This window comes from Lentzea kentuckyensis (genome assembly GCF_002150765.1).
GTDB classification, from domain to species: domain Bacteria; phylum Actinomycetota; class Actinomycetes; order Mycobacteriales; family Pseudonocardiaceae; genus Lentzea; species Lentzea kentuckyensis.
In genome coordinates this window covers 1-55,594 of record NZ_MUYM01000079.1, presented here as the reverse complement: position 1 = coordinate 55,594, position 55,594 = coordinate 1, and the positions used below count along the sequence as shown (strand labels likewise).

50 protein-coding genes and 1 pseudogene are annotated in these 55,594 nt (G+C 69.7%); 21 read left to right on the top strand and 30 right to left on the bottom strand.

The window, feature by feature from the left end; all coding sequences use genetic code 11:
* Positions 1-282, top strand: a 282-nt coding sequence (locus B0F77_RS33460; RefSeq protein WP_143467013.1) for an ATP-binding cassette domain-containing protein, incomplete at its 5' end; no start/stop codon positions are given.
* Here the strand turns inward: B0F77_RS33460 and B0F77_RS33455 are convergent.
* Together B0F77_RS33455 and B0F77_RS33450 are read right to left on the bottom strand one after the other, a co-directional pair.
* Entirely contained in the window at positions 255-701 is a 447-nt protein-coding gene (locus B0F77_RS33455) for an Lrp/AsnC family transcriptional regulator (RefSeq protein WP_045313945.1), read from the bottom strand. The genes B0F77_RS33460 and B0F77_RS33455 overlap by 28 nt on opposite strands.
* Entirely contained in the window at positions 698-1,819 is a 1,122-nt protein-coding gene (locus B0F77_RS33450; RefSeq protein WP_086667023.1) for a M24 family metallopeptidase, read from the bottom strand. Before B0F77_RS33450 ends, B0F77_RS33455 begins: the two co-directional genes overlap by 4 nt.
* Positions 1,820-1,847: 28 nt before the next feature.
* On the opposite strand from B0F77_RS33450, the gene B0F77_RS33445 reads away from it, so the two are divergent.
* Positions 1,848-2,792, top strand: coding sequence for a 5'-3' exonuclease (locus B0F77_RS33445; protein WP_086667022.1), 945 nt, complete (start codon positions 1,848-1,850; stop codon positions 2,790-2,792).
* A 30-nt stretch (positions 2,793-2,822) separates the two neighbouring features.
* Positions 2,823-4,559 (top strand): hypothetical protein, encoded by a 1,737-nt coding sequence (locus B0F77_RS33440; protein ID WP_086667021.1) that lies wholly within the window; start codon positions 2,823-2,825, stop codon positions 4,557-4,559.
* Here B0F77_RS33440 and B0F77_RS33435 read toward each other — a convergent pair.
* From B0F77_RS33435 to B0F77_RS33380, 12 genes are all read right to left on the bottom strand, one after another.
* Positions 4,556-5,725: a GNAT family N-acetyltransferase gene (locus tag B0F77_RS33435; protein ID WP_158102886.1), complete on the bottom strand. Its 1,170-nt coding sequence runs from the start codon at positions 5,723-5,725 to the stop codon at positions 4,556-4,558. The two genes, B0F77_RS33440 and B0F77_RS33435, sit on opposite strands and share 4 nt — an antisense overlap.
* Positions 5,726-5,784: 59 nt before the next feature.
* Positions 5,785-6,471, bottom strand: coding sequence for a DUF4333 domain-containing protein (locus B0F77_RS33430; RefSeq protein ID WP_086667019.1), 687 nt, complete (start codon positions 6,469-6,471; stop codon positions 5,785-5,787).
* 109 nt (positions 6,472-6,580) lie between these two features.
* The gene (locus tag B0F77_RS33425; RefSeq protein WP_086667018.1) at positions 6,581-9,319 is read right to left on the bottom strand and encodes a DEAD/DEAH box helicase; all 2,739 of its coding nucleotides are present in this window, start codon (positions 9,317-9,319) and stop codon (positions 6,581-6,583) included.
* A gap of 135 nt (positions 9,320-9,454) precedes the next feature.
* Positions 9,455-11,296 (bottom strand): molecular chaperone HtpG, encoded by a 1,842-nt coding sequence (gene htpG, locus B0F77_RS33420; protein WP_086667017.1) that lies wholly within the window; start codon positions 11,294-11,296, stop codon positions 9,455-9,457.
* Positions 11,297-11,340: 44 nt separating this feature from the next.
* Positions 11,341-12,201 (bottom strand): diacylglycerol kinase family protein, encoded by an 861-nt coding sequence (locus B0F77_RS33415; protein ID WP_086667016.1) that lies wholly within the window; start codon positions 12,199-12,201, stop codon positions 11,341-11,343.
* Entirely contained in the window at positions 12,198-13,160 is a 963-nt protein-coding gene (gene tatC / locus B0F77_RS33410; RefSeq protein WP_086667015.1) for a twin-arginine translocase subunit TatC, read from the bottom strand. Before tatC ends, B0F77_RS33415 begins: the two co-directional genes overlap by 4 nt.
* Positions 13,161-13,218: 58 nt before the next feature.
* Positions 13,219-13,506, bottom strand: a complete 288-nt coding sequence (gene tatA / locus B0F77_RS33405; RefSeq protein WP_086667014.1) for a Sec-independent protein translocase subunit TatA — start codon at positions 13,504-13,506, stop codon at positions 13,219-13,221.
* Positions 13,499-13,771 (bottom strand): bacteriophage holin, encoded by a 273-nt coding sequence (locus B0F77_RS33400; RefSeq protein ID WP_169731018.1) that lies wholly within the window; start codon positions 13,769-13,771, stop codon positions 13,499-13,501. The genes tatA and B0F77_RS33400 overlap by 8 nt, the downstream gene beginning before the upstream one ends.
* A gap of 9 nt (positions 13,772-13,780) precedes the next feature.
* Positions 13,781-14,761 carry a helix-turn-helix transcriptional regulator gene (locus B0F77_RS33395; protein WP_086667013.1) on the bottom strand — a complete coding sequence of 327 codons (981 nt, stop codon included), beginning with the start codon at positions 14,759-14,761 and terminating at the stop codon, positions 13,781-13,783.
* The gene (locus B0F77_RS33390; RefSeq protein WP_086667027.1) at positions 14,758-15,723 is read right to left on the bottom strand and encodes a helix-turn-helix transcriptional regulator; all 966 of its coding nucleotides are present in this window, start codon (positions 15,721-15,723) and stop codon (positions 14,758-14,760) included. The genes B0F77_RS33395 and B0F77_RS33390 overlap by 4 nt, the downstream gene beginning before the upstream one ends.
* Positions 15,724-15,783: 60 nt before the next feature.
* The gene (locus B0F77_RS33385; RefSeq protein WP_245848961.1) at positions 15,784-16,611 is read right to left on the bottom strand and encodes an alpha/beta fold hydrolase; all 828 of its coding nucleotides are present in this window, start codon (positions 16,609-16,611) and stop codon (positions 15,784-15,786) included.
* A 27-nt stretch (positions 16,612-16,638) separates the two neighbouring features.
* Positions 16,639-17,649, bottom strand: a complete 1,011-nt coding sequence (locus B0F77_RS33380; protein WP_086667011.1) for a beta propeller repeat protein — start codon at positions 17,647-17,649, stop codon at positions 16,639-16,641.
* A gap of 86 nt (positions 17,650-17,735) precedes the next feature.
* Here B0F77_RS33380 and B0F77_RS33375 point away from each other — a divergent pair, with 86 nt between their 5' ends.
* Entirely contained in the window at positions 17,736-21,941 is a 4,206-nt protein-coding gene (locus tag B0F77_RS33375; RefSeq protein WP_086667010.1) for a wHTH domain-containing protein, read from the top strand.
* Between the two features lie 3 nt (positions 21,942-21,944).
* Here B0F77_RS33375 and pafA read toward each other — a convergent pair whose 3' ends face one another.
* Positions 21,945-23,303, bottom strand: a complete 1,359-nt coding sequence (gene pafA / locus B0F77_RS33370; RefSeq protein ID WP_086667009.1) for a Pup--protein ligase — start codon at positions 23,301-23,303, stop codon at positions 21,945-21,947.
* 116 nt (positions 23,304-23,419) lie between these two features.
* Between pafA and B0F77_RS33365 the strand changes: the two genes are divergently transcribed.
* The 5 genes from B0F77_RS33365 to B0F77_RS33345 all read left to right on the top strand — a co-directional run bounded on the left by B0F77_RS33365 (position 23,420) and on the right by B0F77_RS33345 (position 29,103).
* Entirely contained in the window at positions 23,420-24,784 is a 1,365-nt protein-coding gene (locus B0F77_RS33365; protein ID WP_086667026.1) for a bifunctional phosphatase PAP2/diacylglycerol kinase family protein, read from the top strand.
* Between the two features lie 103 nt (positions 24,785-24,887).
* A complete protein-coding gene (locus tag B0F77_RS33360; protein WP_086667008.1) occupies positions 24,888-25,643 on the top strand; it encodes an IclR family transcriptional regulator in 756 nt (251 codons plus the stop codon).
* 20 nt (positions 25,644-25,663) lie between these two features.
* Positions 25,664-27,163, top strand: coding sequence for a glycerol kinase GlpK (gene glpK, locus B0F77_RS33355; protein WP_086667007.1), 1,500 nt, complete (start codon positions 25,664-25,666; stop codon positions 27,161-27,163).
* Entirely contained in the window at positions 27,156-28,688 is a 1,533-nt protein-coding gene (locus B0F77_RS33350; protein ID WP_086667006.1) for a glycerol-3-phosphate dehydrogenase/oxidase, read from the top strand. The genes glpK and B0F77_RS33350 overlap by 8 nt, the downstream gene beginning before the upstream one ends.
* Positions 28,689-28,731: 43 nt before the next feature.
* Positions 28,732-29,103 (top strand): VOC family protein, encoded by a 372-nt coding sequence (locus B0F77_RS33345; RefSeq protein WP_086667025.1) that lies wholly within the window; start codon positions 28,732-28,734, stop codon positions 29,101-29,103.
* Between the two features lie 17 nt (positions 29,104-29,120).
* On the opposite strand, the gene B0F77_RS33340 is transcribed toward B0F77_RS33345, so the two are convergent.
* The gene (locus B0F77_RS33340; RefSeq protein WP_086667005.1) at positions 29,121-29,540 is read right to left on the bottom strand and encodes a MarR family winged helix-turn-helix transcriptional regulator; all 420 of its coding nucleotides are present in this window, start codon (positions 29,538-29,540) and stop codon (positions 29,121-29,123) included.
* A gap of 76 nt (positions 29,541-29,616) precedes the next feature.
* Here B0F77_RS33340 and B0F77_RS33335 point away from each other — a divergent pair, with 76 nt between their 5' ends.
* On the top strand, positions 29,617-30,225 hold the full coding sequence (locus tag B0F77_RS33335; RefSeq protein WP_086667004.1) for a maleylpyruvate isomerase family mycothiol-dependent enzyme: 609 nt from the start codon (positions 29,617-29,619) through the stop codon (positions 30,223-30,225).
* Here the strand turns inward: B0F77_RS33335 and B0F77_RS33330 are convergent.
* Positions 30,222-30,818 (bottom strand): GNAT family N-acetyltransferase, encoded by a 597-nt coding sequence (locus tag B0F77_RS33330; protein ID WP_211294175.1) that lies wholly within the window; start codon positions 30,816-30,818, stop codon positions 30,222-30,224. The genes B0F77_RS33335 and B0F77_RS33330 overlap by 4 nt on opposite strands.
* A 164-nt stretch (positions 30,819-30,982) precedes the next feature.
* Between B0F77_RS33330 and B0F77_RS33325 the strand changes: the two genes are divergently transcribed.
* Genes B0F77_RS33325 through B0F77_RS33310 form a run of 4 tightly spaced genes read left to right on the top strand, consistent with a single transcriptional unit; the run spans position 30,983 to position 35,516 of the window.
* Positions 30,983-31,528, top strand: coding sequence for a PadR family transcriptional regulator (locus B0F77_RS33325; RefSeq protein WP_086667002.1), 546 nt, complete (start codon positions 30,983-30,985; stop codon positions 31,526-31,528).
* The gene (locus tag B0F77_RS33320; RefSeq protein WP_086667001.1) at positions 31,525-32,229 is read left to right on the top strand and encodes an ABC transporter ATP-binding protein; all 705 of its coding nucleotides are present in this window, start codon (positions 31,525-31,527) and stop codon (positions 32,227-32,229) included. Before B0F77_RS33325 ends, B0F77_RS33320 begins: the two co-directional genes overlap by 4 nt.
* Positions 32,226-34,862: an ABC transporter permease gene (locus B0F77_RS33315; RefSeq protein WP_086667000.1), complete on the top strand. Its 2,637-nt coding sequence runs from the start codon at positions 32,226-32,228 to the stop codon at positions 34,860-34,862. Before B0F77_RS33320 ends, B0F77_RS33315 begins: the two co-directional genes overlap by 4 nt.
* A gap of 9 nt (positions 34,863-34,871) precedes the next feature.
* Entirely contained in the window at positions 34,872-35,516 is a 645-nt protein-coding gene (locus B0F77_RS33310; RefSeq protein ID WP_086666999.1) for an alpha/beta fold hydrolase, read from the top strand.
* A gap of 94 nt (positions 35,517-35,610) precedes the next feature.
* Here the strand turns inward: B0F77_RS33310 and prcA are convergent, their stop codons facing one another.
* The 5 genes from prcA to B0F77_RS33285 form a co-directional block, all read right to left on the bottom strand.
* The gene (gene prcA / locus B0F77_RS33305) at positions 35,611-36,378 is read right to left on the bottom strand and encodes a proteasome subunit alpha (protein ID WP_086666998.1); all 768 of its coding nucleotides are present in this window, start codon (positions 36,376-36,378) and stop codon (positions 35,611-35,613) included.
* Positions 36,379-36,412: 34 nt separating this feature from the next.
* Positions 36,413-37,261: a proteasome subunit beta gene (gene prcB / locus B0F77_RS33300; RefSeq protein WP_086666997.1), complete on the bottom strand. Its 849-nt coding sequence runs from the start codon at positions 37,259-37,261 to the stop codon at positions 36,413-36,415.
* A gap of 50 nt (positions 37,262-37,311) precedes the next feature.
* On the bottom strand, positions 37,312-37,506 hold the full coding sequence (locus tag B0F77_RS33295; protein WP_030471529.1) for a ubiquitin-like protein Pup: 195 nt from the start codon (positions 37,504-37,506) through the stop codon (positions 37,312-37,314).
* 79 nt (positions 37,507-37,585) lie between these two features.
* Positions 37,586-39,079 (bottom strand): depupylase/deamidase Dop, encoded by a 1,494-nt coding sequence (gene dop / locus B0F77_RS33290; protein ID WP_086666996.1) that lies wholly within the window; start codon positions 39,077-39,079, stop codon positions 37,586-37,588.
* A 72-nt stretch (positions 39,080-39,151) separates the two neighbouring features.
* Complete coding sequence (locus tag B0F77_RS33285; protein ID WP_086666995.1) at positions 39,152-41,554, bottom strand: FtsX-like permease family protein; 2,403 nt, start codon at positions 41,552-41,554, stop codon at positions 39,152-39,154.
* A gap of 107 nt (positions 41,555-41,661) precedes the next feature.
* Here B0F77_RS33285 and B0F77_RS33280 point away from each other — a divergent pair, with 107 nt between their 5' ends.
* Entirely contained in the window at positions 41,662-42,159 is a 498-nt protein-coding gene (locus B0F77_RS33280) for an NUDIX hydrolase (RefSeq protein ID WP_086666994.1), read from the top strand.
* Here B0F77_RS33280 and B0F77_RS33275 read toward each other — a convergent pair.
* The 8 genes and pseudogenes from B0F77_RS33275 to B0F77_RS33240 all read right to left on the bottom strand — a co-directional run.
* Entirely contained in the window at positions 42,156-42,764 is a 609-nt protein-coding gene (locus B0F77_RS33275; protein ID WP_086666993.1) for a response regulator transcription factor, read from the bottom strand. The two genes, B0F77_RS33280 and B0F77_RS33275, sit on opposite strands and share 4 nt — an antisense overlap.
* Positions 42,761-43,828, bottom strand: a complete 1,068-nt coding sequence (locus B0F77_RS33270; RefSeq protein ID WP_086666992.1) for a sensor histidine kinase — start codon at positions 43,826-43,828, stop codon at positions 42,761-42,763. Before B0F77_RS33270 ends, B0F77_RS33275 begins: the two co-directional genes overlap by 4 nt.
* 13 nt (positions 43,829-43,841) lie before the next feature.
* Positions 43,842-44,252 carry a hypothetical protein gene (locus tag B0F77_RS33265; protein WP_086666991.1) on the bottom strand — a complete coding sequence of 137 codons (411 nt, stop codon included), beginning with the start codon at positions 44,250-44,252 and terminating at the stop codon, positions 43,842-43,844.
* An 84-nt stretch (positions 44,253-44,336) separates the two neighbouring features.
* Positions 44,337-44,672: an antibiotic biosynthesis monooxygenase family protein gene (locus B0F77_RS33260; RefSeq protein ID WP_211294174.1), complete on the bottom strand. Its 336-nt coding sequence runs from the start codon at positions 44,670-44,672 to the stop codon at positions 44,337-44,339.
* Between the two features lie 14 nt (positions 44,673-44,686).
* Positions 44,687-45,565 (bottom strand): aldo/keto reductase, encoded by an 879-nt coding sequence (locus B0F77_RS33255; RefSeq protein ID WP_086666989.1) that lies wholly within the window; start codon positions 45,563-45,565, stop codon positions 44,687-44,689.
* A 330-nt stretch (positions 45,566-45,895) separates the two neighbouring features.
* Positions 45,896-46,924 (bottom strand): glycoside hydrolase family 5 protein, encoded by a 1,029-nt coding sequence (locus tag B0F77_RS33250; RefSeq protein WP_086666988.1) that lies wholly within the window; start codon positions 46,922-46,924, stop codon positions 45,896-45,898.
* 97 nt (positions 46,925-47,021) lie between these two features.
* On the bottom strand, positions 47,022-47,777 hold the full coding sequence (locus B0F77_RS33245; RefSeq protein WP_086666987.1) for a hypothetical protein: 756 nt from the start codon (positions 47,775-47,777) through the stop codon (positions 47,022-47,024).
* A gap of 50 nt (positions 47,778-47,827) precedes the next feature.
* Positions 47,828-48,475: pseudogene (locus B0F77_RS33240) on the bottom strand (ABC transporter ATP-binding protein); the annotation flags it as partial.
* 111 nt (positions 48,476-48,586) lie between these two features.
* Between B0F77_RS33240 and B0F77_RS33235 the strand changes: the two are divergent.
* The 6 genes from B0F77_RS33235 to B0F77_RS33210 all read left to right on the top strand — a co-directional run.
* Positions 48,587-49,654, top strand: coding sequence for a sensor histidine kinase (locus B0F77_RS33235; protein ID WP_086666985.1), 1,068 nt, complete (start codon positions 48,587-48,589; stop codon positions 49,652-49,654).
* Positions 49,651-50,280, top strand: a complete 630-nt coding sequence (locus B0F77_RS33230; protein ID WP_086666984.1) for a response regulator — start codon at positions 49,651-49,653, stop codon at positions 50,278-50,280. Before B0F77_RS33235 ends, B0F77_RS33230 begins: the two co-directional genes overlap by 4 nt.
* 9 nt (positions 50,281-50,289) lie before the next feature.
* Positions 50,290-51,384 carry an AAA family ATPase gene (locus tag B0F77_RS33225; RefSeq protein WP_086666983.1) on the top strand — a complete coding sequence of 365 codons (1,095 nt, stop codon included), beginning with the start codon at positions 50,290-50,292 and terminating at the stop codon, positions 51,382-51,384.
* A complete protein-coding gene (locus B0F77_RS33220) occupies positions 51,381-51,821 on the top strand; it encodes a bpX5 domain-containing protein (protein WP_143467012.1) in 441 nt (146 codons plus the stop codon). The genes B0F77_RS33225 and B0F77_RS33220 overlap by 4 nt, the downstream gene beginning before the upstream one ends.
* A gap of 115 nt (positions 51,822-51,936) precedes the next feature.
* The gene (locus B0F77_RS33215) at positions 51,937-53,460 is read left to right on the top strand and encodes a hypothetical protein (protein ID WP_086666981.1); all 1,524 of its coding nucleotides are present in this window, start codon (positions 51,937-51,939) and stop codon (positions 53,458-53,460) included.
* The coding region (locus B0F77_RS33210; RefSeq protein ID WP_086666980.1) for a bpX6 domain-containing protein at positions 53,457-55,594 on the top strand (2,138 nt) is incomplete at its 3' end. The genes B0F77_RS33215 and B0F77_RS33210, both read left to right, overlap by 4 nt.

The following is a 55,594-nucleotide window of genomic DNA, read 5'->3' as shown; positions in this document are numbered from 1 at the left end:
CTGGGGGCGCGGTATCCGGGGCAGGTGTCGTTCGGGCAGCAGCAACGGGCGGCCTTGGCCCGGGCCGTGGTGACTCGGCCTGCCGTGTTGCTCGCTGATGAGCCGACGGCGCACTTGGACGCCGCCAGCGCGGTGGCCGCCGTGGGGTTGCTGCGGCGGGTCGCGGACGACGGCGCCGCGGTGCTGATCGCCACGCACCACGACGCCGTGCACGCCGTTGCCGACCGCGTGCTCGTGCTGGCCGACGGCCAGGTTCAGACCGACGGCGGACGGTCCTCGTAGGGCGTGGAGAGGACCACGGTCGTGCGCGTGGAGACGTTCGCGGACTCCCGGATCTTCTGCAGAAGTTCCTCCAGCGCCGTGGGTGAGGCCACCCGCACGCGCAGGACGTAGGAGGCGTCGCCCGCCACCGAGTAGCAGGCCTCGATCTCGGAGAGATGTTCGAGGCGCTTCGGGTAGTCGTCGGGCTCGGCGGGGTTGATCGGGAAGAGCGAGATGAAGGCGGACATCGGCAGGCCGATCTCGGCGCCGTCCAGGCGGGCGGCGTAGCCCTTCACGATGCCGCGTTGCTCCAGGCGTTTCACGCGCTGGTGGACCGCGGAGACGGAGAGGCCCACCCGTTCGGCCAGGTCGGTGAAACTGCACCGGCCGTCGCTGGCCAGTTCCTTCAGGATCGCTCTGTCGATCTGCTCGAGGGTCAAAGCACCACCAGCTCGTGAGGTCGGTTGTTGAAGGACTCGACGCCGGTCTCGGTGGCGACCACGATGTCCTCGATGCGTGCGCCCCAGCGGCCGGGCAGGTAGATGCCGGGCTCGACGCTGAACGCCATGCCGGGTTCCAGCGGCAGCGCGTTGCCGCCGACGATGTAGGGCTCCTCGTGCACGTCCAGGCCGATGCCGTGGCCGGTGCGGTGGACGAAGTACTCGCCGAAGCCGGCGTCCGCGATGACGGAGCGCGCGGCTTCGTCGACCTGTTCGCACGTCACGCCCGGCCGGACGGCGTCGACGGCGGCCTGCTGCGCGGCCTGCAGGACGGCGTAGGTGTCCCACACGTCGTCGTACGACGGTTCGCCCATCACGTAGGTGCGGGTCGAGTCGGAGTTGTAGCCCTCGGCCACCGGGCCGCCGATGTCGATGACGACGACCTCCCCGGCCTCGATCACCCGGTCGGAGTCGCGGTGGTGCGGGGAGGCGCCGTTCGGGCCGGAGCCGACGATCACGAAGTCGGCGACGGTGTGGCCTTCCTCGACGATCGCGGCGGCGATGTCGCGGGCCACCTCACGTTCGGTGCGGCCCACACGGAGGAACTCGCCCATGCGCGCGTGCACCCGGTCGATCGCGGCGCCGGCCTTGCGCAGGGCGGCGATCTCCGCGGCGTCCTTGCGCATGCGCAGCTCGCGGATGATCGGGCCGGCCAGCGACTGCGGGCCGCCGATGGCGTTGCCGAGCTTGATGGTGTGCAGGGCGGGCATCATGTCCGCCACGGCCGTCCTGGTGCCCTTGAGCGCCGCCTTGACCAGCGCGTACGGGTCCTCGCCGTCGACCCACGTGACGACCTGGACGCCCAGCTCGTCAGTGGGGATGGCCGCGTAACCGGGCTGTTCCAGCTTCGGCACGACCAGCGTCGGCGTGCCGCCCACGGGCAGCGCGAGGCAGGTGAGGCGCTCGAACGAGTCGCCACCGGCACCGATCAGGTACCGCAGGTCCGAGCCGGGCGAGATGAGGAGGGCGTCGACGCCCGCCTGCTCGGCGGCTGTGGAGGCGCGGTCAAGCCGCGCACGCAGCGCGGACACGTCGATGGGCCCGGTGATCGTTGCCATGGGGAGAAGCCTAGTAGCTTGTGCATTTGTGAGCTCTCCCCTGGTGCTGCTCGACTCCGCGAGCCTCTACTTCCGGTCGTACTACGCGCTGCCGGACTCGATGACCGCGCCCGACGGCACGCCGGTGAACGCCGTGCGCGGGTTCGTCGACACGATCGCCCGCGTCATCACCGACCGCGGCGCCGACCGTCTCGTCGCCTGCCTCGACGCCGACTGGCGGCCGGAGTTCCGGGTGAAGGCGCTGCCGTCCTACAAGGCGCACCGTGTCGCCGAGGACGCGACCGACGGGTCCGAGGAGGTCCCGGACACCCTGACGCCGCAGATCCCGATCATCCTCGACGTCCTCGACGCGGCCGGCATCTGCACCGGCGAGGCGGCGGGCTACGAGGCGGACGACGTCATCGGCGCCCTCGCCCACCACGAGACCCGCTCACCCGTCGAGGTGGTGACCGGCGACCGCGACATGTTCCAGGTCGTGCGCTTCGAACCCACGCCCGTGCACGTGCTGTACGTGGGCCGCGGCTGGAACAAGGTCGAGATCCTCGGCCCGGAGGAACTGGCCGCGAAGTACTCGCTGCCCGTCGAGAACGCCGGCTCCGCGTACGCCGACATGGCCGTGCTGCGCGGCGACCCCTCGGACGGCCTGCCGGGTGTCGCGGGCATCGGCGAGAAGACCGCGGCCAAGCTCATCACCGAGTTCGGCTCGCTGGACGCCGTGCTGAAGGCCGTCACCGACCCGATGGACCGCAAGCTCACCACCAAGGCCCGCAACTCGCTCATCGCGGCCGAGGACTACCTGGCCGCCGCGCCCACGGTCGTTCGCACGGCCCTGGACGCGCCGGTCGTCAAGGACCGCGACGACGAGGTGCCGCGCGTGCCCGCCGACCCCGAGCGGCTGCTCGAGCTCACGCGGCGCTGGGGCCTGGGCAGCTCGGTGCCGCGGCTGGTGAACGCGATGGAACGGCGCCCGTAACGCCTTTTCCCGCCGAACGACAGCGAGGACGTGACGGATGCGCTGCGGCCGGTGGAACGCGAACTGATCGACCACGTCGAGCGCGGTGAGGTGTTCGACCTCGCCGGCGACTCACCCGTCGACGTGGACTCGATGAGGAGCTGGGACGAGTCGCGCACCATCCGCGCGTCGGTCGTCCGGGACATCATGATCGGCCGCCTCGCCCCGGACGCCGATCCGCTGGGCATCCGTCTGCGCGGCGCGCGCATCTCCGACCATCTGAACCTCGGCAACGTCCGCACCCAGGTTTGGCTGGAGTTGTACTGCTGCCTCATCGAAGAGGGCATGAACGCCCGCGACGCTCGACTCGCGGGCGTCGCGTTGTCCGGCTGCCACCTCGAGTACCCCGGCGACGTCCCGCTGAGTGCCTCCAGGCTCACGGCCACGATGGTGTGGATCAACGACGGCACGTCGGTCGAGGGAGACGTGTCCACCGCGGTGGACCTGACCAGCGCCCGGATCGACGCGCTGGACTGCAGGGGTGCCCGGTTTCGCACGGCCGACGGGCCCGCGCTCGACCTCTACAGCGCCAGGGTCGCTCACGACGTCCAGCTCTGCGCCGGATTCGAAGCGGTGGGTGCCGGCGAGTTCGGCACGATCAGGATGTCGGAACTGGAGATCGGGGGTTCCCTGTTCCTCCACGAGGCCGTGCTGCGCAACGACACGGGACCCGCGCTCAACGCGGAAGGACTCCGGGCCGGCGGCGACGTGCGCATGGGGAACGGCTTCGACGCCACCGGTGAGGTCGACCTCGCCACCGCGCACGTCACCGGCTATCTCGACTGCGACGGAGCGGTGCTGCGCAACGACTCGGGCCCGGCGCTGAACGGGGAGCTCCTGCGCGTCGACCGAGCGGTGTTCTGCGGAAACGGTTTCTCCGCCACCAGCAGCGGTCAGGCAGGGACCGTCCTGCTCCCCGGCGCGAAGTTCGGCCGGTTCGAGTGCACCGGCAAGATCCACAACGATTCGGGACCCGCGCTGGTCGCCGACGGTCTCCAGGTCGACCAGGACCTGACGCTGATCGGCTTCGAAGCCGTCGGTGGCGGTGCCGAGGACGCGGTGATCAGCCTGGGTGAAGTCGTGGTGCGGGGCTCTCTGCGGTTCGCGCCGGCCGTCCTGCGACACCGTTCGGACCAGCAACGACGGCTCTACGTGGACGGCCTCAGCTACCGGGGCGTTCCCTACGGCCTGCGCCACGAGGAGTGGCTGACGTTGCTGCGCGAAGGCACTCCCTTCTACGCGGCGCAGCCCTACCAGTACCTGGCCGCCGAGTACCGGGCGGTCGGCGACGACCGCGAAGCGCGCCGGATCCTGATGGACCAGCGTCGTGACCAGATCAGCCGGGCCATGACCGGCCGGGCCGAACGTGCCTGGGCGCGCTTCACCGGCCTCGTGCTCGGCTACGGCTACCAGCCGTGGCGCGCGCTGCTCGGCCTGCTCGTGGTGCTCGCCGGCGGCGCGGTGCTCGCGGTCGTGCTCGGCGGCGGCGGGCTGGTCCAGGTACGGGCGGGCGTCGCACCGGTCGCGTGCCCCGTGATCGACCGCATCGCCGTCGGGCTCGAACTGGGCACGCCGTTGATCAGCACACCCGCGCGCATCCGGTGCGAGGCGACGAACACCGGCGCGGGACAGGCCCTCACCATCGTCGGCTGGGTGCTCCGGCTGATGGCGTGGGCCTTCGCCACGTTGTTCATCGCCGGGTTCACCGGCGCGGTCCGCAAGACCTAGAAGAACGTTCCGCAGTAAGGCTTCTGCGCCACGGCGAACAACGCGTCGGCGTCGGCCAGACGGGTCCCCTCGATCCGTTTGGTGGCGGCGAGTTGCGAGAACGTGGTGTCGCCGAGGTAGACGGCACCGAGCAGGTCGACCGGGATCGTGATGTCGGCGGGCGCGTCCGTGCGCTCGGCACCGTCCGCCGACACCCGGTAGCGACCTTCGTTGGCAGGCAGCAACTCGTCCCGGACCTCCAGCACGACGGCGTCCGCAGCGCCGTACGTGCGGGCGGACAGCATGCGTGGCACGTCGACCAACCGCAGCCAGATCTCGTCGAACAACTCTTTCGTGTGGACGGCACGCGGGTCCTCGAAAAGCCACGACACCGGCTCGTCCAGGGCGATGTCGGCCTCGATCCGGCTGACGAGGTCCAACCGCACCGCATAGATCCACAGGTCGCGCCACACGTCGTCGTCCGCCCACACGAAGTCCTCAATGGACATCCGACACCTGTGGTTCTTGTCCTCGGACGTGGTGTAGGTCAGGAAACCGTCGTCGCCGCTTGGTCCACTGTGGATGATCGTGACCGAGTTCTTCGCCTCGCTGCCGCGGTCACGCGCCCGCGCCCACCAGCCCTGCCACCGCCCGATCTGGCCGGGCCGCGTCACGCCGATGACCTCGTGCAGCTCCGGCAGCAGCTTGTCCGCGGTGTCCTGGTCGATCATCCGCACGCGGCCGGTCATCTCGCCGGGGATCACCGCCCGCGTGGCGTCGATCTCGACGGTCCGCCACCGTCCGGCCAGGCCGTAGCCGAACCGGCCGTAGATGCGCCCCTCAGAGGCGCGCAGAGTGGCCACCGGATCAGGCAGCGTCGAGAGTTGTTCGCGCATCAGGGCGGTCAACACGCCGCGACGCGTGTAGTCAGCGCGTACACCCACGCGCGAGATAGCGGCGTGCGGCACAACGGCGCCACCAGGCAACACAAGAGAGGAGCTGTACGACTGGGTCGTCCCGATGATCTCGTCACCCTCGAACGCGGCGAACACGCGATCGGGCTCGTAGGAGGGCAGGACGACCTTCCAGTCGTCGTCCGAGGGAGGCGCCATGTGCATCGCGCGGCGGAACACCGTGGTGTGCGCGCGGAACTGCGCTTCGTCGTGGAGAACACGGATCTCGGTCACGCCCGCGATCGTGTCTCAGCACGACCGCGGGCGCACCTCAGTTTCCGCGGAGGAACGGATCAGCCGGTGGGCTGGCCCACCTCGTACTCGCCGTCCTCGGTCTTGACGACGATCTTGACCTTCTTGTCCTTGCCGCCGACCTGGACCTTGCACTCGAACGAGGTGTTGGGCTTGACCTCGTTCTCGCCGGTGCAGGTCGCGCTGCCGACGTCGGAGATCTTGTACTCGTCCTTGAGGATCTGGACGATGCCGGTCTGCACGGCGGTGTTGTCGAAGATCTTCTTCTTGAAGAACGCCGGTGCCACGAAGCCGGTGAACAGCACGCCACCGACGAGCAGCACGACGACCACCGCGGCGACCCAGATGGCCGCGCTGGACTTCTTCTTGGGCGGCACCGGCGGGCCGTAGCCCGGCTGCTGGCCGTACGGGTTGGGCTGCTGCTGGCCAGGCACGCCGTACTGCTGCGTCTGCTGGCCGTACGGGTCCTGCGCGGGCGTGCCGTACGGGTTCGACTGCGGCTGCTGGGGCACGCCGTACTGCTGCGTCTGCTGCTGCGACGGATCGAAACCGGGGTACGGCTGCTGACCCGGCTGGGGCTGCGGCTGGCCGTAGGGGTTCTGAGCCGGGAAGCCGCCGGACGGGGTGCCGGGAGGGAACCCGCCTCCGTAGGGCTGCTGCGGCTGTTGCGGCTGGCCCCAGGGCTGCTGCGGATCGTTCCCTCCGGACGGTCCGTACGGGCTGCTCATCTGTCGACCTCCGTGTGTACGACGTTGCGGCGCGATCCAATCACACCGTTGACGTCAGTCTTTACTCCGACTCGCAAAACCTTCGTCAGGGCTGGGTCACAGCTCTGGGTCACATCATCGCCACAACTCCGCGGCGCAGCGCGTCGACCGCCTTGGCTGCGGCCGTTCCGACGGGGTCCTGTCGGCCGACCACCTCACGGATCTGGTCCAAAAGGTCGATCACCTGCCGGCACCAGCGCACGAAGTCGCCGGCGCCGAGCTCGTTGCCACCGGCCTCGGCGGCGCTGAGCACCTTCTCCAGCGACTCGCCGCGCGCCCAGCGGTACACCGGCCACGCGAAGCCCGGATCCGGCTGGCGGGTGATGCGTTCCAGCTTGAGCCGGCGCTCGTCGTCCTCGATCTCCGCCCACAGCCGCACGGTCTTGAGCATCGCGTCCGACACCGCTCCCTGCGGCAGCCGCGCCTCGACCGGACCGTCCCGGCGCGCCTCGTAGACCAGCGACGACACCACCGCCGCGAGCTCCTCCGGCTTGAGGCCCTTCCACACGCCGTGGCGCAGGCACTCGGCGGCGAGCAGGTCCGACTCGCTGTAGAGCCTGGTCAGGCGCTTGCCGTCCGGCGTGACCTCCTCGGTCTCGCTGAGGTAGCCGCGTTCGCGCAGCAACGCCCGGATGCGGTCGAACTGACGCGCCAGCGAGTGCGTGGTGGCCGCGACCTTGCGCTCCAGCTGCTCGGTCTCGGCCAGCAGCCGGTGGTACCGCTCGCCCCACCGCGCGTGGTCCTCGCGCTGGTCACAGCCGTGGCACGGGTGCACGCGCAGGGCCCGGCGCAGCGTCGCGAGCTCGGGGTCGTCGTCCGCGGTGGTCTGCTTGCGGCCCCGCGACGGCACCGTGATGCCGGTGTTGCGGACGGTCGACGCGAGGTCGCGCCGCGACTTGGGCGAGCGCACGTCGACCTGCTTGGGCAGCCGGATGTGGCCCAGCACCTCGACCGGCGCCGGGAAGTCGGCCGACGTCAGCCGCCCGGACCAGCGGTCCTCGGTGACGACCAGCGGCCGCGCCTCGCCCAGCGGTTCGAGGCCGGGGTCGATGACGACGGCGAGCCCGGACCGGCGGCCGGACGGCACCGCGATCACGTCACCCTTGCGCAGCCGCTCCAGCGACTTGGCCGTCTCGATGCGGCGCGCGTTGGTGTTCTGCTTGGCCAGCTGCTTCTCGCGGTCCCCGACCCGGCGGCGCAGCGACGCGTACTCGGTGAAGTCGCCGAGGTGGCACGTCATCGCCTCGGTGTAGCCCGCCAGGGCCTCCTTGTTGCGCTCGATGCGGCGCGCCAGGCCGACGACCGACCGGTCGGCCTGGAACTGCGCGAACGACTGCTCCAGGATCTCGCGGGCGGCCGACGCGCCCAGCTGGTGCACGAGGTTGACGGCCATGTTGTAGCCGGGCCGGAAGCTCGACCGCAGCGGGTACGTGCGCGTGGACGCGAGCCCGCCGACCGCCTTCGGGTCGATCCCGGGCTGCCAGACGACGACGGCGTGCCCCTCGACGTCGATGCCACGACGCCCCGCCCGGCCGGTGAGCTGCGTGTACTCGCCCGGCGTGAGGTCGACGTGCGCCTCGCCGTTGTACTTCACGAGCTTCTCGAGCACGACCGTCCGCGCGGGCATGTTGATGCCCAGCGCGAGCGTCTCGGTCGCGAACACGACCTTGACGAGCCCGCGGACGAACAGCTCCTCGACCGTCTCCTTGAACGCGGGCAGCAGCCCGGCGTGGTGCGACGCGATGCCGCGCTCCAGCGCCTCACGCCACTCCCAGAAGCCCAGCACGCCGAGGTCGGCCTCCGGCAGGTCGCGCGTCTTCTCGTCGATGATCCGGCGGACCTGCTCGGTCTCCTCCGGCGAGTTGAGCCGCAGCCCGGCTCGCGCGGTCTGCGCGACCGCCGCGTCACAACCGGCGCGGCTGAACACGAACACGATCGCCGGCAGGAGACTGGCCGCGTCCATCCGCTGGATCATGTCGGTGCGCGACGGCGGCTTGAACCCGGTGTTGCGCGGCGCCCGCACCCCGCTGTTCCGGTTGCGCCCGCGACTGAACGGCACGTGGTACCGCGTCAGCTCCTCGGTCTTGCGCAGCACCTGCGAGTTGATCCGCGCGTGCGTCTCGTCGCCCTCGAACAGGTCGAGCATCTGGTTGCCCACCAGCATGTGCTGCCACAGCGGCACGGGCCGGTGCTCGTCGACCACCACGGTCGTGTCGCCGCGCACCTCGACCAGCCACTCGCCGAACTCCTCGGCGTTGCTGACCGTCGCGGACAGACCGACGACCTGCACGTGCTCCGGCAGGTGCAGGATGACCTCTTCCCACACCGGACCGCGGAACCTGTCGGCGAGGTAGTGCACCTCGTCCATCACGACGTACGCGAGTCCGTCCAGAGTGGACGAACCCGAGTACAGCATGTTCCGCAGCACCTCGGTGGTCATGACGACCACGGGCGCGTTGCCGTTGACGCTCGTGTCACCGGTGAGCAGGCCGATGCTCTCCGCCCCGTACCGCGCGGTGAGATCGGCGAACTTCTGGTTCGACAGCGCCTTGATCGGCGTCGTGTAGAAGCACTTGCGGCCCTCGGTCAACGCGAGGTGCACGGCGAACTCGCCCACGACGGTCTTGCCGGCACCCGTCGGGGCGCACACGAGCACGCCATGACCGTCCTCCAGGGCCTCGCAGGCCTGGCGCTGGAACGGGTCCAGCTCGAACGAGATGACGGAGCCGAAGTCGGTCAGCTTGGGCCGTTCAGCGCGACGCCGAGAGTCGGCGTAGGCCTCGGCCGGGGACCGCGAAGCACGTGACACCCCATCAGGCTTTCACATCGCACCGACAATCGCCGCCAAGATAGATTAACTTCAACCCACACTGAAACCACAGAGAACCATGAACGGCGCTTTCGTGGACCTGAAGTCCACGAAAGCGCCGTTCATGGCTTGTGGTCAGAACGTGCGCTGCACCCGGTCCGCGACCAGCTTCACGAACCGCGACGGGTCGGCGAGCTCGCCGCCCTCTGCCAGCAACGCCAGCCCGTAGATCAGCTCCGCGGTGTCCGCGAGCGACTCCCGTTCACCGTCCGCGAACGCCTTGTGCAGGCCCTCGACCAGCGGGTGCGACGGGTTGAGCTCCAGGATCCGCTTGATCTTCGGCAGCTCCTGGCCCATCGCCTTGTACATCTTCTCCAGCGTCGGAGTGATGTCGTGCGCGTCGCCCACCACGCACGCCGGCGAGGTCGTGAGGCGCGTGGACAGCCGCACCTCCTTGACGTTCTCCTCAAGAGAGGAGCCCATCCACGAGAGCAGGTCGCCGAACTCCTCGGCTTTCTCCGCCGCGGCCGACTTCTCCTCCTCCGTCTCCAGGTCCACCTGTCCCTTGGCGACGGACTGGAACTGCCTGCCGTCGAAGGCCGGCACCGAGTCGACCCACATCTCGTCGATCGGGTCGGTCAGGATCAGCACCTCGAAGCCCTTGGCGCGCAACGCTTCCAGATGCGGCGAGTTCTCCACGGCCAGCCGCGAGTCGCCGGTCATGAAGTAGATGTGCTCCTGGCCGTCCTTCATCCGCGACACGTACTCGGCGAGCGTCGTCAGCGAGTCCGCGGAGTGCGTCGAGGCGAACGAGCAGACCTCGAGGATCGCGTCGCGGTTGTCAGCGTCGGAGAGCAGGCCCTCCTTCAGCGCGGCGCCGACCTCGCCCCACAGCTTGGCGTAGTCCTCGGCGCGCGACGACTGCAGCGACTTGATCGACGACAGCACCTTCTTCACCAGCCGGCGGCGCATCAGCTGGATCTGGCGGTCCTGCTGCAGGATCTCGCGCGAGACGTTCAGCGACAGGTCGGCGGCGTCGACGACGCCCTTCACGAAGCGCAGGTACTCCGGCATCAGCTCGGCGCAGTCTTCCATGATGAAGACGCGCTTCACGTAGAGCTGCACACCGCGCTTGCCGTCCCGCATGAACAGGTCCAGCGGCGCCTGGGCCGGCAGGAACAGCAGCGCCTGGTACTCGAACGTGCCCTCCGCCTGCATGCGGATGGTCTCGAGCGGCGCGTTCCAGTCGTGGCTGATGTGCCGGTAGAACTCCGCGTACTCCTCGGGCGTCACCTCGGAGGCCGGGCGTGCCCACAGGGCCTTGCGGGAGTTGATGTCCTCGCCGCCGAGCCGCACGGGCCAGGTGATGAAGTCCGAGTACCGCTTGACGATCTCGCGGATCTTCGCCGGCTCGGTGTAGTCCGGCAGCTTGTCCTCGTCGTCGGACGGCTTGAGGTGCAACGTGACCGACGTGCCCTGCGGCGCGTCCTCGACGTCCTCGATCGTGTAGGTGCTCTCGCCGGTCGACTCCCAGCGGACGCCCTTCTCCGCGTGCGGGTACTTCGTCACGAGGGTGACCTTGTCGGCCACCATGAACGACGAGTAGAAGCCGATGCCGAACTGGCCGATCAGGTCCGAGCTCGACGACTGCTGTTCCTTGAGCTGCTTCAGGAACTCCGCGGTGCCGGACTTGGCGATCGTGCCGATGAGCCGCACGACGTCCTCGTGCGTCATGCCGATGCCGTTGTCGCGCACGGTCAGCGTGCGCTCGGCCGGATCGGACTCGATCACGATGTGCAGGTCGTCGACGTCGACCTGCATGTCCTTGTCGCGGAACGACTCCAGCCGCAGCTTGTCCAGTGCGTCGGAGGCGTTCGACACGAGCTCGCGCAGGAACGTGTCCTTGTTCGAGTAGATCGAGTGGATCATCAGCTGCAGCAGCTGGCGTGCCTCGGACTGGAACTCAAGCGTTTCCATGCATCCCCACCGAAAACAGAAAGCGGAACGAACAGCCCCGTAATCTACCGACCCACAACTGTGAGAGCGCCTGGAACCGTGCGAACCGAGACGGGCAGCGCCTCCTGGCGTTCGCCGTCGGCGTAAGCGATCCACCCGTTGCCACCGGACAACGACACCTCACGCGCGCGGAACGTCCGCACGGCCGGGTGTTCGGTGTGCTTACCCGTGCGCAACGTCGGCAGCATCCGCATCAGCATCGACCGGCTCGCGTGCTCCACCACCGTGACGTCGAACAGGCCGTCCGACGCGTCGGCGCCGGGGCACACCGGGATGCCGCCGCCGTAGTTCGGCGTGTTCCCGACCGCCACCAGCGTCGCGTCCAGTGAGTACGTGTCGGTCTCGGTCCTGACCAGCAGCGGAGCCGACTTCAGCGACGCCAGCTCTGCCAGGACCGCGAGGTCGTAGCGGCGTGGACCGGCGGGCCAGCGCATCGCGTTCGCCCGCTCGTTGACCGCGGAGTCGAACCCGGCGCACAGCACCGTCGCGAACCACTGCCCCGTCGACAGCCGCCCGAGGTCCAGCGTCCTGCGGGTGCCGTGCACGACGTCCTCGACCGACGCGGACCCGATCGCGGTCGCGAGGTCGTTGCCGGTGCCAGCCGGGACGATGCCCAGCGCCGTCGACGTGCCCGCGCACGCCTGGATGCCCAGGTGGGCGGCACCGTCACCGCCGAGCACGACCAGCAGGTCGACCCCGTCGGCGACCGCCTCGCGGGCCATCGCCAACGTCCCGGCGGCGTCGTGCGCGACGAGCTGCGTCAGCGACGACACGTGCGGACGCAGCCCGGCGGCGGTCGACCCGGCCATCCGGGCCGCCCGCCCCTTGCCCGACGCCGGGCAGACCAGCAGGGCTGCCCGCGTCACGTGGCGTCGTCGTAGTTCACGCGCTTCGAGGTGTCCGAAGCGACCGCCTTCTCGCCGGGGTCGTTGCCATCGGCGTCGGACGGCACGTAGTTGAACGGCGCTGCCTCGTCGTCGTCGAGAGCGTCCCAGCCCTCGGCCGCGCGCAGCTTGGCCTGGCGCTTGTCGTGGAGACGGGCGATCTGGATCGCCATCTCGAACAGCAGCGCGAGCGCGAGCGCCAGCGCGACCATCGAGATCGGGTCGGTGCCCGGCGTCGCGACCGCGGCGAACACGAACAGGCCCATCAGCAGGCCGCGCCGCCACTTGTTCAGCGTCTCGTACGAGATCACGCCCGCGCGGTTCAGCATCACGACCACCAGGGGCAGCTCGAAGCTCACGCCGAAGATGAACAGCATCGTGATGATGAACGAGACGTACTTGCCACCGGTCAGCGCCGTGATGAACTGGTCACCACCGAAGCTGATCAGCACCTGCAGGCCCTGCGGCACGACCCAGTAGGCCAGCACGGCGCCGGCCGCGAACAGGACCGCGGCGAAGCCGACGAAGGTGCGCGCGAACTTGCGCTCCTTCTGGTACAGGCCGGGCGTGATGAACGCCCAGAACTGGTACAGCCAGAACGGGCTGAGCAGCACCGCACCGGCCGCCGCACCCACCTGCAGCCGGATCATGAAGCTCTCGAACGGCTCCGTCTGCAGCAGCCGGCAGCCGGTCTCACCGGGGAACTGGACCCGGTACGGCGCGAGATCCGGCTGGCAGTACGGGCCGGTCATGATGTCGCCGAGCGACGGGATCGGGCCCAGCTTCACGGCGAACCAGATCCAGCCGAAGATGGCACCGATGGTGATGATCAACATCGCCATGCCGAGCCGATGCCGCAGCTCGTAGAGGTGCTCTTTGAGCGACATGGTGCCGTCGGCGTTGCCCCGACGGCGCTTGCCGCGTTCCCGGCGCTCGGCCATCCACCGGAACGGACTTGCCACCGCGCTAACCGTCCTTACAAGTCAGGAGACCGCAAGGTCAGTTGTTGGCCTTGTTCTGGGTGGTCTGCTCGATGGGAGGAGCGACCTGGGGCTGCTGCTGGACCTGCGGCTGGGCCGGCGGCAGCTGCTGGATCGGCTGCTGCACGGGCTGCTGCTGGACCGGCGCGTCGTCCGCGTCCTGGTCGCGCAGGCCCTTGGTCTCGGCCTTGAAGATCTTCGCCGACTTGCCGAGCGAACGGGCCATATCGGGAAGCTTCTTCGCACCGAACAGCAGAATGATCACCACTGCGATGATGATCAGCTCGGTGGGTCCGAGGTTACCCATGGGTGATCCTCCTGTCTCCCCCGCCACGACGATCGTACGCGGGGTTTGCCCTGGTGCGGGCCTGTACCGGACGCCGCCGCTGCGCGAAGGCCACCTTCAGCGCGGCAGTCCGCGCCTTCAGCAGTCCGACGCGATCGCCGACCCTGTCCCTCACCAGAGTGCGGGTGCGGGCGAATCGACGCAAGGATCGGATGACTCGGACCGAGATCGCGACCAGCACGATCAGGCCGATCGCGATCAGCGCGAGGGTCGGTGTTGACGGCACGAGCACACGTTATACGTCCTGGGTGGACAGCAGGTCATCTGCCCGCCGCAACGCCTCGCGGGCCTGCCGCACGACCTCGTCCGCGAGCTCGACCGGCTGCTCTACGTGCACGTCCCCGCCCAGTCCGAGGAGCAGACGGACCATCCAGGACGGGTCGTCGTAGCGCATGAGGACACGCGTGCGGCCGTCCGACAGCTCCGCCGCGTGGTCGACCGGGTAGTACTCCGCGACCCAGTGCGCGTCCGGTTCGAGGAGCAGGACCGCGATCTTCTGATCATCTCGCGGTTGGAACAACCCCTCCGATGTATCGGTCAATCGGGCGTGCGGCGGAGGCGACGACGGCTCGTCGAGAACCTCCACGTCGTCGATGCGGTCGAGCCGGAACAACCGCACGCCGAGCGCCGAGCGGCACCACGCTTCGAGGTACCCGCGCCCCTCCACGAGCAGCAGGCGCATCGGGTCGACCACACGGTCGCTCATCGCGTCGTGCGACTGCGAGTAGTAGCGGATGCGCACGGACCGTTCGCGCTTCACGGCGTCCTGCACGGCGGCCCGGATCTCCGCGGTCTCCCCACGCTCGAACGCGCCGAGCCCGACGACCATGCCCGCGGGCTGCGCCTTGCCGACCGCGGCCTCGATCTTGGCCAGCGCCCGCTGCACGGCGTCCGTGTCGACCACACCGGGCGTGTCCGCCAACGCCCTGAGGGCCACCAACAGCGACGCCGCCTCGGCCGCGGTGAGCCGCAGCGGCCGGTTCATGCCCGCGTCGAACGACACGGTGATCGTCTCGCCCTCGAACGACAGGTCGATCAGATCGCCGGGACCGTAGCCGGGCAGGCCGCACATCCACAGCAGCTCGAGGTCCTTGCGCAGCTGCTTGGGCGTGATGCCGAAGTCGGCGGCGGCCTCCTTGACCGTGATCGCGGGCCGGTTGAGCAGGTACGGCACGAGTGCGAGCAGCCGCGGCAGCCGTTCGTTCGACGCGGTCACCGCGCTCCTTCCAGTGCGCCCTGCAGGCGGTCGCGGACCGATTTGGCCAGCACGTCGGGTTCCAGCACCACGATGTCGGGCCCGAACCCGGCCAGCCACTTGGCCGCCGAGTCGGGGAACTTCAGGTCGATCTCGACGACGTCGCCGCCGTCGCGTTCGTCGACGATCTTGGCGTGCCGGCGCAGGCCCTGCGCCCGGTCCTTGGCCACCCAGATCTTGGCGGGCGCCGTGTGGTGCGGATCCACCTCGGTGCGCGCGATGAGGCTCATCAGGTCGGTGCCCTCTGGCACCTTGAACGCGCCGGGCTTGCCCACAGGCCGGACCGTGCCCACAACCCTGGACAGCCGGAAGCAACGCGTGTCGTCGCGCTCGCGGTCCCAGCCCACGAGGTACCACTTGCCGCGCCAGGCGACGACGCCCCACGGTTCGACGGTGCGTTCCTTCTGCCCGCCCGGCGGCGGCTTGCGGTAGTCGAACGCGACCACCTGCCCGGCCTGCACGGCCTGCAGCAGCGGCGGGAACGCGGGTTCGTTCGCCCGGACCTTGGGCTCGACGGCGGCCGGCGCGTCCTGGTCGACGTCCACCCCGGCGGCCCTGAGCTTGATCAACGCCCCGTGCACGGCGCCGGTGAGCTGCGGCGAGTCCCAGAGCCTGGCCGCCAGCGCCACCGCGGCCGCCTCGTCGGGTTCGAGGTCGATGTCACCGAGCTCGTAGTCGCGCCGCGCGATCCGGTACCCGTCCTCCGCACCCTCCACGTTGGACTGCCGGCCGGTCTCCAGCGGCACGCCGAGATCGCGCAGTTCGGACTTGTCCCTTTCGAACATGCGGAAGAACGCCTCGTCCGTCGGCGCTTCGTGATAGCCGGGGACGATGGCGCGGATGCGCTCCGCTGTCAGGTACTGACGGGTCGACAGCAGGCACAGCACCAGGTTGACAAGGCGTTCGGCACGTGCGATGGCCACGGACAAACCCTAACCCTGTGTGCATCGAAACCTTGACATCACCTGTTGTGAACGGTCCGTTCAGAGCAACGTCCGTAACTCCCTCACCAGCTCAACGGGCGCTTCCTCGGCCATGTGATGTCCACAGTCGAGGGCACGTACCTGCACGTCATCGGCCCATTCGGCCCACACGCCCGCGAGATTTTCGTACAACTCGCCGAGATCGTCCTTGGCCGCCCACAACGCCAGCACCGGACACGTGATCCTGCGCCCGTTCGCCCGGTCCTCGTCGTCGTGCTGCCGGTCGACCTCCAGCCCAGCCCGGTAGTCGCCGCACATCGCGACCACCGTCGCGGGGTCGTGGATGGCCCGCTGGAAGTCGGCCCAGTTCTCGACCCCCATCGCGAGCGGCGTGTCGTGGTAGCGCCCGCCGTAGAAGAGATCGGGGTTCTCGTTGATCATCGCGGCCGCGAGCTCCTGCTGCGCCAGGAAGAACCAGTGGTACCAGGCCCGCGCGAACCGCGCGTCGCACCGTTCGAGATGAGCCCCGATCGGCAGCCCGTCCAGCACCGCGAGCCGCGTGACCCGGTCCGGATGATCGAGCGCCAGCCGAATCGCCGCGGCCGCACCCCGGTCGTGCCCGACGACGGCGAACCGCTGATGGCCGAGGTCGTCCATCAGCGTCACGAAGTCACGGGCCATGGCCCGCTTCGAATAGTCACCCGGCTTGCTGGACTCGCCGTAGCCGCGCAGATCCGGACACACAACCGTGTGGTCCGTGGCGAGCAACGGCGCGACGCGATGCCACGTCGTGTGCGTCCGAGGGTGGCCGTGCAGAAGGAGGACCGGCGGCCCTGCACCACCGGTCCTCACTCGCAGCACGGCCTCGCCAACGTCCCTGCGACGCAACGAGAAACCCTCGAACACCTGCTTCGGCTACCCCGCTGCGGAGCGGCCGACACGTCCCTTTTCGCCAGACGCCCAGCAGGTGTTACCAACGCAGTCGACGGTGTCGAAGCTCCCGGTGTCCACAACCTTCCAGGACTTGCCGTCCTTGCTGGTGTCCGTACCCGACGGTCCCACCGCGACCAGTCCGTTGCCCCGATAGGCGATGCCCGACCGATACCCGAGCGGCGCCTGCTTCCCGGCCTTCCACCCGTGCCCGTCGTTGGTCGCGAACGCCGGCGTCGGATCGGTCGGCTTCTTGTAGTCCCCGCCGATCGCCACACCCCGCCACGGCGTCTTGAACGCCACCGCGAACACCCCGGCAGCCTCCCCTGACGGCAACGGCGTGTCCGACGCCTTCCACGACCGCCCACCGTCCCGCGACTCCAACACCCGTGCCTTCGCCCCGCCGCCGGTAGCGATCCACGCGTGGTTACCGGCCGTCGTCACACATTGGCCGGACGCCGCGAACGCGAACTCACCAGGCAACGCGTCCGGCATGCCCTTCGTGTCGTTGACGTGCCACGACCGACCACCGTCCCACGTCCTAAGCACCCGGAACTTGCCATCAACGGGGTCGCTCAGCGCCAGCCCGCGGAACCGGTCGAAGAACGCCACACAGTCGTAGAACGCGTTCGGGTCGGTGTTGCGAAACGACTCCTGCCACGTCTTACCGCCATCGGACGTGCGGTAGATCCGCGACGACTCACCAGGCCCGATCGACAGCGTCACGGCGTTGCGCGCGTCGAAGGCCTCGATGTCGCGGAACTCCAACGCCTCGGTGCCGGGCGGGCCGACCGACTCCCACTTGGCACCGCCGTTCGTGGTGCGCAGGACGGTGCCCTTCGAGCCACTGACCCACGCAACCTGCCCGGACACCGCGGACAGGCCCCGGAACTGGGCATCGGTGCCGGTCGGTTTGAGCTCCCAGTAGGAGGAGTCTGCGGACGCGACCCCGGGTAGAACCAGAAAAGCAGCGAGTGCCGCCGCAATGATCCTCATGCCGACACTCTTCACCGAGCCAGTGATCGCTTCCTAGCCCCGATCGGCGGTCGGCTCGACCTGGGGTCGAGGACGAAGATCTCCCCATGCCCGACAGCGACCTGCCTCCGCCGATCGACGCGAGCGGGCCGCGGCGGTCGTTCGGGGACGCGACGGCCCCGCACCCGTGGTCGATCGCCGCCGGCAACCACCTCGGCCAGTCGAACGAGATGCGGGCGGACACGCTCGCCGTCGTGCGGAAGCTGGCCGACGAGTGGGAGGATAGCCGTGCCCTGCTGGTGAGGGATCCGTGGCTCGACACCGAGTTCGCCGCCCGGTTCACCAAGCGCGTCCAGTGGAGCGCAGGACGTCTCCCGGCGCAGGACAAGCCCACCTTCTCCGATGCGGAGTCGGCCCTGCTGATCACGTTCCCCTACCTGCACCAGGCGTTCTGGGCGCGGCAGGCCGCGAGCACTCTCGCCGGAGCCGACCCGGCCGTCCTCGCGTTCACCGGCGATCGCACGGTGCCGGGGTTCAGCACGTTCGCCGCCAACCAGGGCATGCTGCACCGCCGGGGCACTCGTGCGTTCGAAGCCGGCGACCCCGCCGCTGACGGCATCGCGTGGTGGCTGTTCCACCAGTGGCTGGTGAACTACTCGAACTGCTACCACGCGGTCAACATCGCCGCGTTGCTCCCCGAAGATCCCGAGGAGCCGTTGAGGTCGGTGCTGACTCCGGCACGGCTGATGGAGCTGATGCGCGTCGTCCAGATCGCACCCGCCTTCCTGACCCAGTCCGACCGCCTCGACGGGTTGAGGCCGGTGGCCCACATCGAGGGCGGCAGCGAGATCGAGCAGGAGATCCGGGAGCAACTGCTCGGGCACCTGCTCGTCCTCGCCCACCGGATGGCGATCGACCCCGCAGTGCTGCATCGAGCGGTCGCCGACCACCTGGGCATCGATGACGGGGTGACTCCGGCAGAGGTGCTCAGGTCACTCAGAAACGTCACCTGGAGCGGCACGCGGACACGGGTGCTCACCGCCGAGTGCAGCCACGCCGCCACCGCCTTCGCCCTGCGCGAACAGGCCGCCGTGGTGGACTCGGTGCTCACCGACATCGTCGTGGCCTCGGAAGAACCGGGTCGGCTCCAGCCTCTCGGCGCCCTGCCGGTGCACGCCACGGCGGACGGCATCACGCTGGCGGCGAGCACCGACGACAACCGGCACCCGTCCGTTGCCCTGGGCCACCGGTTCCGGCTGTCAGACCACCGGGTCCAGGAACTGCTCATCGGAGACCAGCTTTACGGAACGCCCGAACTCGCCATCCGCGAGCTTTACCAGAACGCGCTCGACGCGTGCCGTTACCGCGGGGCGAGAACGGACTACCTGGTGAAGACCCGCCACGAGGTGGAGCCGTGGACCGGCCGGATCGGTTTCCGGCAGGACGTCGACGAACGCGGGCGCCCGTTCCTCGAGTGCGCGGACAACGGCATCGGCATGGGTGAGCGTGAACTGGTGGACGTGTTCTCTCAGGCAGGTGTCCGGTTCACCGACCTCCCGGAGTACGTCGAGGAACAGGCGGACTGGGCTGCCGTGGGGATCGAGTCCTACCCCAACAGTCGCTTCGGCATCGGCGTCCTGAGCTACTTCATGCTCGCCGACGAGGTCACCGTCACGACCTGCCGGCTGAGTCGCGGCGGCGGCCCGGGACGCCGGCTCGAAATGCACATAGCCGGTCCCGGTGCGCTCTTCCGCGTGCGCGACGTCGGCCAGGGCCGTGAGGCGGGCACCGTCGTCCGGTTGTGGCTGCGGCGGACCGGCATCCCGGTGCACTGCACGGAACTGCTGCGCCGGATCCTCTGGGTCAGCGACTACCTGGTCACCTCCGACGACCTGAGCGGCCGCCACACCTGGGAGCCCGGCCAGTTGTCCCCGATGGCCCCGATCGGCTCGGACGCGCTCGCGCCGGACGCACGCCGCACTGCCGATCGGGTCGTCACGGCGGAGTTCGGCCTAATCTGGTGGTGCGACACGAACGGCGCGGTTCTCTCCGATGGGATCTGGGCGGGCACCCGCTTGTTCGGCGCGATCGTGAACCTCACGAGAAACGCCCTGCCCCGGCTCACCGTCGACCGCAAGACGATCATCGATCTCGACCGGTCGGCGGTGGAGGACCGTCTTCGCGCCGCGACCGAGGCGCTGCTGCGGGATCCGGCGGACTCGCCGTTGTCGCACTCCTGGCTGTCGACTCTCGTAGACGACATGCCCAGACTCGCCGACGAGATCTGCGAGCGCGCGATCGAGGCCAGGTACCGGCCATGGCTGATCGCAGGGAGGGAGATGCCGATCGAGATCGTCGGCTGCTTCCCCGAGGACGAGCAGACGTTGTCGACGGGCCGGATGAACCTGCGCGACCTGAACGACCACATAGGTGCTTGGCGGCTGGCCGCGTGGCTGCACGCCAACCCCGAGCTGGCTCCGTGGGCAGCCCCGGACACCACCGTGGTGCCGGCGCTCCCGTCGGACGGCATCATTCTGTCCGAGTCGGCAGACGGGGGTCTCGGACGACCATGGCTGGACACCTTCGCACCACCGGACCTGGGGCATGTTCTCTCCGCGGCACTTCGCGCGCACCGCTCGCCGACCGAGGTTGCCGAGCGGCTGCGGGAACTGGGCCGTCCGGTACCAGACGGCGTTCAGCTGCCCGGCGACGTCGAAGCGACGGACTCTCTGCTGCTCAGCGGGCACTACCCCGGTAAACCGCCCTGGCTGCGGACGGACAAGCCCGTCCGGCACGATCAGGTGTTGGTGGCGGCGATCAACTCCGGGCTCACGCCGCACGCCGCCGCGCAACGGCTGATCGACCTGGGATACGACGTTCCCACCTTTGCCCAACTGCCCGCCGTCGTCCATCCCGTCGACAAGGCGCTCGTGAGTTTTGACGTTGCGACGGCCAGGCGCCCACTGGGCGAGACCGTCCCGGTCGCGCACATCATGTCGGTGGCGGCCAAGGCGGCCCGGACGCCTGCCGAGGTGGCACGACGTCTCAGAGAACTCGGATATGCCACTCCCTCCCCGGAGGAACTACCGCTCGATCACGACCCCCAGGACGAAACGGTCTTCGCCGAACTCACGATGCGCCCGTTCAGTCGTGCGCCCGATCCGGTCCCGCTGAGGTACATCACTACCACCGCGCTGAAATCCGGCCGTTCACCCGCGCGGATCGCGGCCAGACTGGCTCAGGTGGGGTTCGCCGTGCCGTCGGAGACAACCCTCCCCGAGTCCGTCACGTCCACGGACCACGTGCTGGTACGGGAGTACAACCTCGCCGAGCCGAGCTCGGACTGGGTGCGCCTAAACGAAACCGTTGAAATCGGCGACGTGCTGTCCGCCGCGCTGAAGACCGACACATCTCCCGCGGACGTCGCGCGGCGACTCACCGCGCTCGGCTTCACGCCACCACCGCTCGACCTGCTGCCCGACGAGACCGACGTCAACGATCTGGTGCTCGTCTCCACCTCGATCGGACGCGACCGCGGCGTCGTCTACGAGCGGAACGCCTGGCTGAAAACTGGACAGCGGGTGCATCCTCAGCACGTCCTCATCGCGGCAGCCAAGACCCGGCAGGCGCCCCGGAACGTTGCCCGCAGGCTCGCGGAAATGGGCTTCGACACACCAGCGGACGACCTGTTCCGGTCCGGCGTCGGCGGGGACGAGGTAGTTCTGCTCAGCGTGTTCCTCGACGGCAAACCACCATGGCTCCTGCCGGACCACCCCGCGCTCGCGCGGACCGGCCTCACGCTGCCGCTGGGCCACGTACTCGCTGGTGCGGCCCAGCTCGGCAGGTCACCGGCCGAGGTCGCGGAACGAATCACGCGACTCGGCCTGCGAGTGGAAGAGGCGGAGGTACCCCAGCGGATCGACCCGATCGACGCCCAGCTGCTCAACCGGGCCGTCGAGACCTCCAGCTGGGCGATCTTCCACCAGACCGAATTCCCCTGGCTCAGCGCGACAGCGTCTCCCGGCCGGCTTCACCTGCTGATCGCCGCGAGCAGGACGGGCTTCCCGCCCGCAGACGTTGCCCGCCGGCTGGCCGCGCTCGACATTCCTGTCGAGACAGCACACCTCCCCGCTGCCGTCGACAAGAACGACCTGATCCTGCTGAGTAAGGATCTGAGAGGCGAAGAACGGTTCAGGTCGCTCGACGACCCGTTCCCGAGGGGCCAGGTGTTGTCCGCTGCCCGTCAGACGCGGACAACACCCGGCGAAGTGCTGGAGCGCATCCGCGCCCTCGGCTTCACGCTCAGCGAGTGAGCACTACAGCGACGAGATGAGGCGCTCGACGCGCTCGTCCACCGCCCGGAACGGGTCCTTGCACAGCACGGTGCGCTGCGCCTGGTCGTTCAGCTTCAGGTGCACCCAGTCGACGGTGAAGTCGCGACCGGCGGCCTGCGCGGCGGCGATGAAGTCACCGCGCAGCTTGGCCCGCGTGGTCTGCGGCGGGGTGTCCTTGGCGGCCTCGATCTCGCCGTCGTCGGTCACGCGCTCGACCTGGCCCTTGCGCTGCAGCAGGTCGAACACGCCGCGGCCGCGCCGGATGTCGTGGTAGGCGAGGTCGAGCTGGGCGATGCGCGGGTTGGACAGGTCCATGTTGTGCTTGGCCATGTACCGCTCCATCAGGCGGTTCTTGATGGCCCAGTCGATCTCGCGGTCGATCTTCGTGAGGTCCTGCGACTCGACGGCGTCGAGGGTGCGGCCCCACAGTTCGAGGACGCGCTGCGCCATCGGGTCCGGGGAGCGCTTGGCGACGTGCTCGACGGCCTTCTCGAAGTACTCGCGCTGGATGTCGAGCGCGGAGGCTTCCTTGCCGCCTGCCAGCCGGACCGTGCGGCGGCCGGTCAGGTCGTGGGAGATCTCGCGGATGGCGCGGATCGGGTTGTCCAGGGAGAAGTCGCGGAACTGGACGCCCTGCTCGATCATCTCCAGCACCAGGTTGGCGCTGCCCACCTTGAGCAGCGTCGTCACCTCGGACATGTTCGAGTCGCCGACGATGACGTGCAGGCGCCGGTAGCGCTCGGCGTCGGCGTGCGGCTCGTCGCGGGTGTTGATGATCGGGCGGGATCGGGTGGTCGCGGACGACACGCCCTCCCAGATGTGCTCGGCGCGCTGGGAAAGGCAGTAGACGGCGCCGCGCGGGGTCTGCAGCACCTTGCCGGCACCGCAGATCAGCTGGCGGGTGACCAGGAACGGCAGCAGCACGTCCGCGATGCGGGAGAACTCGCCGGCCCGTGCGACCAGGTAGTTCTCGTGGCAGCCGTAGGAGTTGCCCGCCGAGTCGGTGTTGTTCTTGAACAGGAAGATGTCCCCGCCGATGCCCTCGTCGGCCAGTCTGCGCTCGGCATCGACCAGGAGGTCTTCGAGGATCCGCTCGCCCGCCTTGTCGTGCGTGACGAGCTGGGCCAGGTCGTCGCACTCGGCCGTGGCGTACTCCGGGTGCGAGCCGACGTCCAGGTAGAGCCGGGAACCGTTGCGCAGGAACACGTTGGACGAACGTCCCCAGGAGACGACCCGGCGGAACAAGTACCGCGCGACCTCGTCCGGGGACAGACGACGCTGCCCGTGGAAGGTGCAGGTCACCCCGAATTCTGTCTCAATGCCGAAGATCCGCCGCTGCATCCCTCAACAGTAGGCGACTCCTACGCCGTGCAGGGTGATCCGTTCGGGCGGCACGCCGGTTGCGGTTTAGTGTCGGAGGGGTGTGGAAACGGGTCAGCGCTCTCGACAAGAAGCTCATGAGCTCCTCTGCCGGACTGCCTCCGAGCAGGTTCGACAGGGGTATGAAGCGACTTTCCAAGGCCGCCAACCACAGCTTGTTGTGGTTCGTGATCGCCGCAATCCTGGCAACCGGGAAAGGCTCGTTCCGGCGGGGCGCGATGAGGGGGCTCGCGGCCATTGCCGGGGCCTCTGCCAGCGCGAACCTGGTCGGGAAGTCACTTTTTCCACGACGCCGGCCCGCCGCTGATCTGCTCGCGGTCGAGCGCCGGCTGTCCAAGCGGCCGACCTCGTCGTCGTTTCCGTCCGGTCACTCCGCGTCAGCCACCGCTTTCGCCACGGCGGTGGCCATGGAATCTCCCAAAGCAGGCGTGGTGGTCGCACCGATCGCGGCGGCCGTGGCGTATTCACGCGTTCACACGGGCGTGCATTGGCCAACGGACGTTGCGGCCGGTGCGGCGGTGGGTGTCGGTGCCGCGATGCTGACTCGCCGTTGGTGGCCTTTGGGGATGAACGAGCCCGCGTCGGCCTACGAACACGCCGACCTGACGTCGCTGCAGGAGGGCGACGGGCTGGTCGTGGTGGTGAACCCGCACTCGGGAATCGGCCCGGACCCGACGCCGCAGATCACCGAGGAGTGGCCGAAGGCCCAGGTCGTCTCGATCGCGGAACTGGCCGACCTGCCCGACGCGAAGGCGCTGGGAGTGGCCGGTGGTGACGGGACCGTAGCCGCCGTGGCGGCCATCGCTGCTGAGCGCGACCTACCGCTGGTGCTCATCCCCTCCGGCACGTTGAACCACTTCGCGCGTGACGTCGGTATCACCGGTCTGCACGACACGGCTCAGGCAGTCGCGGACGGCGTAGGTGTGCGCGTTGATCTGGCGCAGGTCAACGGCCAGTGGTTCGTGAACACGGCATCGCTGGGCGGCTACCCGGACATGGTGCGCATTCGCGAGAAGCTGCAGAAGCGCTGGGGCAAGTGGCCGGCGGCGGCGATCGCGCTGTTCCGCGTGCTGCAGCGGGCCAGGCCGCTGGAGATGACCATCGACGGCGACAAGCACCTGGTGTGGCTGCTGTTCGTCGGCAACGGCCCGTACCGGCCCAAGGGGTTCGCGCCGACGATGCGGCCACGGCTGGACGACGGGCTTCTCGACGTGCGGTACGTACGGGCAGATAGGCAGTTCTCGCGCACCAGGTTCTTCCTGGGCGCGCTGCTCGGGGCGTTGGAGCACTCGCGCACCTACAAGCACCTCGAAGTGGCCTCGTTGAACGTCGAGGTGCACGGCGCGCCGATCTCGATCGCCACAGACGGCGAGGTCCGCGAACGAGCCACCCACTTCAAGTTCCGCTCCCGAGCCGCCGCCCTGGGCATCTACCGCCCCTGACTGACGGCACGCGGGGCCCCCGCGTGTGCCAGAAGTACACGTAGGGTCCCCGCGTGCACTTTGGTGTTCGACATTGTCGAATGCGTGCAGGTAGGGTCGTGTTGTGCCCGGACCCATTCAGTCCATTCAGCGCGCGGCGGAGGTGCTCAAGCTGCTCGCGCACGGCGGCGCGCACCAGTTGAGCGTCGGCGAGCTCGCCCGCGCCCTCGACCTGGCGAAACCGACGGTGCACGGCATTCTGCGGACGTTGCAGGAGGTCGGGTTCGTCGAGCAGGAGGTCGAGGGCGGCAAGTACCGCCTGGGCGCCGCGCTGTTCCAGATCGGCACCTCCTACCTGGACGGCAACGAGCTACGCGCCAAGGCGTTGAACTGGTCGGACACGCTCGCCATGCGGGCGCGCGAGGCGGTGCGGATCGGTGTGCTGCACGGCAAGCACGTGCTCGTCGTGCATCACGTGTTCCGGCCGGACAACAGCCGGCAGACGCTCGACACCGGCGCGCTGCTGCCGTGGCACGCGACCGCCCTCGGCAAGGCGCTGGTCGCGTTCGGCGAGTGGCCGGACGGCGACCTGCGGGACTTCACCCGGCACACCCTCAACCCCGACGAGCTGCACACCGCGATGAACGAGGTCCGCGACCGCGACTGGGCCTACGACCTGCAGGAACTCGTCGAGGGCGAAGCCTCGGTCGCCGCTCCGATCCGGGACCGGCGCGGCGTCGTCGTGGGCGCGATCGGCATCTCCGGACCGGTCGAGCGGCTGTGCGAGTCACCCGATCAGCCGCCCCGCCTCGAACTCGTGTCCTACGTACGTGAGGCAGCTCGCAGTGTCTCCAGGGAGCTCGGTGGCCTCGCCTGGTAGTAACCTGACACCGTTCGACAATGTCGAATGGCACAGAGAGGTGCTACAGGGTGAGCTACATCGCGGCGATAGACCAGGGCACGACGTCGTCCCGGTGCATCGTGTTCGACCAGGCCGGCGGGATCGTGTCGGTCGCTCAGCGCGAGCACCGGCAGATCTTCCCCAAACCGGGCTGGGTGGAGCACGACGCGTCGGAGATCTGGACGAACGTGCAGGCCGTCGTGCGCGACGCCCTCGCACAGGCGTCTCTCACCCACGACGACATCGCCGCGTTCGGCATCACGAACCAGCGCGAGACAACGGTCGTGTGGGACAAAGCGACCGGCGAGCCCGTGCACAACGCGATCGTCTGGCAGGACACGCGCACCGACGCGCTGATCAAGCAGCTGGGTGACCAGGACCGGTTCCGCGAACGCTCCGGGCTGCCGCTCGCCACCTACTTCTCCGGCCCGAAGCTGCGGTGGCTGCTCGACAACGTCGACGGCCTGCGCGCCAGAGCCGAACGCGGCGAGGTCCTGTTCGGCACCATGGACACCTGGCTCATCTGGAACCTGACCGGCCGCCACGTCACCGACGTGACGAACGCGTCGCGCACCATGCTGATGAACCTGGAGACCCTCGACTGGGACCCGGAACTGGTGTCCGCGATGGACGTTCCCCTCGCGATGCTCCCCGAGATCCGGTCCTCCTCGGAGGTCTACGGCACGCACCAGGGCGTGCCCGTCGCCTCAGCGCTGGGCGACCAGCAGGCCGCGCTGTTCGGGCAGACCTGCTTCGAGCCCGGCGAAGGCAAGTGCACCTACGGCACGGGCGCGTTCCTGCTGATCAACACGGGCGACCAGCCGGTGCACTCGCGGAACGGCCTGCTGACCACCGTGGGTTACAAGATCGGCGACGAACCCGCCGCGTACGCGCTGGAGGGCGCGGTCGCGGTGACGGGCGCGCTGGTGCAGTGGTTCCGCGACAAGGTCGGCCTGATCTCGTCGGCGGCGGAGATCGAGACGCTCGCACGGACCGTGGAGGACAACGGCGGTGCCTACTTCGTGCCCGCGTTCTCGGGACTCTTCGCACCGCACTGGCGCAGTGACGCGCGTGGCGTGATCGCCGGGCTGACGGGCTACATCTCGCGCGGACACCTCGCACGGGCCGTGCTGGAGGCATCGGCGTGGCAGACCAAAGAGGTCGTGGACGCGATGAACGCCGACAGCGGTGTCGACCTCACGACGTTGCGGGTCGACGGCGGCATGACGGCGAACAACCTGCTCATGCAGTTCCTCTCGGACGTGCTGGACGTGCCGGTGGTGCGCCCGATCGTCGCCGAGACGACGTGCCTCGGCGCGGCGTACGCGGCCGGGCTCGCGGTCGGTTACTGGACCGGCACGGCAGAACTGAAAGCCAACTGGCACAAGGCGGCCGAATGGGAGCCGTCGATGGAACCGGCAGCCCGCGACAAGGGCTACCGGAAGTGGAAGAAGGCGGTCGAGCGGACCGTCGGGTGGATGGACGAGGACGATGACTGACCTTTCTCTTGGCTTGACCCAACGGGCGCGGGCCCGCGAAGAGCTCCAGCACGGCGACTTCGACGTCGTCGTGATCGGCGGCGGCATCCTGGGCATCGCGACCACGTGGGCCGCGGCGCGGTCCGGGCTGCGGGTCGCGCTGGTGGAGAGCGGTGACTTCGCGGGCGCCACGTCGTCCGCGTCGTCGAAGCTGGTCCACGGCGGCCTGCGCTACCTCGCGATGGGCCCGTCGGCCGTGCCGATGGTGCACGAGAACCACAAGGAACGCCGCGCGCTGGGCGACCGCCTGGCCCCGCACCTGGTGCGCCCGTTGCCGTTCCTCGTCCCCGTCTACAAGGGAGGCCCGCACAGCCGTTTCGTGCTCGGTGCGGGCGTGACGCTGTACTCCGCGCTGTCGGGCTTCGGCGACGGCATGGGGAAGGTGCTGTCGGCGCGCAGGGCTGCGGAGTGGGTGCCTGACCTGCGCGCCGACGGTCTGCGCGGGGCCGCGATGTACTACGACCACCAGATGAACGACAGCCGCGTGGCGATCACCGCCGCGCGCGCCGCCGCCGAGGCCGGTGCCGTGCTGCTCAACCACATCTCGGTCGTGGGCCTGCGCAAGACCGGTGCGAAGGTCACGGGCGTTGACCTGCGCGACTCGTTGGGCGAGTTCGGCGTCAACGCCCGTGTCGTCGTCAACGCCACCGGCCCGTGGCTGGACGTGTTGCGGCGCATGGAGGATCCCGCCGCCGACCCGTCGATCCGCCTGTCGAAGGGGTCGCACCTGGTGATGCGGATGTCGTCGGAGTGGAAGGCAGCGCTGACGATCCCCGTCGACGACGTGCGCGTGTCGTTCGCGATCCCGTGGGAGGGTCACCTCCTCCTCGGCACCACTGACGAGGCGTACGAGGGCGACCCGGCCGCCGTGTCGTGCACCGAGGCCGACGTCGACCAGATCATGTCCGAGGCGGGCGTCGCCGTCACCGGGCTCGACAAGAAGAACCTCGCGTACACGTTCGCGGGCCTGCGGGTGCTGCCCGGCGGCCCCGGCGACACCTCGCACGCCAAGCGCGAGACCGTGATCACCGCGGGTTCCGGCGGCATGATCAGCGTGGCCGGCGGCAAGTGGACGACGTTCCGCAAGATCGGCACCACCGTCCTGGCGCGGGTGAACTCGGAGCTCGGCCGCACGTTCGACGGCCCGCTGGACGGCGTCGCGCTGCCCGGCTCGGCGCAGCCCGACACCGTGGGTTCCGTGCTCGGCCACGCCTGGAACGCGCTGCCCGACGACGTGGTGCGCCACCTCGCGACCCACTACGGCACGACGTCGCACGAGGTCGTGGCGCTCGGCCTGGAGAACCCGGCCCTGCTGGAGCGCGTGCACCCGGACGGCCCGGACATCTGGGCACAGGTCGAGCACGCCCGCCGCACCGAGTGGGCGTCCGAGGTGGACGACGTGCTGCGCCGCCGCACCACCGTGATGGTCCGCGGGCTCGACTCGCCCGAGGTCCGCACGCGCGTGTCGGAGCTGCTCGCGTCCTGACAACCCGGTGGCGTTCGCCGCGGTGGTCGGGAACTCTGCACGCATGGTCTCTGTGCTGCAGAACGTGGCGATCGACTGCGCGAACGCCTATGAACTGGCCCGGTTCTGGAGCGAGGTGACGGGCCGTCCGCTGCACCCGGACGACAAACCGGGTGACCCGGAGTGCGAGGTGCTCCTGGCGGACGGCCCGGTCCTGTACTTCAACCAGGTACCGGAGCCGAAGACGAGCAAGAACCGGATCCACGTGTGCCTGCGCCCGGAGACCTCACGGGACCAGGAGGTGGAACGGCTGCTGGGCCTCGGTGCCACCTTCGTCGCGGACCGCCGCGAGCCCGACGGCACCGGCTGGGCGGTCCTCGCCGACCCCGAGGGCAACGAGTTCTGCGTGCTGCGAGGCGCGTCCGACCGGGCCTGACACACCGACCACGCGGGTCAGCGGTACGGATCGGTGATCTCGCCGAGCATCTCCAGGGCCTCGCGCAGCTGCCCCATGAGCCGCTTGCCGATGTGCCGTTCCCACTCCGCCTCGATCCTGGCCAGCTCCGCGTCCGCGACGGGGACGGCGCCCAGCGCCTTCTCGGTGACCCGCACCAGCCGCGCCCGGCCGTCCGCCGGGTCCGGCACCCGTTCCACGTACCCGGCCTTCTCCAGCTGGTCGACCAGGAACCCGGCGGTCTGCTTGGTCACCTGGGCCGCCTCCGCGAGCTCGGTCAGCCGCGATCCCTGCGGGCCGACGCGCATGAGCACCCGCGCCTGCGCCTGCGTCACGTCGAACCCCGCCGCGTTGACCGCGGCCAGGACCCGGTTCTCCACGTCGCGGTTCGGGATGAAGAGCAGCAGACCGATGTTCACGCGAACTCCCGTTGCTTTAGTCAGAGACTCTGATTAAAGTAGTCAGCCTCTCGAACTAAATCAAGGGAGCGGGACCATGGACGACAGGCAGATGTGGCAGACGATCGACTCCGAACGCGCGGTGACGGCGGAGCTGCTCGCCGGCCTGTCGGGCGCCCAGTGGAGCCACCCTTCGCTGTGCGCGGGCTGGACCGTGCGCGAGGTCGCCGCCCACCTGTCGCTCGCGCACCGAATCGGTCTTCTCGGGGCGTTCCGCGGGTTTCTCAAGGCCCGCGGCAGCTTCAACCGCATGGTCGACCAGACCGCGCGTGCCGAAGCACGCAGACCGACCGCCGAGCTCGTCGCGGAACTGCGCGGCGCCGTCGGGGTGCACAGGCTCGCGCCGGGCCAGACGCTCAAGAACGCACTGATGGACATCATGGTGCACACGCAGGACATCGCCCTGCCGCTGGGCATCGAACGCCACATGCCGATCGAGGCGGCCGTCGTCGCCGCCGACGACCTGTGGCGGATCGGCTTCCCGTTCCACGCCCGCCGCCGGCTCGCTGGGCACCGGCTCGTCGCCACCGACGCGGACTGGTCGGCCGGCGAGGGCACCGAGGTCAGCGGGCCGATCGAGGCGCTGCTGATGCTGCTCGCAGGGCGCACCGCCACCATCCCGCGACTCACCGGCATCAGCTCCTAGCCGATCATCCGCACCATCCTGCGGCACACGTGCACGCGCTCGAACCGTTGGCGCAGCTCGGCCTCCCGCTCGATCCGGGCGTGCAGGAACGCTCCCATCGGAGTCAGCCCGTACCTGGCGTTCAGCACGGTGCCCACTTCGTCCGCCGTGGCGTAGACGTGCAGATAGCGTGACGTCTCCAGGAACCCGTTGCGCGCGAACCAGCCCAACGCCTGTTCGTCCTCACGGGTCGAGGCATCGAGTACGCGCGCACCGCACCGTTCCAACCGACGCAGTGCCTCGCTCAGCAACGCCGTGGCGATCCCACGGCGCTGATAGTCCGGGTGCACCACCACGGTCTCAATGGTCGCTTCCGCACCGGGCATCGACACATCCAATGCGCCGACCACGACGCCGTCGTCGAGCGCGACGAGTTCGAGATCGGCGCGGCGCTTGGCCTGCCAGACGTCGTCGTAGTTGCTCGTCGTGACGAATCCCAGCACCCGGCAGCGCAGCCAGGAGACCTCGTCCGAGGTCTCGTAGTCCCGGATCGCCGCGGGCGGCGTCAGCACCGGCGGCACAGCCGAGCGACCCGAGGCCCCCAGCAGGTTCACTTCCCCAGCTCGACCCCGTACGGCGTCGACCACGTCATCCCCCAGTCCCACTTCAGCCGGACGTCTCCGGCACCACTCAGGGTTCCCCATGTCAGCCCTGCTCGCACGCATGTTCCGGCGTCACCGTTTGCCAGGAACATACTCGGTATGCATACTCAGTACGTATGTCGGTCAAACACGGTCTGCTCGCGCTGCTGGAGCGCGGGCCCATGTACGGCTACCAGCTGCGGGCGGCGTTCGACTCAGCCACCGGCGGCACGTGGCCGTTGAACATCGGGCAGGTCTACACGACGTTGTCGCGCCTCGAGCGTGACGATTTGGTGGCCGCGCTACCCGAGAACGAGGGCCAGCGGCCCTACGAGATCACCACGCAGGGCCGCACGGAGCTCAGGAAGTGGTTCGCGTCGCCGGTCAAACGCACCGACCGCCCGCGCGACGAGGTGGCGATCAAGCTCGCCCTCGCGATCACCACGCCGGGCGTCGACGTCGCCAAGGTCGTGATGACCCAGCGCACGGCCACGATGCGCACGTTGCAGGAGTACACGAGGCTGAAGACGCAGCCCGGCGACCTGCCGTGGCTGCTCGTGCTCGACGCGATGATCTTCCAGGCCGAGGCCGAGCTGCGCTGGCTCGACCACTGCGAGGCGAGCCTGCTGCGCTACGAACCGAAGGCCGTTCCCGAGACGACCGATGTCGAGGTGCCGAGATGACCGTCCTCGAACTGCGCGGCGTGCGCCGCGTCCACGGCACCGGCGAAACGGCGGTCAAGGCGCTCGACGACGTCTCCCTCGCCGTCGAACCCGGAGAGCTCGTCGCGATCATGGGCCCGTCCGGCTCCGGAAAGTCGACGCTGCTCAACCTCGCGGGCGGCCTCGACAGCCCGACCAGCGGCCAGATCCTCGTCGACGACACCAGCCTGCAGTCCCTGTCCCGCAAGCAGCTCGCCGCGTGGCGTCGCCGGCGGATCGGCTACGTCTTCCAGGACCTCAACCTCGTCGCGAGCCTCACCGCCGCCGAGAACGTCGCACTCCCCCTCGACCTCGACGGCGTCCGCAAGTCACGCCGGCAGGCCGAGCAGGCACTGTCCGAAGTGGACCTGGATGGCTACGCGGACCGCTTCCCCGACGAGATGTCCGGCGGCCAGCAGCAACGCGTCGCCATCGCCCGTGCCCTGATCGGTGAACGCCGTCTGGTCCTGGCCGACGAACCGACCGGCGCCCTCGACTCCCGCACCGGCGAAACCGTCCTGCGCCTGCTGAGGTCCAAAGTGGACGCCGGTGCCGCCGCCGTCCTCGTCACGCACGACGCCCGCCACGCCGCCTGGGCCGACCGCGTGATCTTCCTGCGCGACGGCGTCGTCGTCGACGTCTCCACCCGCGACCAGCCAGAAGAACTGCTGAGCACGCCGTGAGGGGATGGCGCGCAGCACTGCGCATCGCCTGGCGCGAGGCCCGCCGGTCCCGCGGCCGCTCCGCCCTGGTCATCGCCCTGATCCTGGTCCCGGTGGCGGCCCTGTCCTTCACCGCCATCGTCCACGACTCGACCACCCCGACCCCGGACGAGGACGCGGCCCGCCGCATGGGTGCCGCCGAGGCGTTGGTCAGCTGGCCCTACCGCGGCCCGGTGATCCAGGAACCGACCAGGGACTTCGCGATCCCGACCGGCAACGCGGAAGGCCAGGAACCCTCCGCCGAGCGCCTGAAGGCTCTGCTGCCCGGCACCCAGCTGGTGCCCGTCGAACGCGGCGGCGTCAACATCCGCACGACCGCGGGCGTCGGCCGCGCCGGCGTCCGGATGCTCGACCTGAACAACCCGCTGACCAAGGGCATGATCACCCTCCTGGAGGGCCGCGCGGCCCTCGGCAACACCGAGATCACGTTGTCCCGCAACGCCGTGCAACGCACCGGTGTCGGTCTCAACGGCACGCTCACCACCGAGGACGGCCGCGGGTTCACCGTCGTGGGCGTCATCGAGGAACCCGACCGCCTGGACAACACCACCCTCGTGGCGCTGCCCGGCACGTTCGACCACACCGACCGCTCCTGGCTCGTCACCACCCCGATCGACTGGGCGAAGGTCAAGGAGCTCAACAAGGTCGGCATCGCGGTCCTCTCCCGCACCGTCCTGCACGACCTGCCCCCGGCAGCCGACCGCTATCCGCAGTTCACCGACTCCAAAGAGGTCGGCGCCGACGTCCTGTTCCTCATCGCGGGCCTGGCCGTCCTGGAGATGTCCCTGCTGGCCGGATCCGCCCTGGCCGTGGGAGCCCGCCGCCGCAAACGCGAACTGGCCCTGATCTCGGCAGTGGGCGGCTCCCCCGCCCACGTCCGCCGCATCGTCCTGGCCGACGGCGTGGTCACCGGCACCCTGGCGGCTCTGGGCGGCGTCCTCCTGGGCACGCTCGCGGCGGTGGCCGGCCGCCCGCTGGTCGAATGGCTCCTGGCCGAACGCTTTGCCGCCCAACGCTTCTACCCGTCCGCCCTGGCCGCTCTCGCCCTGCTCGCCATCGTCACCGGCGTCCTGGCGGCCCTGGTCCCGGCCTGGATCTCCTCCCGCCAGGACGTGGTGACCGCCCTGGCCGGCCGCCGCGGCATCACCCACTCCCGCCGCCGCTGGCTGGTACTGGGCCTGTTCCTGGTCACCACAGGCGTAGCCGTCGGCGTCTTCAGCGCGATCCAGATGCTGTTCGCCGGCATCCTCATCGCCCTGATCCTCACCGAGGCGGGCCTGGTCCTCTGCACCCCGGCCCTGCTGGGCCTCCTGGCCCGCGCGGGCCGCTTGCTCCCCGTGGCCCTCCGCATCGCCCTGCGCGACGCCTCCCGCAACCGAACAGCCGCAGCCCCCGCGATCTCCGCCGTGATGGCCGCCGTGATCGGCGCGGTGGCCGTCAGCGTCATGCTCACCTCCCAGGCCCAGCAAGAAGCGGGTCAACTGGCAGGCAACATGGGCGACGTCACCGTCTACCGCCTGGACGACCTCAGCAAGGCCAACACCATCGCCATCCCACCCTCGGTCGCCACCGCCGTCCGCGACGCCATGCCGGTCTCCGAAACCCACGAGATCAAACTCCTCTCGTGCGACGGCGGCCCCTGCTTCGCCCACCTCCGCCCGCCAGCGGACCGCGAGTGCCCGTACACCTCGGACGTGCTGCACCGAAGACCAACCGACACCGAACGACAATCGGCCCTGGCAGACCAACGCTGCACCGGCGCAGGCCGAATCCACCGCTACTTCGGCACCTTCACCACTCCGGACGGCTTCCTGGCCGTCGCCACCCCCGACGCCGTCCAATCCCTGCTGCACCTGCACGACGACGACGTCCCCGCCGCCCAATCGGCCCTCCGCGACGGCAAAATCGTCGTCAACGACCCGAACCTGGTCTCCGACGGCCAAACCCTCCTGGCCACCGGCACGCAAGCCACCACCAGGCCCGCACCGGCTTTCGCCGCACCCCAACGACAACGCGCCCCACTGGCCGTGATGACCGAGGAAACCGCCCGCTCCCTGGGCTTCCCGGTAGCGACGTTCACCATGTACGCCACCACGACCCGCATGCCCACCGAAACCGAACAGGAAGCCCTGACCGCGGCACTGGGCGGCGAATACGAGGTCCACGTGGACCGCCCAACAGACTCCGACGTCCAACGAGCCCTGAGCCTCCTCGGCCTGGTGGCCGGCATCATCACCCTCGCGGCAGCCGCCCTGGCCACCGGCCTGGCGGCAGCCGACGGCCGCCGAGACCTGACCACCCTCGCCGCCGTGGGCGCCACCCCGACCCTGCGCAAACTCCTGTCACTGAGCCAAGCCGGCGTGATCGCGGGCATCGGCGGCCTCCTGGGCACAGCAGCAGGCGTCGGCTCGGCCCTGGCCCTGCTGTCCGCCCTGAACGTCGGCTACGCCGACCTCTGGCCCCGGCCAGAACTCAACCCGCTGACCATCCCCTGGCCCAACATCGCGATCTCCCTGCTGGTCGTCCCGGCCGTGGCCATGCTCGGCGCGGCCCTTTTCACCCGTTCCCGCCTACCGATCGAGCGCCGCGAATAGGGTCGTCCCATGACAACCTTCGCAATCGCGCACGGGGGCGGCGACGTAGGCTGGTCGTGGCACCTGGTGGCAAAAGCCTTGCAAGCCAAGGGCCACACCGTCGTCGCCCCCGACCTCCCCACCGAAGACGAGTCGAAGGACCTGACCGACTGGGCGTCGACCGTGATCGACGCTCTCCCGTCCACTTCGGACGTGGTGGCGGTGGGCCACTCGTTCGGAGGCTTCGTGGCCCCACTGGTAGCTGCCCGCGTCAACGCCAAGGCACTGGTCCTGGTGACCGCGATGCTCCCCCGCCCAGGTGAAACGCCAGGCGGCTGGTGGGCCAACACGGGCTACACGGACAGCGGCCTGGAAGACCAGTTCTGGCACGACGTCCCCGCAGACCTGGCCGAGGAGTCACAAAAACGGGAACGCGGCATGTCCGAGAACCCGATGGCCAAGCCGTGGCCACTGGACGCGATGCCGGACGTGCCAACGCACTTCATCCTGTGCACCGAAGACAGGTTCTTCACCCCGGCGTTCATGCGAGGAGTGGTAGCGGACCGCCTGCCAGGCGTCGTGCCGGTAGAACTGGCATCGGGCCACTGCGCACAACTGAGCAACCCGCAAGGACTGGCAGCCCTGCTGGACAAGTACGCCCAAGGCGAGCAGTAGCGAAGGCGCAGCCGAGCTTTTGCTTTTCGGCCGCGACACGAGCAAAAGGCCCCCGGCACCAACGCCGGGGGCCAATCGCAACAACGTGAAAGAACTACTTGGACTCGTCCTCCGAGCCAGGCAGCTCGACATCCTCAACAGCCTTCCCACCCTTGGTAGGCGCAGGCATCAAAGAATCCAAAGCCGCCCCAGCAATCCGCCGGAACGCCCGCCGAGGCCGGGCCCGCTCCAGAACCGCCACCTCCAACTTGTTGGCAGGCAACAGCTCAGACCCGGTGGACCCGGTGGACGGCGACCCGGCCGACAACGCCTTCACCGCCACCGGAACAGCCTCAGCCAACGTCAACCCGTCAGCAAAGGCTTCCTTCAACGCGGTGTTGGCGGCATCCACAGTGCCACCCATCACGATGTACTGGGGTTCATCCACAATGGACCCGTCGTAAGTCAACCGGTACAACGTGTCCGTCGAAGACGAGTCCCCGACCTCGGCCACACAGATCTCCACCTCAAAAGGCTTGATCTGCTCGGTGAAGTAGGTACCCAACGTGGTGGCATAGACATTGGCGAGAGACCGCGAAGTGACGTCACGCGGGTCGTTCTGGTACCCGCGCACGTCAGCGAACCGGATCCCGGCCTGCCGCAGGTTCTCGAACTCGCTGTACCGCCCGACGGCCGCGAAGCCGATGCGGTCGTAGATCTCCGAGACCTTGTGCAGCGTGCTGGAGGGGTTCTCCGCGACGAACAGAATGCCGTCCGCGTACTTCAGCACGATGACGCTGCGACCCCTGGCGATGCCCTTGCGGGCGTACTCCGAGCGGTCGCGCATCACCTGCTCTGCCGATGCGTACAGCGGCATCGTCATGGGTGGTGCTCCTGACGTCGAACCTGATGGGGACTCAGCCTGCTGGGCGGGACCGGCGGCCCTCGACGACCGCGTCGGCGACCGTGGCGACCTGCGACTCCGGCACCTCGACGGCACCGTCGGCGCCGTTGATCGTGACCACGACCGGGTAGAGGCGGCGGACCGGGTCCGGGCCCCCCGTGGCCGAGTCGTCGTCGGCCGCGTCGTAGAGCGCTTCGATGACCGAGCGGATCGCACCGTCGACGTCCGCGTCGGGGTCGTAGAGCTTCTTCAGCGCCGACTTCGCGAACAGCGAGCCCGAGCCGACGGCCTGGTAGCCCTGCGACTCCTCGTAACGGCCACCAGTGACGTCGTAGGACACGATGCGGCCCGCGCGTTCCGAGTCCGTGGCCGACGTGTCGTACCCGGCGAACAGGGGCACCACGGCGAGGCCGGCCATGGCCGCGTCGAGGTTGCCCCTGATCATGGCCGAGAGGCGGTTCGCCTTGCCGTCGAGCGACAGCGAGACGCCCTCGATCTTCTCGTAGTGCCGCAGTTCGACCGTGTACAGCCGCACGATCTCGATCGCGATGCCTGCCGTGCCCGCGATGCCGACGGCCGAGTGGTCGTCGGTCACGAAGACCTTCTTCATGTCGCGCTGGGCGATGACGTTGCCCATCGTCGCGCGCCGGTCGCCGGCGATCACGACCCCACCCTTGTAGGTGGCCGCGACGATCGTCGTCCCGTGCGGGGCCTGGACGGTCCCCTCCGGGAGCTTCCGGGCGGAAGGCAGCATGTCGGGTGCCTGGGCCCGCAAGAAGTCCGTGAACGACGACGAGCCCGGCGTCAGGTACGCCGAGGGCAACGCCGCGGCCGGGTAACGCCCGGTCGAGCTGTGGTCCATGTGTTGGTTGTTCTCCCGTCCCCGAAGATGGTCGGCAGGCCCCCGAAGGCCTACTGACCACCCTTTTGCACGTATGCGCGGACGAAGTCCTCCGCGTTCTCCTCGAGCACGTCGTCGATCTCGTCGAGGATCGCGTCCACGTCCTCGCCGAGCTTCTCGCGGCGTTCCTGACCGGCTCCGGCGGCGTCGTCCGCGCCGTCGTCGCCGTCGCCACCGCCCTGGCGCTGCTTCTGTTCCTGGGACATCTCGGCCTCCCGCTAACTCGCCTGACAAGAACACTACCCAGCGGCACCGACAAAAATCCTGAGCCACTCGGGTAGACGATCACCCGCGAGTCAGCGCGTCCACCAGTTGCTCGGCGGTGTCCGAGGCCTCCAAAAGGGCTCCGACGTGCGCTTTCGTCCCCCGCAGCGGTTCCAGGGTGGGAATTCGCACGAGGGATTCTCGACCCAGATCAAAGATCACCGAGTCCCACGACGCAGCCGCGACCGAGGTCGGGTAACGCTCCAGGCACCGGCCGCGGAAGTACGCACGCGTGTCCTCAGGCGGCGTGGTGATGGCCGCGATGACCTCTTCCTCGCTCACCAGGCGCTTCATCGAGCCGCGGGCGACCAGGCGGTTGTAGAGGCCCTTGTCCAGGCGCACGTCCGAGTACTGCAGGTCGACCAGGTTCAGCCGCGCCGACCCCCACGCCAGGCCGTCGCGCTGGCGGTAGCCCTCCAGCAGCCGCAGCTTGGCGACCCAGTCGAGCCGGTCCGCGCACTCCGCCGGGTCGCGGGCCAGCGCGTCGAGCACCTCGCCCCAGACCCGCAGCACGTCGCGGTCGCCGATGCCCTCCTTCTCCACGAACGCGGCCGCGCGCTCGTGGTAGGCGAACTGGACGTCCAGGCCGGTGAACTTGCGCCCGCCGGTCATCTCGACCTTGGTCTTGAGCGTCGGGTCGTGGCTGATCTGGTGCACCGCGCGCACCGGGTCGACCATGCGCAGGTCGTCGAACCGCTGGCCGGCCTCGATCATGTCCAGCACCAGGGACGTGGTGCCGACCTTGAGGTACGTGGAGTACTCGGCCAGGTTCGCGTCGCCGATGATGACGTGCAGGCGGCGGTACTTGTCCGCGTCCGCGTGCGGCTCGTCGCGCGTGTTGATGATGCCGCGCTTGAGCGTCGTCTCGAGGCCGACCTCGACCTCGATGTAGTCGGAGCGCTGGGAGAGCTGGTAGCCCGCCTCCTCACCGGACGGGCCGATGCCCACCCGGCCGGAACCGGTGATGACCTGGCGCGACGCGAAGAACGGCGTGAGGCCCGCGATGACGGCCGTGAACGGCGTCGACCGCTGCATCAGGTAGTTCTCGTGCGTGCCGTACGACGCGCCCTTGCCGTCGACGTTGTTCTTGTACAGCTGCAGGCGGGGCTGGCCGGGCACGGTGGCGGCCTTCATCGCGGCCTCCTCCATCACCCGCTCCCCCGCCTTGTCCCAGATCACCGCGTCACGCGCGTTGGTGACCTCGGGAGCCGAGTACTCGGGGTGCGCGTGGTCGACGTAGAGCCGCGCGCCGTTGGTGAGGATGACGTTCGCCGCGCCCAGGTCCTCGACGTCGGAGTCGGCGGGGTGGCCGCCGGGGCTGCCCAGGTCGAACCCGCGCGCGTCGCGCAGCGGTGACTCCACCTCGTAGTCCCATCGGGCACGCCTGGCGCGCGGTATGTCCGCCGCCGCCGCGTACGCGAGCACCACCTGTGTCGAAGTGAGCACCGGGTTCGCGGTCGCGTCGCCCGGCACCGCGATGCCGTACTCGACCTCGGTTCCCATGATCCGCCGCATGCGCAACACCTTATGACCTGAACCCGACAACAGCGTGAGGGGAGCTTCACGATGAAGCTCCCCTCACCCTATTCACCCGGATGCCAGTCCCGCCGCCGGGCGAATGCGCGAAGCGCCGCGAGAAGGTCCGAACGCGGCCACCACGGCGAGCACCACGACCGCCGCCGCGCCGATGACCAGCGGCAACACCACCGACGCGCCGGGCAGTGACAGGTCGAGACCGGTCGCCAGGATCGCGACCTCCGCGTAACCGAACCCGAGCACGCCCCCGCCGATGACCCCGACGAGCGCCAGCATGATCGCTTCAGCGATGACTCCGCCCTGCAGCCCGCCTTGAGTCACGCCCAGGGCGCGCCTGAGCGCGAGCTCCTTGCGGCGTTCCTGGACCGAGATCGTCAGGGCGGTGCCGATACCGGTCACGGCGACCGCCACGGACAGCCCGAGCAGCACCATCATCAGCACGGTGCCCAGGTGCATGTACCGGTCGGCCTCCGCGCGCTCGTCGGCATCTGTCTGCACGATGACCGTCGGGTTGTTCGGCAGCGCGGCCTGCAGCTTCGCCCGGAACTGGGCGGGGTCGGTGCCCGGCTTCAGCGCGACCAGCACCTTCTCGGCGGGACCGGAGGTCAGGCCACCGAGGATCGGCGTGTAGCCGGTGATCGTGCCGGGCACGGTCCCGACCACCTTGTACTGCTTGCCGTCGTTCTCGACGAACGGCTTGTCGGCCCAGTGCTCCGGCACGACCGCGGTCCCCGCGGCCAACTGGTCGGCTCCGGACACGTTCTGCGCCTTCAGCCACGCCTTGAACTCCTGCGGATCGACACCGGACCCGTTCTCGGCCTTGTGCAGCACGACGCTGGCGGCCACGCCGTCCTGCACCGGGATCACCGGCAACGGCCGGTCGCCCGCGTCCACCACCGTGACGTCCGGGCGCTCCTGGTTGGCGAACGTGTAGGTCATCTCCTGCGCACTGCCCAGCACGACCAGGAAGAACGTCACCATCGAGCTGGCCAGCAGCAACGGCAGCGCCACCGACGCGGACCGCTGCGGCATCCTGCGCACCTCGGCGCCGGCGAGCTTCCACTGTGTCCAACCTGTACCACCGATCTTGCCGAACAGCCGCGCGATGAACGGCACCGTGACCGGGCCGAGGATCCAGAACAGGCCGGTCACCGCGGCGATCGCGGAGAAGGTGACCGAGAGCGGGGCCGCGCTCGTGCCCTTGGCCGCGACGGCCGCCATCGCGAGCAGCGCCGCGACGCCGGTGAACAGCAGACCGAACACGAGCCGGAGGCGACGCACGGACCGAGGGGGAACCTCGTTTTCCGCGTCACGAAGAGCAGCCAACGGAGACACACGCGCGGCGTTGATCGCGGGCCGGACAGCGGCCATCACGCTCAACAGCGCGGCAACAACAACTCCGAGGATCACGTACCCGAGCGACGGCAGCAGTTCCGGACTCAGTTCCACCGCGCCGAACAGCGCGGAGATGCCGGTGACGTCGAACGTCCTGGCCAGCAGCCACGCCATCGGTCCACCGAGCAACGCACCGCCGACACCGGCCACCGAACCCGTCACGAACGCCTCGAACAGGCTCCTGCGCACCAACGGCCCGCGCTGGGCACCAATGCACCGCAGCAACGCCGTTTGACGCTGACGTTGCGCATAGACCGCACGGAACGTGGCCGCCGCGACGAACACCGCCGTGGCCAGCGCGAGAACGCTGAACGGCAGGAGGACGAACGTCAGGTCGTTGCCGATCTTGTCGGCGTCCGGCTCCGGGTCGAACACGACGTAGGACGCCCCAGCGGCGCTCGCGACGGCGTCCCGCGCCCCGCCGATCACCCAGATCGCCAGCGTGTCGGGCTGCGTGTCGAGCTTCTTCGCGAGTTCGGGACCGGCGACCAGGACCGGCCGCGAGTCCATCCCGCCCTTCTTCATGACGCCGCTGACCGTGGCGTCGAACGGCCTGCCGTCCGCGGCGGCGAGCTTGATCTTGTCGCCGGGCTTGAGACCGCGTTCGTACGCGGTGATCTTGTCGACGGCGACCTCGTTGTCGGCGGCGGGCTGCTTGCCCTCGGCCAGCGGCCAGCGCACCAGGTCGGGCTGCTGGACGTGCACCTCGGCCCGGTGTTCCCCCGCCCGTCCGTTGCTGTCCAGGAGGTCCGCGCGGACCTCCTGGACCGGCACCGCCCTGCCGATCGCGGAGAGCTTGGTGAGCAACGCGTCGTCGAGCTTGGGCCGGGTCGCCTCGACGGTGTCGGCGCCGTACTCGGCGGGTCGGACGTTCACCACGTGGCCCACCGTGGACGGGGTGACCGGCGCGCCCTCGTCGACCGACCTCGTGAGCGCGTCGCTCAGCACCAGGGCGGCCAGCAGGCAGGCCACGCCCACCACGAGCGCGACTCCGGGCAGCAGCGCGCGGCCCGGCCGGGCGCGGAACTCGGCGACGCCGAGCCGCAGGGAAGTGGACACGAATCCTCCTCGGTGACGTCTGACGTTCACGAAGGTAGGAAGGGAGACGATCAGCGGGCGTCGGACTGGGGTAGCAAGCTGACGTACGACCACAGGAGGATCCCGGGATGATCAACCTCTACGACGAGGACGCGAACGTGATCGGCACGGTCTCGCGGGAACGCATGCGCGCCGAGAACCTCTGGCACGGCTGCGTCCTCACCCTGGTGCACTCGACTGACGGCGAACGGATCTACGTGCACCGCCGCACCGACACCAAGGACATCTTCCCGGGCCTCTACGACTACACGGCCGGCGGCGTGATCGACGCGGGCGAGACGCCCGACACCGCGGCCCGGCGCGAACTCGACGAGGAGCTGGGGGTCGACACGCCCTTGACCTTCCTCTTCCAGACCACCTACGTCGACGAGCAGACCCGCTATCACGCGTGGGTGTACGAGACGCACTCCGACGGGCCGTTCACCCACCAGCCCGAGGAGGTCGCCTGGGGCGGGTGGATGGACCTGGACGAGCTGCGCGGCAAGATCGACGATCCTGGCTGGCCGCTCGTGCCGGACGGCCGGGCGATCGGCCGGGAGTGGTTGCGCCGCACCGGTTCCAGTTAAAGCCAGCCGCGCTCGTCGGCCACCCGCAGGGCCTCCGTCCGGTTGCGGGTGCCGGTCTTGGTGGTCGCCCCGGACAGGTAGTTCCGCACGGTGCCCTCGGCGAGGTACAGCCGGGCCGCGATCTCGGCCACGGTGGCACTGGACCGGGCCGCGATGAGCACGTCGCGTTCGCGGGCGGTGAGCGGCGACTCGCCCGCCGCCAGCGTCGCCGCGGCCAGTGCCGGATCCACCACGCGCTCGCCGGCCATCACCCGCCGCACGGCGTCCGCGAGCGCGTCGGCGGGCGCGTCCTTCACGACGAACCCGACCGCGCCGGCCTCCATGGCCCGGCGCAGGTAACCGGTGCGGCCGAAGGTGGTCAGGATGACCACGCGGCAGCCGGGCACCTGCGCGGTGAGCACCGCGGCGGCCGCGAGCCCGTCCAGCCCCGGCATGTCGATGTCCAGCAGCGCCACGTCCGGCCGGTGCTCCAGCGCCGCGGCCGTGACCTCGTCGCCGCGGCCGACCGAGGCCACCACCTCGAAGTCCGGTTCGAGGTCGAGCAGGACGCCGAGCGCGTGCCGGATCAGCTCCTGGTCGTCGGCGAGCAGCAACCGGATCGTCATACCGCCACCTCCACCCGCAACGACCACCCACGCGGCTGCAACGCACCTACGGTCAACACTCCCCCAACCGCCGTCACCCGCGCCCGCAGACCGTCCAAACCGGACCCGGCACCCGCCGGACCGCCCACGCCGTCGTCGCGCACCTCCACTGTGGACGCGGTGAGTTCCACCGTGCACCGTCCGGCCCGAGCGTGCCGCACGACGTTCGTCACCCCTTCCCGGACGACCCAGCCGAACAGTTCCCTGCGTTGCGGCGGCACCACCTCGCAGGCGGTGGGCAGGTCGGCGGCGACCCCGGCCGCCCGCAACAGTTCGCGGCCTCTGGCGAGCTCACCGGCGAGCGTGACGTCCTGGTACCCGGACACCGCGGCCCGCACGTCGGACAGCGCCTGCCGGGCCAGTTGCTCGACCGACTCCATCTCGGCCCGCGCGGCGGGAGGTTCCAGCCTGCGTGCCAGGGCGCTCTTCACGGTGATCGCGGTGAGCGAGTGGCCGAGCAGGTCGTGCAGGTCGCGGGCGATCCGGTTGCGCTCGGCCTCCGACGCCAGCCTGGCCACCTCCGCCCTGGCCTCGCGCAGCTGCTGGTTGGCCGTGGCGGTGCGGCTGAAGGCGAGCACCAGCAGCGTGGTGAACACGACGGCCACCGCGAAGTACCAGCTGCCGTCGGTGCTCCAGCCGGGCACCACCATCGGCACGACGACGCACGTCGTGGCACCCAGCACCACGAGGGCCGCCGCCGTCCAGGCACCGACCCGCGCCGCCGCCGACGGCACGATCACCGCGGCGAGGATCAGCACCATCTCGTGGGCCAGCGGGACGAGCAGCACGGCCAGCACCGTCATCAGCGCCACCAGCCACCAGTGGAGCCGCCACGCCGACCGCATCGAGGCCACCACGACGCCGAGGTAGCAGGCGGACACGGCCACCAGCAGCAGGTAGCCGGTGACCAGGCCGGCGCCGTGCGCGTACTGGCCGACGCCCGCGGCCGCCAGGAACGGGTAGCAGAGCATGCCCAGGGAGAGCAGCAGCCGGCGCCGCTCGTCCACGCCGCGCGGTTCGTCCACGTCGAGAACCGTATTAGGACGCGAAGGCGGCGCGCACGCTGCGGGCGGACGTCAGCAGGACGACGATGATCAACAGCGTGCCGCACATCCCGTTCGCGATCTTGAACCAGACCGGGAAGGAGCCGGGGATCGCCTCGATCACCACGATCGCGACCACCTGGGCCAGCGCGATGATCCGCACCCGGCGGTAGTTGCCGCGCGACCCGCCGGCCATGGACGCCCCGAGGGCGAACGTGACCAGCGAGGCGACCGCGAGGATCGAGCCGCGGATCCACACCGCGTCGGTGACGATGCCGGGGTTGCCGCTGAACACCACGATCGCCAGCAGTGTCAGCACGCTCACCACCGCGTAGCCGCCGAGCAGCACCTTGGCGATGTGCAGCTTCTCGCGGGCGTCGGGGTCGGTCACTGTTCGCTTTGTCATGCCGACAATGCTGATCGTGCAGCGTTTGCGCTGGTAGCGATGTTCTACACGGCTTCACCGTGACATCTGTCAGAACCCGGACATCTAGGCCTTCGTGAACCCGTAGCTGCGCTCCACCTTCGCGATGTGCAGCGTGTAGTGCTGGTACCACTGGTCGCGCCCGCGCTGCCGGGCCGCGCTGTGTTCGGCGTCGGCCCGCCACTGCTTGAGCGCGTCGACGTCGCGGAAGTAGCCGACGGTGATGCCGAGCCCGCCCGGGGTCTGCGCGTGCTCCATCCCCAGGTAGCCGGGGATGTCCCGCACCAGTTCTTCCATGCGTGCGGCGGTTTCGGCGTAGCCGGTCTGGTCCTCGGTTCGCACCGACGTGAAAACAGACACGTAGTAAGGGGGTTCGAAGGCCTCGACGGGTTGATCGCTCACGGGCGTCACCGTAACTAGTTCCAGCTCAGACCGGCACGGATTTTCCAGTACTGCTCGGCGGGCTCCGCGAGGTCCGGCAGGTCGACGTCGATCCGCAGCGCGTCCACATTGGACCTGAGCTGCTCCGGGCTCGCCGCGCCGGACAGCACCACGTCCACCCACGGTTGCCGCGCGATCGCCGCCAGCGCGACCGCGTCCGGCCCGACGCCCAGCGCGTTCGCCTGTGCCGCAACCGCTTGCGGCGGCTCGACGACGAGTCGGCCGTTGGCCACGCCCTCCTTGATGATCACGCGCAGTCCGGCGTCGTGCGCCTCCCGCAGCGCGTCACCGGCCGAGGTCTCCAGCAGGTTCCAAGTGGACTGGACAGACCCGAAGACGCCGAGGTCCACCGCCTTGCGGATCGCGTCGGCCTGGCGCGGACCGGAGGTGGAGAAGCCCAGCGGGACGCCGATCGCGACCATCGCGTCCAGCAACGCGCGGTCGGAGAACAGCGGGCTGTCGGCGGTCAGCGAGTGCACCTGGTAGAGATCGACGCGCGGCAGCAAGGCCGAGGTTTCCCGCCACTGCTGGGTGAAGCGGGCGAGTGAGTGTTCCTTCACCTCGTGCACCTCGGCGTCGGGCCGCCAGTCCGCGGTGTAGGCGTAACCCCACTTGCTGGAGATCGTCACGTCGTCATGACCGGGCAGCCACGACGACAGGAAGTCCTCGGACAACCCGTACGAGCGCGCCGCGTCGACCCAGCGAACGCCCAGCTCGTAGGCGGTGTCGAGGACGCGGTGGCACTGTGAGCGCATCGAGTCGACGTCCCGCACCTCGGGCAACGCGTCCTCGCGGCCGAGGTTGATGTACGCGGGACGACCGAGTGACGCGAGACCGAGAGCGAGTTGTGCCATGCCGACAACGGTAAACGGCGGCCCCGCGGGACCGCCGCTCACGTGACCCGCCGGGGTCGGTCTAAGCACCTGGCCGAAAGTGGTATCCGAAACCTCTGGCCTCGCTGGGTGCCCACACCTGCAAGTACCACCAACTCTTGATCGAATCGCCGTCAACTACACCCGATCTCGTCGCCGCCTGTCGAGCCGCTGCGGTGTTCTCAGAGGGAAGCGACCCCTGTTGGGTGTAGAAACAAGCCTGTTGATGTTGAGTTGGTGGTACTTGCAGACGCCATGAGAACCCAGGGCAGAGCGCCAGACGAGTAACGGACACAACTTCCGGCAGCCTGCTTAGCGATTCGCCCTGATGTGGTTGCGCACCCACTTGCCGGCGTCCTTCAGCGGGCCCTCACCGGTGAAGCTGTTGCCGGCACAGGTACCGCCCTTGAACACCGCGCCGGAGCGCTTGTCGTCGGAGAAGTTCCAGTTGGTCCAGGAGATCTTCTTCGAGTTCATCAGGCTGATGAACTTGTTCGCCATGGTGAAGTCGTTGGGACCGTCGCCCGACGCCTCCTGCGAACCGAACTCGGTGACGAACACCGGGACCTGGTTCGAGACCGTGTCCAGCGCCTTCAGGTAGCTGTCGCGGTGGTCCTTGGCGTAGAAGTGGAACGTGTACATCAGGTTCGAGGCGTTGACCTTGTTCTGGCTGACCTCGTTGATGTTCTTGCCGTCGGACAGGCCGAACGTCGACCAGCCGTGCGTGCCCACGAGCACGAGGCTGTCCGGGTCCTCCGCGCGGATCGTCGGGATGACGGCCTCCGCGTAGGACTTCACCTTCGCCCACGACACGCCGTTCGGCTCGTTGGCGATGTCGTAGATGATGTTCGTCTTGTTCTTGTGCCGCTGCGCGATCTCCTTGAAGAACGTCTTGGCGCGCGCGGTGTTGTGGTTCGGGTCGCCCGGCGAGAGCTGGTGCCAGTCGACCAGCGCGTACATGCCGCGCTTGGTGGCCTCCTCGATGTAGCCGTGCACCATGTCGGTGAACTTGCGAGGGTTGCTCTCGTAGCCACCTTCCTGGATGTACATCGAGATGCGGAGAACGTCGGCCTTCCAGTCGGTCGCGAGCGCGTCCAGCGACGCGGTCTTGACGCACTGGGCGTACCACTGGATGCCGTGCGTGCTCATGCCCCGCAGCTGGACCTGCTGGCCGGCCTGGTTGCACAGCTTCACACCGCACACCTTCAACTGGCCGTTCACCGCCGCGGACGAACCCACTGGCAGCGCGGGTGAGGCGGCGACGGAACTGCCCGCCGTCACACCGGTCAACGGGAGCACGACCGCCGCGGCGAGTGCCACCACAGACTTCTGCCAAGCCATTCAGCGTCTCCTCTCGGACTGCTGGCGGCGGATTAGATAGGTAAGTTTCCTTACCGATTAAAGGTATAGATGACCTTAAGGCCGCCCCAAGAGTGCGTCAAGCGTCTCGTCGCAGAAGAGTCACAGTTCCGGCACCCAGAGTCACCAGTACGTACACGAGCAAAGTGGCGACGGCGGCCAGTGGACCCAGCGGCGCGTCCTGCACGACCCCGGCCACCTCCCAGACCAGGTACGGGACCATCACACCGGAAGCGTCCGTGTTCCAGGGGTCGGGCAGCATCGGCGTGATCGCCGGCAGGCCCCACAGCAGGACTCCCACCACCACGATCGTCACGGCCGTCGATCGCACCGCGAGCCCGATCCCGAGTCCCACCAGACCTGTCACCAGGATCGACAGCAGGCCCGCGCCCGCCCACGGGAGCACGTCGCCCAGCCCGTCCCAGGGAGCGATCGGCGGCGGACGGTCGCCCATGATCAGCGCACTCGTGCCGATGCTCAGTGCCAGCGCGACGGCCCCGATCACCACGGCTGTGGTGGCGACGAGCGCGGTTTTGGCGGCCAGCAAGCGTTTCCGGTCCGGCACGGCGGTCAGCGCGGTGAGCCTCGGGTCGGAGGTCGCGACCAGGGCGCCGAGCGCGGCGACCAGGAACTGGACGACCGGCGTGATCACCACGCTGCTGTCGGCGGAGGCGAACTTCGCCTGCTCGGCGGCCGACGACGTGTCGTAGTCCTGGACGATCAGCCACGACAGCAGCGCGCCCGCCGCCACCATCAAACCGATGGCCGCGACCAGACCCCACGGCGCGCGGACGGTCCGGAGCTTCAGCCACTCCGCGGCGAGCGCGTTCTTCACAGTCCCCTCCCCGAGGTGAGGTTCAGGTAGGCGTCTTCCAGCGAACCGTTGCGCGTCAACGTGTCCATCGGCGTCTCCTGGACCAGCTGTCCTCTTGCGACGATCACGACGTGGTCGGCGGTCAGCGCCATCTCGCTCATCAGGTGGCTGGAGACGAAGACCGTGCGGCCCTCCTTCGCGAGCCCGCGCATGAGGTCGCGGATCCACCGCACACCTTCGGGGTCCAGGCCGTTGACCGGCTCGTCGAACATCAGCACCCGCGGGTCGCCCAGCAATGCCGCCGCGACGCCGAGCCGTTGCTTCATACCGAGCGACAGCGTCTTGATCCGCTTGTGCCGCACGCCGCCCAGACCGACCTGCTCCAGCAGCTCGACGGCGCGCCGCTGGCTGATCCCGTTGCTCGCGGCGAGCCAGCGCAGGTGGTCCAGGGCCTTGCGCCCGTGGTGCACCGCGGACGGATCCAGCAGCACGCCGACGTGCCTCAGCGGGTGGTCCAGGTCCTGGTACCGCCTGCCGCCGACGAGTGCTTCGCCGGCGGTAGGCCGGTCCAGCCCCAGGATCATGCGCATCGTCGTGGACTTGCCGGCGCCGTTCGGGCCCAGGAAGCCCGTCACCAGTCCGGGGTGGACGGTGAACGACAGCCCGTCGACCGCCGTCGTGTCCCCGTATCTCTTCGTCAGGTTCCGCACCTCGATCATGCCGAAGAGCGTCGGGTGTTCTCGCGTTCGGCGGATCGGACCTCGGGCCGAACTCGTGAATCGGACCGTGGTCCGAGGCGCGCCGGGCCTGGGCTCGTTAACGTCGTCGCCGTGATCGCAAGACTGCATCTCTACCTGGTGGACGCGGCGGCCGCGCTGGTGCTCTGGGTGATCTCCGGGTACGGGATCATCGAGCCGTACCCGCACCAGTCGGCCTTGATCGCGGTGCCCGCCGCCGCGCTCGTCGCCGTCCCCGTCGCGGTCCGCAGGTGGTGGCCGATGTCCACGCTGGGCGTGAGCACCGCGGCCATGGTGCTCCTGGTCATGACCCAGGTGATGCCCCTGCACGCGTTGGGGGCGCCGCTGGCGGCGGTCTGCTTCGGCCTCTACACCGTGGCGGTCGACCGCGACCGCGTGTGGTCACTGGGCGCGCTCGTGGTCACCGTGGTCGCCTTCGCCGGGATCACCGGCGGTGAACCCGAGAGCTTTCTCGTCTCCATCGCCGCGCTGGGCTCGGTGTGGGCCATCGGGTACACCACCCGGATGCGCCGGTCGATGCTGGCCAGGGAGACCGCCCAGCTGGCCGAGCAGGCGTTGACCGACGAACGCCTGCGCATCGCCCGCGAGCTGCACGACGTGGTGGCGCACAACCTTTCCCTGATCGCCGTGCAGGCCGCCAACGCCGCACACGTGCGTTCACCCGAGCACGCCTATGAAGCGCTGGACGTCATCTCGTCGACCAGCCGGGCGGCCCTGACCGAGATGCGCGGCCTGCTCGGGGTGCTGCGCTCCGACGCCGATCTCGCGCCCTCCCCCGGCCTCGACGGGCTGGCCGACCTCGCCGACCGGGCCTCGCTGGCCGGCGTGCGGGTCTCGTTGGACGTGCGCGGTTCCGGTGTGCCGGAAGGCGTCGGGCTGTCGGCGTACCGGATCGTGCAGGAGGCGTTGACGAACGTCGTGAAGCACGCGGCACCCGCTTCGTGCACGGTGGTGGTAGAGGTGACGTCGTCGTCGGTGCGCATCGAGGTGACCGACGACGGACCTGGGGTGAAGGAGCTCGGCGTGGGACACGGGTTGATCGGCATGCGCGAACGCGTGGCCGTGTACGACGGCACGTTCAGCGCGGGACCGGGCGAGAACGGCGGATTCCGGGTCACGGCGGAGCTGCCGTACTCATGATCAAGGTGCTGATCGTCGACGACCAGGCGTTGCTGCGCGCCAGCTTCCGCCTGCTGGTCGACAACGAACCCGATCTCACCGTGGTCGGCGAGGCGGGCACCGGCGCCGAGGCCGTCGCGCTGGCCGCGGAGCTGAAGCCGGACGTCGTGCTGATGGACATCCGCATGCCGGAGATGGACGGCATCGAGGCCACCCGGCTGCTGGACGGCCCACGGGTGCTGGTGCTGACGACGTTCGACCTGGACGAGTACGTGTTCGGCGCGCTGCGGGCCGGCGCCTCGGGCTTCCTGCTGAAGGACACCCCGCCCGCCGAGCTGCTGGCGGCGATCCGGGTGGTGGCGTCCGGCGAGTCGCTGCTCTCGCCGTCGGTCACGCGGCGGCTGATCCGCGAGTTCGTCCGGCGGCCCGCGGCCCCGTCCGTCTCGGGGCTGGAACGGCTGACCGAACGGGAGAAGGAGGTGCTGCTGCTGATCGCGCGCGGACTGTCCAATGCGGAGATCATGGCGGCGCTGCACGTGAGCACCGGCACGGTGAAGACGCACATCGGGAACCTGCTGGCGAAACTGCACGCACGCGACCGGGCACAGCTGGTCATTTCGGCGTACGAGGCTGGTCTCGTCGGTTAGCCTCACCGCGTGTTCTCTGGGGATGTCACCGCTGTCCGGGAGGCTGTCGCCGCCGCGCAGTCCGGTTTGGTCGATCGCGAGCTGATCGCCGAGGTCGTGGTGCTGTGCGCCGTCGCGGGCGAACACGCGCTCGTGGTCGGGGCGCCGGGCACGGCCAAGTCGGCGGCGGTGCGTGCGGTCGCACGGCAGCTGGGCGGCGCGTACTTCGAGTACGTGCTGGGCCGCTTCACCGAGCCCAACGAGCTCTTCGGCCCGGTGGACCTGCGCCGGCTCAAGGACGGCGTGGTCGAGATCGAGACCGCGGGCATGCTGCCGGAGGCCGAGGTCGCGTTCCTGGACGAGGTGTTCCTCGGGTCGACGGCGATCCTGAACACGTTGCTGGGCCTGCTGAACGAGCGGGTGTTCCGGCGTGGCGCCACCAGGCTCGCGAGCCCGCTGCGGGTGTGCGTGGGCGCCACCAACACGCTGCCGGACGACCCGGTGCTCGCGGCGTTCGCGGACCGGTTCCTGGTGCGGGTGTTCGTCGACCCGGTGGCGGACGCGCTGCTCGAGGAACTGCTGGAGACGGCCTGGTCACCCGCCGAGAGCCCGGTCGCCGCGGCACTGGGCGCGGTGGACCGGCTGACCGAGCAGGCACGGGCCGTCGACCTGCGGCCGGTGGTGCCCGCGGCGGCCACGGCGGTGCGCCGGCTGCGGCACGCGGGCGTCGTGCTCAGCGACCGGCGCGTGGTGCGAGCGCAGCGGCTGGTCGCGGCGGCGGCCGTGCTGGACGGGCGGACCGCGGCGTCGGTGGAGGACCTGTGGGTGCTGCCGCTGATCGCCCCCAGCCGGGAGACCCAGGCGCTGGCCCGCGACGTGCTCGGCGACCTGATCGACAAGGCGCGCAACGCGAGCCTCGTGCACGCGGCCGAGGAGTTCTCCCGCGGGCCGCAGGCGCGGGCGGAACGGCTGGTGCTCACCGCGGAGAAGGTGCTCGACGGCGAACCGGACCGGCTGCGCGTCGAGGCGACGCTGCGGGAGATCGACGCGGGCTTCACCGCCGAGGACCTGCCCGCCGTGCTGCGCGACACCCGCGCGCGGCTCATCGCCACGTTGCAGCCGTGAGCCCGTCGTCCTGGCCTCACCGCGAGCCACCGCTCCCACCCACGGCCACGCACACCCACCCCGAACCACCATTCCCTCCCACAGCCGCGGCTCCCCTGACCTGGACCCGCCGCGAGCCACCGCTCTCCCCCGCCGCCGTGGCGGGCGGGCCGGAACTGCGCGCTGCCACCGTCCGCCGCCTGCGCGAGGGTGCCGAGCTCCGGGTGGCGTTCGGGCCAGAGTGGACACTGGTGGTGGGCGACGACCTGCCGTGGGCGGACGGCACCACCTATCTCGGCTGGGACGACGGGCTGCTGGTGCCGACCACGCTCGCGCCGTCGACACCGGCGGGGTTGTTGCGGCACGCGCTGCCCGCCGACGTGCTGGCCGTGGTGCCGGGCGCGGTGCTGACCGGGCCGGCGCCGAAGCGCGCGGCGAACCCGGAGCTGCTGGCATGAGCGCAGCGCGGAGCGAGGGTCCCCTCCAGGGGGTCCCCCTGCTTTCATTCTCCCAGACGACACCGACAATTCCGCGCCGCCGAATCTGCGCGACCGGCCCGAGCGAGGCGCGACCGTGACGCTGCCCGACGCCCTCCGCCCGTGGGCCGCCGCGCTGTCCACAATGGACCTCGACCTCGCCACCGCGCTGGGCCCGTTGCTCAAGGACCTCGACGAGTTCATCAACGCCGCCACGACCACGCACCCGCACCGGGGCGAACCGGACGGGTTCGGCGGCATCGGGTTGAAGGGTGAACCCGAGCGCATCCTGGTGTCCGAGTGGGCGCTGGCCGAGCACTTCCCGCACGAGTTCCTCCGCAGAGCCGCCACCGGTGAGCTCCTCCACACCACCCCGGAGTTCGTCGAACCGCACCGCAAGGGGCAGGCCGCGGTCCTCGTCGACGCCGGCCCCGACCAGCTCGGCGCGGCACGGCTGGTGCAGCTCGCCGCGCTCATCGTGTTGCGGCGCAGGGAACCCGAGCTGCTGCTGGGCGTGCTCGGCGACGAACCGGGCACGTGGCATCCCGCCGATCTCAGGAGGCTCCTCCACGCCCGCCGCGCCACCCGGCCGGACCAGGGCGACGTCCGGAAGTGGGCGGACACGGTCGACGACCTGTGGTTGCTGAGCGGTGCCCGGCTGACCTCACCGCGCTGCCTCACCACGACCGAGTCGGCGTGGGACGACCAGGGCGCCACCGCGGTGCGCGTCGAACTGAACGGGTTCGCCACCGAGCTGACGTTGCCCGGCAGGAGGCACGGCATCCGGTTGCTGCGCGGCAACCTGCGCACACCGCCGAAGGAGGAGAAGCGCGGCGGCACAGTGCGGTTCCCGTCCTTCCCCGGCGCCGAGAAGGTGTTGCTGGCCCGCGGCGGCTCCGATCGCGAACTGGTGGTGCTGCGGGTCCTCAGCGGCACCCAGAAGGTCCACCGCGTGCCGGGACGACTGCTCGCCGCCGCCCAGGTGGACAAGCGGATCGTCACGCTCGTGGAGCAGGACGGCGTGGTGCGCCCGCACGTCATCGGCAACCAGCTCAAGCGCTTGTCCAGGCTGCGGGTGCCCGCCGAGGAACTCGGGATTGACCCGGAACAGGTCGCGGCCACCGGGCTCGCGCCGCTGCACCTGTCCGGAAGCACCCTGCTGTGCCGGTGGGACGAGGACTGGAACTGGTGGGCGCTCGAAACCGGAACGCGGCCGTCGCGCTCGGAGTTCGCGGCGGTCGCGCCCGGCAACCATTCCGAGGACGACCTGCGCACGTCGAAGACACCCGTGCTGTTCGGGCCGCCGCCGTTGGTCGCCAGACCGGGGAACGGCAACCGCTGGCGGTTCGACGGCCACCCCGACATCGAGCTCCCGGAAGGCGCCCGGCCGCTCGGGCTGCACCTGTTCGAGGACAACCGACCGGGCATCGTCTTCCAGGAAGGCCTCATCCTGCGCGTGCGGACCGCGGTGCGCACCCGGACGCTCACGGCCTGGTCCGGCGCGCCCGTCGTGGTGCACCCGATGCAACCCTGGGTCGCCGCCCCACGAGCTGACGGGCGCATCGAGGTCGGGCATCTCATCAGCGGCGAGCGGATCGCGACCATGCGAGGTGACGTGTGACCACGTTCCGGGGCACCGTCACCGCCAAGGCGTTCGTCATCGACGTCGGCGTCATCGGCGAGACCGAGGCCCGCACCCGCGTCCTCGACCTGTGGCAGCCCGGCGCCCGCATCTACGTGACCCCAACGGGTTCGTGGCTGGTCGCGCTCGCCGAGCCGGTGGAGGTCCGCGCCGAACGAGCACCAGGCCTGCCCCTCACCGAGATACCGGACGGCCTCCAGCCGCTCGACTGTGCACAGTGGACGGACACGAGCGGCCTCACCCGGTACGAGCTCACCCCCGCCGACGACGAGCCGGCGCCGGCCCTCGTCGAGTCGACCGTCCCCGAGACACCGGAGCTGAGGTTCCGCGGTGGCATCGGCGCGCCCTCCCAGCACGTCGGCAGGCTCACCGGCGGCGACGCCCGGCAGGCCGTCGGCACGGCCACCGTCGTCGTCGGCGCCGTCAGCGTTTTCACCGTGGTGCCGCTCGTGCTCTTCGCACTGGCCCCTGACCACGGCAAGCCGATGCTGTTGATCGCGTTCCTGGTCGGCTTCGCGTTCCTGGGGAAGGCGTTCGCCGGCACTGAGGGGGCAGCCACCGCCGCGCCCACCGAGCCGGGGAACTTCTGGGTGCGGCTGGTGATGCGCACGCCGTTGCGCGGTCTGGTGCGGTCGAAGCACGAAAGGTACCTGCGCAGGCTCACGGAACTGTTCGAGCGCAAGGACTGGCACAACGCGCTTCGTGACGCGATCGGCATCGGCCAGGACGGTGAGGGCCGGCTGAGCCTGCGGGTGCCGCAGCGGCGCACCGGCGAGTTGCGGCCGAACACCGCCCTCGGGCCGGGTGCCGGGCCGTACTACGGGCCCCAGGTCCAGCAGCATCTCCAAAGCCTCTACCGGACCGCCGCGGAGGAGCTGGAACGGCTCGGGCGCCACGACGAGGCCGCGTTCGTGCACGCCGACCTGCTCGGTGACCCCGCCGCGGCCGCGGCGATGTACGAACGGCTCGGCAGGTGGACCGACGCCGCCGAGCTCGCCGAGGGCCGCCGTCTCGCGGCGGACCTCGTGGTCCGGCTCTGGTTGCGGGCCGGGAACAAGGAGCGCGCGATCGACGTGGCCCGGGCACGCGGTGCGTTCGCCGCCGTCATCGCCCGGCTGCCCGTGGAGGAGGGGCGCGAGCTGCGCGCGGAATGGGTGCGCGACCGGCAGGCAGCGGGCGATCACCTGGGCGCGGTGGCGGCGGCCTGGCCCGACGACGCCACCAGGCCGTTGGCGATGGACAGCATCCAGGCCGGCATGGCACTCGGCGGCCCGGCGAGCAGCACGCTGTTCGCCCACCTCGTCGTCGGCTGGCCCTCCCCCAGCACGCACGCGGGGGCGCTCGCCCTGCTGGACAACGACGACCCCCGGCTCGCCAGGTCCCGCGCGCACTTCGTCGACGCGTGGCTCGGCCTGTCGGGCGGCGACCGGGAGCTCGGCAGTGCGGCCATCAGGGCGTTCGTGCGCGACGGCACCGTGGTGCCACCGGCGTTGAAGAAGGCGGCCGACCCGTTGCTCGCCGCCGATCTGCCCAAGGCCCCGAAACCCCGCCGGGACGTGGTGGACCTCGTCTTCCCCGCGATGCCGGCCCAACTGGTGGTCCGCGACGCGGTGGCGCTGCGCGGCGGCGCGGTCCTGGTGGCGCTGGGCGACCAGGGCACGCGGCTGGTCACCGAGGACGGCCGCACCCGAGCGCGCTGGGACGTGCCCGCGCACCAGATCGTCATCTCCGACCACGGCGGATCGGCGCTGCTGGTGGGCAGGCGTGGCGCCATCTGCGAGGTCCACCACCTCGACCTCGCCTCCCGCAAGGTCCGCCACTGGACCACGCTCGCCCACCGGACGTTCGTCGGCTCGTTCGACGGCGGCATCGCGATCGTCGTGGGACCGGACGGCCTGGAGTTCCTGGACGTGCGCAGGAGCCGGCCGACGGTGGTGTGGCGCGAACTGGACCGCCACGCGAAGGTGTTCAGCATCGCCCGCAACGAACACAGCCTCGCGGTGCTGTTCGAGAAGCCGGACGACGACCAGCTCGATCTGTGGCGCTGGGACCTGCCGGACCTCACGCTGCGCCGGCGCGGCCTGTGGATCAGCCGCGACGTCCCGGGACGTCG

Coding starts and splice junctions, on each gene's coding strand:
- B0F77_RS33275 (WP_086666993.1), bottom strand. CDS start 42,764: ATGACGATCCGGTTGCTGCTCGCCGACGACCAGGAGCTGATCCGGCAC.
- B0F77_RS33450 (WP_086667023.1), bottom strand. CDS start 1,819: ATGGCAACGATCACCGGGCCCATCGACGTGTCCGCGCTGCGTGCGCGG.
- B0F77_RS33255 (WP_086666989.1), bottom strand. CDS start 45,565: ATGGCACAACTCGCTCTCGGTCTCGCGTCACTCGGTCGTCCCGCGTAC.
- prcB (WP_086666997.1), bottom strand. CDS start 37,261: ATGGACCACAGCTCGACCGGGCGTTACCCGGCCGCGGCGTTGCCCTCG.
- tatA (WP_086667014.1), bottom strand. CDS start 13,506: ATGGGTAACCTCGGACCCACCGAGCTGATCATCATCGCAGTGGTGATC.
- B0F77_RS33310 (WP_086666999.1), top strand. CDS start 34,872: ATGACAACCTTCGCAATCGCGCACGGGGGCGGCGACGTAGGCTGGTCG.
- htpG (WP_086667017.1), bottom strand. CDS start 11,296: ATGGAAACGCTTGAGTTCCAGTCCGAGGCACGCCAGCTGCTGCAGCTG.
- B0F77_RS33430 (WP_086667019.1), bottom strand. CDS start 6,471: ATGAGCAGCCCGTACGGACCGTCCGGAGGGAACGATCCGCAGCAGCCC.
- B0F77_RS33265 (WP_086666991.1), bottom strand. CDS start 44,252: ATGACAAAGCGAACAGTGACCGACCCCGACGCCCGCGAGAAGCTGCAC.
- prcA (WP_086666998.1), bottom strand. CDS start 36,378: ATGACGATGCCGCTGTACGCATCGGCAGAGCAGGTGATGCGCGACCGC.
- B0F77_RS33380 (WP_086667011.1), bottom strand. CDS start 17,649: ATGAGGATCATTGCGGCGGCACTCGCTGCTTTTCTGGTTCTACCCGGG.
- B0F77_RS33365 (WP_086667026.1), top strand. CDS start 23,420: ATGAGCTCCTCTGCCGGACTGCCTCCGAGCAGGTTCGACAGGGGTATG.
- B0F77_RS33320 (WP_086667001.1), top strand. CDS start 31,525: ATGACCGTCCTCGAACTGCGCGGCGTGCGCCGCGTCCACGGCACCGGC.
- dop (WP_086666996.1), bottom strand. CDS start 39,079: ATGCGGCGGATCATGGGAACCGAGGTCGAGTACGGCATCGCGGTGCCG.
- B0F77_RS33250 (WP_086666988.1), bottom strand. CDS start 46,924: ATGGCTTGGCAGAAGTCTGTGGTGGCACTCGCCGCGGCGGTCGTGCTC.
- B0F77_RS33335 (WP_086667004.1), top strand. CDS start 29,617: ATGGACGACAGGCAGATGTGGCAGACGATCGACTCCGAACGCGCGGTG.
- pafA (WP_086667009.1), bottom strand. CDS start 23,303: ATGCAGCGGCGGATCTTCGGCATTGAGACAGAATTCGGGGTGACCTGC.
- B0F77_RS33280 (WP_086666994.1), top strand. CDS start 41,662: ATGATCAACCTCTACGACGAGGACGCGAACGTGATCGGCACGGTCTCG.
- tatC (WP_086667015.1), bottom strand. CDS start 13,160: ATGGCCGAGCGCCGGGAACGCGGCAAGCGCCGTCGGGGCAACGCCGAC.
- B0F77_RS33350 (WP_086667006.1), top strand. CDS start 27,156: ATGACTGACCTTTCTCTTGGCTTGACCCAACGGGCGCGGGCCCGCGAA.
- B0F77_RS33325 (WP_086667002.1), top strand. CDS start 30,983: ATGTCGGTCAAACACGGTCTGCTCGCGCTGCTGGAGCGCGGGCCCATG.
- glpK (WP_086667007.1), top strand. CDS start 25,664: ATGTCGAATGGCACAGAGAGGTGCTACAGGGTGAGCTACATCGCGGCG.
- B0F77_RS33295 (WP_030471529.1), bottom strand. CDS start 37,506: ATGTCCCAGGAACAGAAGCAGCGCCAGGGCGGTGGCGACGGCGACGAC.
- B0F77_RS33375 (WP_086667010.1), top strand. CDS start 17,736: ATGCCCGACAGCGACCTGCCTCCGCCGATCGACGCGAGCGGGCCGCGG.
- B0F77_RS33345 (WP_086667025.1), top strand. CDS start 28,732: ATGGTCTCTGTGCTGCAGAACGTGGCGATCGACTGCGCGAACGCCTAT.
- B0F77_RS33230 (WP_086666984.1), top strand. CDS start 49,651: ATGATCAAGGTGCTGATCGTCGACGACCAGGCGTTGCTGCGCGCCAGC.